The sequence below is a fragment of the Umezawaea sp. genome, assembly GCF_036375055.1.
Classification (GTDB): Bacteria; Actinomycetota; Actinomycetes; order Mycobacteriales; family Pseudonocardiaceae; genus Umezawaea.
The window spans coordinates 1-57,671 of sequence record NZ_DASUSQ010000115.1; the positions used below are offsets into that span (position 1 = coordinate 1).

Genomic DNA, 57,671 nt, shown 5'->3' on the forward strand with positions numbered 1-57,671 from the left:
CCCCTCTCGAATGCCGCGAAGTTCTCGACGCGTTGACCGCTGCCCAGTTCGACAGTTATGGCCAAGATCGCGTCTACCCCCAGGTGATGCGATTCGGCGTAGGGGTGAGCGACCACCGGAAGGACGGCAGGATCGCCGACAGTTACTGGAGCGCCCTGGAAACGCACAGAAGAGCGTGGCTCTCCCTCAAGCTCTCGTTCGACCCCTTCACGCGGTGCCGCGAACGACTGGCCGCACACTGGCCCCACCAGGTCGCGGTGGGCACGCACAAGGGCCGAGAAATGGGTGCGGGTGTCGCACGAGAGCCGAACAACGGCTTCCAGGTCCACTTCGACGACGCGAGGTTGGAGTTCACCGAGGACCTGCTCGACGCTCCGCAGACGACTCAGTTCGCGTTCAACCTGTACCTGAGCGTGCCCGAACAGGGCGGCGAGACCGTCATCTGGCAGCACCGCCACGATCCGAGGGACGAGGCTCACCGACTCCCCGGTTCCTATGGCTACCAGGAGACGGTGGTGGCCGATTCCCGAACGATAGAGATCAAGCCGACCGTCGGCGAGGCGCTGTTGTTCGACCCCAGACACTTTCACGCGGTACGACCCAGCGAAAAATCCCGGAGAATCGCTCTTGGCTTTTCCATTGCCGTGACGACGGACGGAAGCATGTTCACCTGGGGATGATCATCCCCCAGCACAGGTGAAATTGCTCTGGTTTGGCCGATCACATCAAGAGCACTACCATGCCACAATGGAAATTCTTCGATATTCTTCTTTTGCCACAGCTCCGCACGGAGGTAATCCGGCAGGCGTCGTGCTCGACGCCGGACACCTCAGCGAGTTGACCATGCAGGAAACCGCCGCGGTGGTCGGGTACTCGGAAACGGCTTTCGTCACGACATCGCCGGACGGCGGCATGGAGGTCCGCTACTTCAGCCCGTTGGTCGAGGTGCCGTTCTGCGGGCACGCGACGATAGCGGCGGCCGTGGCGCACGCCGATCGGAACGGGATCGGCGATCTCAGTTTCCACACCAGGGCCGGGATCATCCCGGTCAAGACCAGGCGCTCCCCGGACGGATCCCTGGTCGCCACGCTGGTGAGCGTTCCGACGCGCACGGAGCCGATCGCCAAGGACGACCTGGACCTGCTCCTCCGGGCACTCGGGTGGGCACCGGAGGAATTGAACCCCGCGTTACCACCACGAGCCGCCTACGCGGGCGCCTGGCACCCGATCATCGCAGCGGCCGGCAGGGCGAGGTTGTCGAGGCTGGACTACGACATGGACGCACTGGCCGGCCTCATGAACGCCAGGGGGTGGGCCACCATCGACCTCGTCTGGGAGGAGTCGCCGACGGTCTTCCACTGCCGCAACCCGTTCCCTCCCGGAGGAGTGGTCGAGGACCCCGCGACCGGAGCGGCCGCGGCGGCGTTCGGCGGCTACCTCAGGGAACTGAGGACGACGTCCGCCCCCGAGCAGATCACGGTCTACCAGGGTTTCGACATGGGTCGACCGAGCCGGATCGACGTGTCAATCCCGGCCGAGCCCGGCAGCGGCATCTCCGTGACCGGCCCCGCGATCCGTCTCTAGGGTTTCCCCCGACATCGTCGACCGCGTGGGGGAGCGGTGGCGAACGGTCGCCCCGCTCCCCCGCGGTCAGCGGTCCACCTGGACGACGACCTCGATCTCGACCGGAGCGCCCAGCGGCAGCTCCGCCACCCCCACCGCGCTGCGCGCGTGCCGCCCGACGTCGCCGAACACCTCGAAGAACAGTCCGCTCGCCCCGTCGACGACCTTCGCCTGGTCGACGAACCCCTGGGCGGACGCCACGAACCCGACCACCTTGACGACCTGCGCCACGTCGTCCAGGTCCACCACCGAGCCGATGGCGGCCAACGCGGCCAATGCGCACTGGCGGCTCAGCGCCCTGGCGTCCTCGACGGTGATCTCGGCACCGACCTTGCCGGTGACGACGACCTCGCCCCCAACCATGGGCACCTGACCGGAGACGAACACCAGGTTTCCGCTCCGCACAGCCGGCACGTAAGCGCCTTTCGGCGGACTCACGTCCGGCAGGGCGAGACCAAGTGAGGACATGGTTGAACGAACACTCTTCTCGCGGGGGTTTCCCATTGAAATATCGTAGAGCACCCAACCTCCTTCAAATCGATGCGCGAAAAATGGAACGCATTTTTGCGGATCACGGAAATAGGAAATCACCTCGCGTGTTCGACGCCGCCGCAGCAGGTGGGGAGCAGCCGTGACCACGCGCTGGAATCACCCCTTCGAGTGGGGTGGTGTGAGACGCGGGTGGACCGGGTAACCCCTCGCCATGGGCAGATCGAGGGGTGCGGTCGTGGAGTCCTCAGAGGACGGTGCGACGCACCAGGTGGCCGACGGAGGCCGCGACCGGTGATCTCCGGCACGTGTGGGAACTGCCCCGTCGGGTATGCCCCCGCCAAGCACCACAACGGAAACACGGAGGAAGCGTGACGACGATCGAGAAGTCCGTAGACGTGGAAGTCCCCGTCACGACCGCGTACAACCAGTGGACGCAGTTCGAATCCTTCCCGGCGTTCATGGAGGGCGTCGAGAAGATCAACCAGGTCACGCCCACGCGCACGCACTGGGTCACGAAGATCGGTGGCGTGAGCCGCGAGTTCGACGCCGAGATCACCGAGCAGCACCCGGACGAGCGAATCGCGTGGCACACGGTCGGCGACACCGAGGAAGGCACGTCGCACGGCGGTGTGGTGACCTTCCACCGCCTCAGCGACACCACGACCAGGGTCAACCTGCAGATGGAGTACCAGCCGGAGTCGCTCGTCGAGAAGGCCGGAGCCGCGCTCGGCGTGGTCGGCAGCCGCGTGAAGGGCGACCTCGACCGCTTCAAGGACTTCATCGAGCAGCAGGGCACCGAGACCGGTGCCTGGCGCGGTGACGTCGACGCCGCGCCGCAGCGCCACACCCACCGCCCGGACGACGGCCGCGGTGAGCCGCCGCTGGCGAACGGTTCGCCGATCCTGTAACGGCACCACGCTTCGAGGGGCCCGGCGCGTCCACCGCGCCGGGCCCCTCGCGCACGCGGTCCCGTCGAGCGGCGGCGCCGTCCGGACGACACAATGACGATCACCACCGACACCTGGGAGCAGACCATGCCCGAACCCGTCCTGCAGATCGTCATCGGCAGCACCAGGCCGGGCAGGGTGGGAGCACCCGTCGCCGCGTGGTTCGCCGAGGAGGCGAGGGCGCACGGCGGCTTCGACGTCGAGGTGGTCGACCTCGCCGAGGTGGCGCTGCCGATGTTCGACGAGCCGAACCACCCGATGACGGGCAAGTACGTGCACGAGCACACGAGGGCGTGGAGCGAGACGATCGGCCGCGCCTCCGCGTACGTGTTCGTGACGCCGGAGTACAACAACGGCTACCCCGCGCCGCTGAAGAACGCGATCGACTACCTGAACGCCGAGTGGCGCCACAAGCCCGTGGGCTTCGTGTCCTACGGCGGCGTCTCGGCGGGCACCCGCGCGGTGGCGCAGCTCAAGCAGGTGGTCACCACGCTGCGGATGGTGCCGGTCCTGGACGCGGTGCACATCCCGTTCGTCCAGCAGCACCTCGACGACGGCGCGCTGACGCCGAACGACGTGATGACCTCGGCGTCGAAGCAGCTCCTCGACGAGCTGGTGAAGCTGAGCACCGCCCTGTCCGCCATCCGAGACTGAGGCAGTACTTTCGTCAGTTCTCCCGTGGCCCGCGCGGTCAGCACAATGCGGTGTTGATCGCGCACCCTGCCGTGACGGGAGACCTGCCGTGGCCCGACCTTCCCCGACCCGTCGCGGCCTGGCCGCACTGGTCGTCGCCTCCGCCACGATCGCGCTGGTGCCCCTGGCGGGCACGGCCGCGGCGGCGGACAACCCGTGGACGCGGGTCGACGTCGTCGCCCGGTCGGCCCAGGCCGCCGACGTCCGCACCGACCGGTTCGCCGGGTTCACCCTCGACCGGCCCGCGCTCGCCGCGACGCTCGACGGGGCGGCGGAGCTCCAGGTCGTGCTGCCGACCCCGGCGGGCGCGTTCGAGCGCTTCACCCTGGTCGACACCCCGGTGATGGAGCCGGGGCTCGCGGCGGAGCACCCGGAGATCAGGACGTACGCGGGCCGGGGCGTGGACGACCCGACGGCGTCGGTGCGCGCGGACCTCACGCCGCTGGGCTTCCACGCCTCCGTGCGGTCCGAGCGGGGCCAGTGGTTCGTCGACCCGTACTCCCACCGCGACCAGGGCCTCTACGCCAGCTACTACGGCCACGACCTGGCCCCGGTGGCACCGCTGCGGGAGGCCGACGTCGAGGTCCCGGAGCCGACCACCACCCCCGCCGGTCGCACGCCGGTCGTGCGGCTGCGCACGTACCGCCTGGCGATCGTCACGGACCCGTCGTACGCCCGGTACTTCGGCGCGGAGAACGTGACCGCCGCGAAGGTGACGATGGTCAACCGGGTCGCGCAGGTCTACGAGGACGAGACCGCGGTCCGGCTGCTGCTGGTCGCCGGGACGGACCGGACCAACCTGAACACCGACGCCGAGGCGACCGGGCCGGACGGGCCGTGCGGCGCGGCGCCCTGCTACACGCCCGAGGAGCTGAGCACCTGCGGGATCGGGACGCTCGGTCGCAACACGGCCGTGCTCGGCCAGCTCGTCGGGGCGGGGAACTACGACATCGGGCACATCGCGCTGGGCGTCAACGGCGGGGGTGTCGCGGGAGCGGGCGTCGGCGGCGCCGGGAAGGCCGTGGGGTGCACCGGGCTGCCCACCCCCGTCGGCGACTTCTTCGCGGTCGACTACGTGGCGCACGAGGTGGGCCACCAGTTCGCCGCGCGGCACACCTTCGACGGCGACCAGTGGAGCTGCGGTGGCGGCAACCGCAGCGCGGAGTCCTCCTACGAGCCGGGCAGCGGGTCGTCGATCATGGCGTACGCGGGCATCTGCCGCCAGGACAACCTCCAGCGGCACAGCGACCCGTACTTCTCGCACCGCAGCCGCACCGAGATCACCTCGTACGCGTCGTCGGCCCTGCCGCCGGACAGCGAGGTGCAGGACGTGGCGCTGCGCGGCTTCGACGGGGCCGACTCGTTCACGATCACCTACCGGGGCCGGACGTCCGCGCCGGTCTCCCACGGCGCGGGCTACACGCCGGAGGCGATCGGGGCGGCCCTCCGGTCGGTCCTGCCCGCGGGCGCGTCGGTGGCCGTCGCGGGCTTCGGCGACCACCGGTACCGGCCGACCCCGTTCGACACCACGGGGTTCCAGGTCACCTTCGGCGGCGTGCTCGCGGGTCTCGACGTCCCGGCGCTCGTCGTCCGGGCGACCGGCGCGAGCGCGGTCGTCGGCGAGGCGGTCCAGGGCGGCCCGCAGGACAACGGGGGTCACCGCGTCCAGGCCACCCGCAACCACCCGCCGGTCGTGTCCACCGCCGCGAGGCGCACGATCCCGGCGCGCACGCCGTTCTCGTTGACCGGCAGGGCCTCCGACCCCGACGGCGACCCGGTGACCTACCTGTGGGAGCAGGACGATCCCGGTGGCGAGACCGGAACCCCGTTGGTGGACAACACGAAGACCGACGGGCCGCTGTTCCGGGTGTTCGGTACGGAGGCGGTGGTCAGCGACGAGGACGCGCTGGAGTACTACTCCCCCGGCCAGAACACCACGACCACCGATCCGCGGCGGGTCTTCCCCGACCTGGCGCAGATCGCGGCGGGCCGCACCAACGCGGTCTCGGGCGCGTGCCCGGCCGCGCCCCCGCCGCCCACGACCGGTGGCGGGACGAACCTGCCGCCCGCGCTGGTCGACTGCTACTCGGAGTTCCTGCCCACCGCGGACTGGGTGGGCGTGGACGGCTCGCGCACCCTGCACTTCAAGCTCACCGCCCGCGACGGCAGGCCGGGCGGCGGCGGGATCGGGACGGCCGACACCGCACTGGTGGTCGCGCCGGACGCGGGCCCGTTCCTGGTGACCTCGCAGGGGTCGGCGGCAGGCTACCGCGGCGGGTCGAGGCAGGCGGTCACCTGGGACGTGGCGGGCACGAGCGCCGCGCCGGTCGGCACGAGGGCCGTGCGGATCACGTTCTCCACCGACGGCGGCCTCACGTTCCCGCACGTGCTGGCGAGCCGCACCCGCAACGACGGGTCGGAGACCGTGACGCTGCCGAGGGTCGCCACCACCAAGGGCCGGATCAGGGTCGAGGCCGTCGGCAACGTCTTCTTCGACCTCAACGACGCGGACATCACCGTGACCGGATGAGCGCGTGGCGAGAATCCGTCGGAGCCTGGCAATCCGGCCGGTTCCGCCCGCTGGTCCCCCTCGTTAGCGTCGGGTCACCGACACGAGGAGGACTGGTTCGATGGTGCACGCGCAGGTCGTTCTGTTCGACGGGTTCGACCCGCTGGACGTCGTGGCGCCGTACGAGGTGCTCAGTGCGGGCGGGATGGTCACCGGTGGCCTGCTGACGGCCGAACTGGTGTCCGCCGAGGGACCGCGCGAGGTGCCGAGCGGGCTCGGGTCGCTGACGCTGCGGGCGACGGCGGCCCTCGACCCGGCGCGCGCGGACGTGGTCGTGGTGCCGGGTGCGCTGGGGCGGCTGCCGGACGGCGACGAGCCGTCGGACGACACCATCCCGGCGATCCTGGCCCGCACCCTGGACACCGCCCTGCCCGCCCTGCTCAAGGAGGCGCTCGACCGGCCGGGGGTCACCGTGGCCACGGTGTGCGGCGGGTCGATGGTGCTGGCGATGGCCGGGCTGGTGGTGGGCCGTCCGACGACGACCCACCACCTCGGCCTCGACCTGCTCGACGCCACCGGGACGGTCGCGGTGGACGCCCGCCTCGTGGACGACGGCGACCTGGTGTCCGGCGCGTCCGTGACCTCGGGCCTGGACGTGGGGCTGTACCTGCTGGAGCGCGAGCTGGGTCCCAGGGTGGCGCACGCCGTGGAGGAGCTCATCGCGCACGAGCGCCGCGGCACGGTCTGGCGCGCCACGGGCGTCGAGCCGACGGTGGGGGTGTGAGCATGTCGGTGGACGGCACCTGGGACCTCGTCGTCGAGACCCCGATCGGCAGGCAGCGCGCCACGCTGGAGCTGTCCACCCGCGACGGTGTCCTGCGCGGCGTCGCCCGCGACCCCGAGCGCGGCGAGGAGGTCGTCCTCGGCGACCTGGTGGTCGACGGCGACCGGCTCACGTGGACGCAGTCCATCACCAGGCCGCTGCGGCTGAACCTCGCCTTCGACGTGACGGTCGGCGGTGACGGGATGACGGGGTACTCGAAGGCCGGGCGGCTGCCCCGCTCCAGGGTGACCGGTCGCCGCGCGCGGACGTGACCGGCGGGGCTACCACCGGTGGCGAGGACCGGGAGGATGCCTATGGTGGCGCCGTGCACACCGTCGCCGTGCTGGCCCTGGCCACCGTCGTGCCGTTCGACCTGTCGACGCCGATCGAGGTGTTCACCCGCGTCACCCTGCCCGGTGGGCGGCCCGCCTACCGGGTCCGGGTGTGCGCCGCCGAGCCGTTCGTCGACGCCGGGGCGTTCACCGTCCGGGCGCACTGGGGCCTGGCCGAGCTGGCGGGCGCGGACACGATCGTCCTGCCCGGCTGCACCGACCTCGCGACGCCGGTCCCGGACGACGTCCTCACCGCGCTGCGGAAGGCGGCGGCCGACGGCACGCGGATCGCGTCGATCTGCTCGGGGGCGTTCATCCTCGCCGCCACGGGCCTGCTCGACGGCCTGCGCGCCACCACGCACTGGCTGGCCGCCCCCGCGCTCGCCGCGGGCCACCCGGAGATCGAGGTCGACCCGGACGTCCTCTACGTCGACAACGGGCAGCTGCTCACGTCGGCGGGCGCGGCGGCCGGGCTCGACCTCTGCCTGCACCTGGTCCGCCGCGACCACGGTTCCGCCGTGGCCGCCCAGGCTGCGCGGCTGTCCGTCATGCCGCTGGAGCGCGAGGGCGGGCAGGCGCAGTTCATCGTCGGCGACCGGTACCCCACGCCGCGGGGCTCGGCCCTGGAGCCGGTGCTGCGGTGGATGGACGACAACGCCGAACGGGACCTGACGCTGGAGGACATCGCCGCGCGCGCGAACACCAGCACCCGCACGCTCAACCGCCGCTTCCGCGAGCAGACCGGCACCACGCCGCTGCGGTGGCTGCTGCGGGCCAGGATCCGCCGGGCGCAGTACCTGCTGGAGTCCACGACGCACCCGGTCGACCGGATCGCGCGCCAGGTCGGGTTCGGCTCGCCCACGGCGTTCCGCGACCAGTTCAAGCGCGTGGTCGGCACCAGCCCCGGCGCCTACCGCTCCGCGTTCCGGGGTTCGGGGCCCTGAGGTGCGCGGACCGCGGTGCGCGCTGGTGAGATGGGCGGCATGACCAGGCTGCCGCGGTTCCTCCCCGCCGACCTCGACCCCGCCCAGCGCGAGCTGTACGACGCGATCACCGGCGGGCCCCGCGCCTCGGGGCCGCAGGCGGTGCCGCTCGCCGACGACGAGGGGCGGCTGGCCGGTCCGTTCAACGCGATGCTGGTCGCGCCGCCGCTCGGCCAGGCGCTCCAGGGCGTCGGCGCGGCCGTGCGGTACGGGACGACGCTGAGCGACCGGGTGCGCGAGATGGCGGTCCTCGCGGTGGCGGGCCGGTGGGACTGCGACTTCGAGCGGTACGCCCACGAACCCCTCGCGCTGCGGGCCGGTGTCACGGCCGAGCAGGTCACGGCCCTGCGGGAGCCGCGGGTGCCGGACCTCGCGGACGACACCGAGTGCGCCGCGCTGACCGTGGTGGTCGCCCTGCTGCGCGACGGGGACGTGGACGACGCGGCCTACGCCGACGCCGTGGCGGCCGTCGGCACGAGGGTGGTCTTCGAGCTGACCACCCTCGTGGGCTACTACGCGACGCTCGCGCTGCAACTGCGGGTCTTCCGCGTCACCACCCCGACCGGGACCGGATCAGGCTGACCGCGCCGCCGCCAGCCGCTCCAGGTGCTCGGCGAAGGTCTGGACGCCCTGGGTGAACGGCCCGGTGGGCAGCAGTCCCCCCGTCGCCATCGCCCTGCCCGCCGCGCCGGGGAGCCGGATCGGGACCAGCACCCGGCGCAGGCCCCGCGCCCGCACGTAGCGCCGGGCCATGTCCGCCATCCACAGCTCCTCGGGCCCGGCGATCGGCCGGGCGTGGCCGACCGCGGGCTTCTCGACGAGGTCGACCAGCGCCCTGGCGACCTCGATGCCCGCGACGGGCCGGGAGCGCATCCTCGGCACCGGCACGAACGGGCCGACGCCGCTGCCCAGCAGCGACTCGGGGAACTCGTGGAACTGGGTGGCCCGCAGGACCGTCCACGGCAGCGGTCCGTTCGCGACCAGGTCCTCCTGCTCGCGCTTGCCGAGGTAGTAGCCGAGGTCGACCTCGTCGACGCCGACGATGGACAGCACCACGACGTGGTCGACGCCCGCGGCGACGCCCGCCGCCAGGAGGTTCCTCGCCACGGCGCCGAAGAAGTCGACGGAGACCTTCCTCGACATCGTCGTCACGTTGGTCACGTCGACCACGGCGTCGCACCCGGCGAGCGCCGCCGCGAGCCCCCGCCCCGTGGTGAGGTCCACACCGCGGGACCGCGACAGGACCACGGGCGCGTGCCCCGCGGCTGTCAGCTCCGCCACCACCATCGTCCCGATCAACCCGGTCCCGCCCGCCACGGCTACCCGCACGGCGCACTTCCTTCCCTCGTGGCGGCGACCTCGCACGCCGACCCACACCCAGGACTGCGCGGCGGGGCCGGATGTGACAGCGACCGGCTGAGGGGGACGTCACACCGCACTACGACCAGCGCGGGGTGCGCGTGGCGACCTCCTGCGCGGTGAGCGGCCGGAGCACGAGCGAGTAGGAGTAGTCCTGGTCGGCGCGGACCTGGTAGCGGGACCGCACCGGGTTGGGGGTGTCGCCCACGCCGGTGGCCGCGTGGTCGGCGTGCAGGGTGGTCCAGCCCGCGTTGCGCTTCAGCTCGAACGGGTACGCCGCGCGGTCCAGCTCGTCGTAGGGCGTGACGGAGACGTCGTTGGCGCCGGAGACGAGCAGGCCCCCCGTCCGGCCGTCGGTGAGCAGCGCCCAGCGGGTGTCGGTGTGGTTGCCGTGGTCCTGCGGCCGGTAGTAGTCGACGTACTGCTCGTCCACCGTGGACCGGTGGACGCCGATCGGGGTGCCGTCCTCGCGGTCGTTGTAGCTCTCCTGCGGCCCGCGGCCGTACCAGGCGAACTGCTGGAACTTCTCGGGCACGGCCACGGACACGCCGATCCGCGGCAGGTAGGGCAGGGTGCGGACCGCGCCGCGCGGGCTGACCTGGTGCGCCAGCCGGATCGTGCCCGCCGCGTCGATCCGGTAGGTCATGACCTGGCCGAAGGAGGCGTCCGGGCGGTCGGGGGCGGCCACCGCGGAGCGCACCTCGACGACCGCTCCCCCGGCCGGGTCGGTGCTCGCGGTCACCGACTCCACCGAGGTGCGGAGCCGGTCGAGCCCGGCCGCGCGCCACAGCTCGCCCTCGGCCGTGCCCCACGAGTAGATCTCGTTGCTGATCGGCGCCCGCCACGCGTCCAGCTCCGGGCCACCGACCAGCAGTTCGGTGTCGCGGACCCGCATCGAGTCGAGCGTGCCCCCGGCCTTGTCGAACCCGTAGCGGAAGCCGGGACCGGACACCTCGACCCGCTCGGGGTCGTCGTCCAGCGCCACGGTCCCCTGCCCGTCCGGCGGTCGGAGACCGGGCACCACCGTGCCGCCGAGCGGGAACTGGTCGTGCGCGGTGACGCCGCCGGTCACCTCGACGTTCAGGAACCGCTCCACGTCACCGGGGTTGGCCGGGACGGGCACGCGCACGGTCTCGGTGGCACCGGGCGCGACGTCCAGCGTCCGGCGGCCCCTGGCGACCTCCGTGTCGCCCTCGACGACCCCCCACCGCAGCCGCGCCCCGGCCGTGGAGGCGAACGACCGCTCGTTGTGCACGCTCAGGACGCCGTCGGCGTAGGAGAAGCGCAGCGGCTGGTGCACCCACGCGAGCTGGGCGGTCTCCGGTTGCAGGAAGCGGTCCGAGCCGATCAGACCGTCCACACCGGACAGGCTCTGCCCGTTGGACAGGTAGGTGCCGACCGTGTCGATCCGGTCGAAGTCCAGCGCCAGCACGGCGTCCGCCGCCGGGTCGCCGCCCGCGCCGATCACGTCGGCGGGCAGCGCGCGGTCGTAGATCCGCACGTCGTCGACGACGCCGTTGGCCGTGCGGCCCCCGTAGTTGTCCTGCATGACCTCGGGGTTGCGGCCGATGTTGACCTCGTAGTGCGTCCGGTCGATCGCGCCGGTGAACGGCGTGCTGCCGACTTGGACGCCGTCGATGAACAGCCTCAGCGCCGTGCCGTCGTAGGTGCCGGTGATCCGGTGCCACTCGCCGTAGAAGTCGGCGGGCACCTGGGCGTGCACGGTCCGCCAGGTACCGCTGTGGACGAAGAACTCCAGCGTGGTGCGGTCCTTCATCTTCAGCGCGTAGGCGTGGTCTCCCTTGGCGATGACGGTGAGGTCTCCGGTCCACGTGTCGGGCTTGACCCACGCGTCCAGCGTCAGCGCGGTGCCGGTGATCTCCAGCCTCGGGTCCCGGTACACCTCCACGAAGTCGTCGAGGCCGGAGAGGTCCAGCGCCGTGCCCCGGTGCCCGTCGACCACCTCGGGCCTGCCGTTGAGGTGGGTCAGGATGTCGTTGCCCGACCCGTCCGGCGTGGTCTTGAGCTGCTCGCGGATGTTCTGCTCGGCCCAGTCCCAGATGAACCCGCCCTGGAGCTGCGGGTTGGCCCGGATGACGTCCCAGAACTCGCGGAAGTTGCCCAGGCTGTTGCCCATCGCGTGCGCGTACTCGCCGAGGATCACCGGCTTCGTGGTGGTCTTCGCCTGCTCCGCCAACCGTTCCGGCGACGGGTAGCGCGGACCCCACACGTCGGCGAACGGGGCGTCGCCGTCCGGCGAGTTCGACTGGTGGTACAGCGGCCGGGTCGGGTCGTTCTTCTCCGCCCAGTCGGCCATCGCGTAGTGGCCCGCGCCGAGGCCGGCCTCGTTGCCCGTGTCCCACAGGAAGACGCTCGGGTGGTTCTTGTCCCGCTGCACCATCGCGACGAACCGTTCGAGGAAGGCGTCCTGCCACTCCGGTTTGTCGGCGAGGCACTCCGTGGGGCACCACTCGTGCGCGTGCGTCTCGATGTCCACCTCGTCGTCGACCCACAGGCCCTCGCGGTCGGCCAGGTCGTAGAAGTACGGGTCGGACGGGTAGTGCGAGGTGCGGACCGCGTTGACGTTGAGCTGCTTCATCAGCCGCACGTCCTGCTCCTGGCGCGCCCTGGGCACGTGGCGGCCGTGGTCGGGGTCGGTCTCCGCCCGGTTGACCCCCTTGAACAGCACGCGCTTCCCGTTGACCTTGAGCTGCCGGTCGGCGATCGTGATCTCCCGGAACCCGACCGCCTCGCTGGTGATGTGGCCGCCGACGGACAGCACGAGCGTGTAGAGGTTCGGCGTCTCGTCGGTCCACTTCGCCGGGTCGCGCACGGCCTGGGAGAGCGTCACCTCGTCACCGTCGGTCGTGCCGCGGAACGCGGCGACCTCGCGCCCGCCGGGGTCCCGCAGCGAGGCGTTCACGGTCAGCGGCCCGCTCCGGTCCCGGGTCAGCGAGACGCGCGCGGTCAGCGTGGCGTTGGTGGAGGTGTCGTCCAGGTCGGTGGTCACGGCGACGTCGCGGACGTGCGTCCTCGGCGTGGCGTACAGCCAGACCGAGCGGAAGATCCCGCTGTAGCGCCACTGGTCGACGTCCTCCAGGTACGAGCCGGAGCCCCAGCGGTGCACCTGGACCGCGACCCGGTTGCGGCCGGGGCGCAGCGCGGAGGAGATGTCGAACTCGGCGGGCGTGTAGCCGCCCTGGTCGTAGCCGAGGTACTTCCCGTTGACCCAGACGAAGTAGCCGGACGTGACGCCCTCGAAGCGCAGGAACGTGCTGCGCCCGGCCCAGTTCGCGGGCACGTCGAAGTCCCGCGCGTAGGCGCCGGTCGGGTTCAGGTCCTTCGGCGCGAACGGCGGGTCGTCCGGCCAGATCTCCTCGGGGATGTTGCGGAACACCGGGTGGTCGAGCCCGGAGGTCTGCCACGTGTGCGGCACGGTCGTCGTCCGCCACCCGCTGACGTCGTAGCCGTCCGCGAAGAACCCGGCGGGCACGTCCTGCGGCACGTCGGCCATCGCGATCTTCCACTGGCCGTCGAGCGAGGCGGTGTAGGGCGTGCTCTCCTCGCGCCGGGCCGCCGACCCGACGTCGGCGTACGGCCGCAGCTCCACGTGCGGGGCCTGCTGCCCCTCACCGGTCATCCGCGGGTTGTCCAGGTAGGCGTAGGCGTCGGGCGCGGCGACCGCTCCCACCGCCCCGACTTCGGTCACCCCTCCCGCTACGAGGCAGGCGGTGAGCAGGGCGGTCAGGAGTGCGCGCATCCGGTTCCTCCAAGACTCCACACGGTCACTCAACATGTAACGAAACGCAACACAGGGGGCAATACGGCATTGGTATGCCTCCGTTGCGCGCACGACCGCGGCCGGATGGCGGTCACCTCCCCGGAACGGCGTCGAGGCCCGCCCCGACGTGGGGACGGGCCTCGACGGTGAACCGGTCAGGCCCGCCCGCCGACCCCGACCGGGACGTCGCCCCTGATCGTGACGCGGTGCATGACGCGGTGCTGGTCGCCGTAGTCGTCGACGGCGTAGTGGGCCGTGCTCCGGTTGTCCCACACCACGACGTCGCCCGGACTCCACCGGTGGCGCACGGAGTGCTCGGGCAGGCCGATCACCGCGAAGAACAGGTCGAGCAGGGCGCGGCTCTCGGACTCGGTCACGTCGAGAACGCGGGTGGTGAATCCGGGGCTGACGAAGAGGCTGCGCCTGCCCGTCTCGGGGTGGACCCGGACGACCGGGTGCACGGACGGCTCCAGCGAGGTGACCCGCTCCCCCTCCCACGTGCTGCCCTGGCCGGACAGCCGCGTGTGCAGGTACTCGTCGAAGTCCTCACGCCCGTCGTGCAGGGCCGTCAGGCGGTCGGCGAGCGAGCGCAGGTGGGGTGACAGGGCCAGGTAAGCGGCTTCCAGGTCGGTCCAGCAGGTGTCGCCGCCCACGGGCGGGAGGGAGACGGCGCGGAGCACCGAGCCGAGCGGCGGGCGGGGCATGAACGTCACGTCGGTGTGCCAGACCGGCGACTTGCCGCCGTCACCGCTGTCGAGGACGTAGATCTCCGGGTGCTCGTCGTCCAGACCGGGCACCACGGGGTGCGCCGGGGTGAGCTCGCCGAGGGTCGCGGCGAAGTCGCGGTGGGAGGTGGGGGTGAGCCGCTGGCCGCGGAAGACGAGGACCTTGCGGTCCAGCAGGGCCGAGCGGATGTCGGCGACCTCCGTCGGGGTCTGGGGTCGCGACAGGTCGAAGCCGGAGAGCTGCGCACCGATCGTGGCCGTGAGCGGCTCGACCGCCGATACGACTGTCATGGTCGTTCCCTCTCGTGTCGGGTCATGCCACGGCCGCCCGGACGGCGGCCGCGATCTCGCCTCGGAAGGCCGCGTACTCGGCGGAGCCGCGCAGCTCGTCGGCCGACACCCCGGTGCGGGGCAACGTGATGGGCACGTCGAGCGCGATGCGCCCCGGCCGGTCGGTGAGCACGACGATGCGGCTGGCCAGGAACACGGCCTCGTCGACGCTGTGCGTCACGAATACCACGCCCTGGCCGACGTCGTCGGTCAGCGAGCGGACGTCCTCCTGGAGCCGTTCCCTCGTCAGCGCGTCGAGCGCGGCGAACGGCTCGTCCATCAGCAGCAGCCTCGGCCGCGCGGCCAGCGCCCTGGCGATGGCGACGCGCTGCTGCTGCCCCCCGGAGATCTCCCAGGTGCGCCGGGGCCCCAGCTCCGCGAGGCCGACGGCGGCCAGCAGCTCGGCCGTGCGGCGGGCCCGGTCCGCCTTGGGGACGTCGGCCCACCGCAGCGCGGCACCGATGTTGCCCGCCACCGTCAGCCACGGGAACAGCCGGGGCTGCTGGAACACCACGCCCACGTCCTGACCGGGCACGGGGGTGCGGCCCAGTCTGCGGACGGCCCCGGCGCTCGGGTGCTCGAAGCCCGCGACCATGCGCAGCAGCGTGCTCTTCCCGGAGCCGGACGGGCCCACGACGACGAGGAACTCGCCGGGGTCCACCCGCAGGTCGATCGGCCCGAGCGCGGGCACGACCCCCGCCCTGGTCCGGTAGCCGTGTTCGACGTCGACCAGTTCGGCCAACGAGGTCGCGTCACCTGCCATCGTCCGCTCCGGGTGCGAGCAGGGCGGCGCGGAAGGTGGCCACGTCGGGCACGGCCTCGATCTTCTTCTGGCCGTGGAGGAACTGAGCGGTGTCGCGCAGCCGCTCGGCGAGCTTGCCGGGTGCCTCGGCGGTGCCGAAGTACTCGGGGCCGCGCTGCTCGGCGTGGTCGAGGTAGACGTTCTGCTCGAGCTGGGCGACGGCGTCCTCCTTGCTGCTGCCGATCTGCCTGCTGACGGCCTCGGCGACGACGCCGGGATCGGTCTTGACCAGCCCGATGGCCCGGTTGGTCGCCTCCAGCCACCGGTCGACCACGTCGCGGTTGCCGTCGATGAACTCGGTGCGCGCCACGGTGAACGTCAGCGTGGGCTTGCCCGCGGCGGCGAGCGTCGCGCTGTCGGTGAGGGTCACCCCGTCCTGCTGGAGCACGCTGAGCACGGGCGTCCACACGTAGGCCGCGTCGACGTCGCCGCGCTGCCAGGCGGCCTGGATGTTCTGGGGCTCCAGGTCGACCAGCGTGACGGCGCCCGGATCGACGCCCGCCTGCTGGAGGGCGGCGAGCCAGGCTGTAGTGCGCGGTGGAGCCGAAGGGCGCGGCCACCTTGCGGCCGACGAGGTCCGCGACGCCGGTGACACCGCTCGCCCCGCGCGCCACCAGCGCCTCGCTGTCGCCGATCACGTTGAGCAGCTCGATCACCCTGTAGGGGATGTTCAGCGGGGGGCACAGCGCCTGCGCGGTGGGGCTGCTGCCGATCACCGCGAGGTCGACGGCACCGCCGAGGAACGCGGTGTTGATGCTCGCCCCGGAGTCGAAGGAGGTCCAGGTGATGCGGTGGTCGGGCAGCGCCTTCTCCAGCGTGCCCTGGTCCTTCACCAGCAGGGTGCTGTCGGCGAAGTTCTGGTAGGCGATGCGCACGACGCGCCCGGAACCCGACCCGGACGAGGACGACGAGCCGCCGACACCGCACGCCGCCAGCACGGGCCCCGACGCGAGCAGGGACAGGACCGATCTGCGGGTCACGGACACGTGATCTCCTTGGCAGTGGGGACGTCTTTCACACCAGACCCCGCCACGGCGACAGCGCGCGCTGGGCGCCGACGACGGCGGAGTCGATGAGCAGGCCGGTGACCCCGATGACGAACAGCCCGAGGATGACCACCGAGGTCTGGTTGTAGCGCTGGGCGTTGAGGACCATGCCGCCGATCCCGTCGGCGCCGTTCACGGTCTCGGCCGCCACGACGGAGCTGTAGGCGATGCCCACGGCCAGCCGCACACCCGTGATGATCTCCGGTGCCGACGCGGGCAGGACCACCGAGGCGATCACGTGGCCCCGTGACGCGCCGAGGGCCTGCGCGGCCTCGACGTACTGCCGGCCGACCCCGGTGACCGCGGTCGCCGTCGCGACCGCCACCGGCGGGAACGCGGCGATCATCAGCAGGTACACCTTGGGTTCCTCGTCGATGCCGAACCAGATGACCAGCAGGCTCAGGTAGGCCAGCGGCGGCAGCGCGCGCAGGAACGTGACGGCCGGTTCGGTCACGGCCCTGACCAGCGGCACCAGTCCCATCACCAGGCCGAGGGCGACGCCGATCAGGATGCCGTAGGCCGATCCGTAGCCCACCCTGCGCAGGCTGACGCCCAGCCGTTCGAGCAGCGTGGAGCCCGCGTAGCCGCCCTGCCCGTTGGCGGCGTCGGAGGTGATGAGCAGCTGGTCCCACACCTGGAGCGGGCCCGGCAGGACCACCGGCGGCCAGAACCCGGCGACGGCCAGCAGCTGCCACAGCCCGAGCAGGACGAGGACGGCGATCAGGCGCACGAGCAGGGTCCTCGCCGCTCCCGGAGCCGTGCGCCGGGGGCGCGGCACCGGGCGGAGAGAGCCACCTGGTGGGTCGGAAACGTCGGCGAGTGCCTGTGTCATGGGGGTTCTGCGCTCTCGGGATCGCTGGGAGGCGGGGGACCTTCGCTTCCCGGCTGAACGTACAGACGCGGACCGCGTCTTCCGAGCGGTTCCGCACTGTGGACACCGGTGGTGAGACCCTTGTGCGAAGGGCACTTCGTAGGGCATGGGGGACCAACGGCACCGGAGGACCGGTGAGTCCTCTGTGGACTCAGACCTCGTCCTCGACGCGCACCAAGTGGGCGTGCTCGACGCGGTAGCCGACGCCGCGCACGGTGCCGATGAACGCCGCGCCGTCGGGGCCGAGCTTGCCGCGGATCCTGCGCACGTGCACGTCGATGGTCCGGGTGTCCACGTGGACGGGCGTCCCCCACACCGCGGCCATCAGGTCGGCCCTGCGGTGCACGAGCCTCGGCCGCCTGCACAGGTGCAGCAGGAGGTCGAACTCCAGCCGCGTCAACGACACCGGGACGCCGCGGTGCAGCACCCGGCGGGACTCCGGGAAGACGCGCAGCTCCGGGCCACCCCGCTGGACGGGCACGTCGACGTCCGGACGCGGCACGTCGACGGTCGCCCGCTCGTCGTCGAGGGCGGAGCGCAGTGCGGAGGCCACGGTGTCGGCCACCGCCGTCGCGTCCGCCGCGCTGACGCGGATCACCAGGGATATCTCGACGGTCTCGGGGGAAAGGGTGGCGGTCACGCGACGATCCGACCAAGTCAGGGCACCTTGGTCAACAGCGCCCAGGGGGTGGAAGCCCTTGACACGGCGGGAAAGCGGCCGTCAGGTCCTCAGGTAGGACGCGCCGTTCAGGTCGAGCACCGCGCCGGACGACCACGCGGCCTCGGGCGAGGCGAGGTGGAGCACGGCGGCGGCGACCTCCGCGGGCGTGCCGACCCTGCCGAACGGGCTCTGGCCCCGCAGGCCCTCCCCCGCCGCGCCCGCCAGCGTGCCCTCCTGCCGCTCGGTCGCGACGAACCCCGGCGCCACGGACGTCACCGCGATCCCGTGCGGTGCGAGCGACACGGCCATCGACTGGCCGAAGGCGTGCAGGGCGGCCTTGGTCGCGCCGTACGCCGGGAACTCCGGTTCGCCCCGGAAGGCGCCGCGGGAGCCGATGTTGACGACGCTGCCGGGGGCGCCGCGGTCGACGAGGTGCCGGGCCACGCCGTAGGTCACGTTGGCCGCGCCCAGGAGGTTGACGTCGACCATGCGCCGCCACGCGGCCAGCCAGTCCTCGTAGGACGTGGTCGCCACGTCGTGCCGGTTCGCCGCGGTCGGCGCGACGGCGGCGTTGTTGACCAGGACGTCGACCCCGCCGAGCGCGCGCACGGCCTCGTCGACCACGCGGCGCGCGGTGCCGGGGTCGCCGAGGTCGCCGACGACCAGCGCGTGCCCGGTGCCGGGCAGCAGGCGCAGCGTCTCCTCGGCGTCGGCGCGGTTGGCCGCGCAGTGGACCGCGACCCGGTCGCCGCGCTCGGCGAACGCCACCGCGACCGCACGACCGATGCCGCGCGACGCACCCGTGACCAACACGCCCCTCATGGAGCACCGACCTTTCCCGACACCCGGACGGCGGACGAGCGCCCGCCACTCGGACGACACCCTGCCCTCAATGATGTCCTAATGTCAACATTAGGACATCGCTGCTCCACCCCGTTCGACCACCCCCGAGGTCCGATCGGCCGCGGGGTTGTCCACCCGTGGTCGTACTTCCGCGTGCGACCGGGGTGTGATCCGCGATGACCCGCGCGCCGGCCATGATCGTCCCGTGCGACGCCGACGGACGCCCCCCTGCGGAGGCAGAGGCGGTCCGCCACGCCGCTGACCCGCCCCGGCCCCCGGTCGCCACTTCCCCGTGCGCACCGCCTCCCCGGCTGACCCCTGCACCGCCCTGCTTGGAGGACGCATGTCGCTTTCCGCCGTGGACCGGCTCCCGCTGACACCGTCGGCGGTGGGCCGTCCCACCCGCTCGGCGCCGGACCGGTTCCGCTGGACCGGGTTCGGCGCCGTCGTGGTGCTCACGGTCGCGGCCTGGGTCGGGGTGGTGGCGTCCGGCGCGGCCGTGGTGCCGCTCGCCGCCGGGGTGGCGGGCGCGGGGGTGCTGGTGGTGGCGTGGGCGCTGCTCGGCCGGGTCGTGCTGTCGGGCAGGCCGCGACCGAGCACGCGCTGGCTGAGGAGGACGCTGGCCCTCTGGTGCGCTCCGCTGCTGGTCGCCCCTCCCCTGTTCAGCCTGGACGTGTTCAGCTACCTGGCGCAGGGCGAGGTCGCCGCGCGCGGCCTCGACCCCAACACCACCGGTCCCGCCACGGGGCTCGGGGCGGCCTCGGAGGTCGTCGGCCGCGTCGGCGAGCACTGGCGGGACACGCCCTCGCCGTACGGCCCGCTGTTCGGGGCGGTCGAACGGGTGGTCGCGCAGGTCTCGGGCGGGCAGCCGGTGGTGGGTGTGCTCCTGCACCGGCTGGTCGAGGTCCTGGGACTGCTGCTCGTCGTGTGGGCGGTTCCCCGGCTCGCCGCCGTGGCCGGGGCGTCGCGGCGCGTCGCGCTCTGGCTCGGGGTGCTCAACCCCCTGGTGCTGTGGCACCTGGTGGCCGGTGTCCACAACGACTCCCTCATGCTGGGCCTCATGCTCGCGGGGACGGTCGTCGCGCTGGAGGCGCTGCGGGAACGGGTCGACGGGTGGCCGTTCGCGCTCGGGGTCGTGCTCATCGCGCTCGGCGCCCAGGTGAAGCTGCCCGCTCTGGTCGCGCTGGCGGTCGTCGGGACCGCGCTCGCCCGCCGCCGGGGCGGGTCGGTCGGCGACTTCCTGCTCGCCGGGACCGGCATGGTGCTCGCCTTCGGGGCCGTGTCCGCCGCGACGTCGCTGGCGACCGGCCTCGGGTTCGGCTGGGTGCGGGCGCTCGGCACGTCCGGGCTGGTGAACAGCTGGATGGCGCCCACGAACTGGTTCGGCTTCCTCACCGGGGGCGTCGGCGCGCTGTTCGGCGCGGACACCACCCAGACCATGATCGGCGTCGGCAAGGTCCTCGGCTACGCGCTGGCCGTGGCGGGCATCGCGGTCGTGCTGCACCGGCAGTGGCGAGGCAGGCTCGACGCGGTGTCGTCCCTCGGGATGGTGATGGCCCTCGTGGTGGTGCTCGGTCCGGTGGTGCAGCCCTGGTACCTGCTGTGGGCGGTCGTCCCGCTCGCCGCGAGCGGGCTCCCCCGGCACGCGTGGGCGAGGCTCGCCGGGCTCGTCGCCGTCTTCGCCGTGCTCGTCCCGCCGCTGGCGGGGAACTTCTCCGGCCGCGTCGGCCAGCTCGTCGCGGGCTACGCGATCGGGATCGTCCTGGTGGGAGCGGCGTACCTGGTGCTGCGTCCGGAGAAGACCGCGCCCGAGAGGACCCGGACGCTTGTCTGAGGTCGCTCTCGCCCCGCGCCCGACGTCGCGCGTGCCCGACGTCGCGCGGTACGCCGCCGTCGTCGCGGCGGGCGCGCTGCTGCACGCCGCGTTCCCGCCCCGCGCGCTCTGGTGGGCGGCGGTCATCGCGTTCGCGCTGCTGTGGTCCGCCCTGCGCGGGGCGCGCGTCCGCCGGGCCGCGCTGCTGGGCCTCGTGTTCGGGTGGACGTTCTTCCTGCTCCACCTGGTGTGGATCGACGACTTCCTCGGACGCGACTTCGGGCCCGCGCCGTGGCTCGTGCTGGCCGCGGTGATGGCCCTCTTCACGTCCGCCGCGTGCGCGCTCGTGCCGCTGGTGGCCCGCCTGCCCGCCGCGCCGGTGTGGGCGGCGCTGCTGTTCGTGCTCCAGGAGTCGGCGCGCGGTCGCCTGCCCTTCAACGGCTTCCCGTGGGGACGGGTGGCGTTCGGCCAGGTCGAGGGCCCCTACCTGCGGCTCGCGGCGCTCGGTGGCGCACCCCTGGTGTCGTTCGCGGTCGTGGTGACGGGGTTCGGCGCGGCGGCGTGGGTCGCCCGGCCTCGGGACGTCCGCCGGGCGTGGCCGGTGCTGCCGCTGGTCGCGGCCCTGGCCGTCACGCCCGCCGTCGAGGCGCAGGACGGCGTCCGCACCGTCGCGGTGGTGCAGGGCAACGCGCCCGACGTGGGGCTGGGGCTGCTGGACCAGCGGGAGACCCTGCGCCGCAACCACCTGCGCGTCACCGCCGGTCTGGCCACCGCGATCCGCGCGGGCGAGGTGCCCGCGCCCGACCTCGTGGTGTGGCCGGAGAGCGCGACCAGCACCGGCGGCCACGACCCCGTGCTGGACGGGGCCGTGGCCGACCTCGGCGTCCCCACGCTGGTGGGCGCGCTGCGCCGGGTCGACGGGCAGCAGGAGAACGCCGTCATCGCCTGGGACCCGAGGACCGGCGCGGGCGCGTCCTACGCGAAGCGGGAACTGGTCCCGTTCGCCGAGCACATCCCGCTGCGGTCGCTCGCCGGGCTGGTCACCCCGTTCGCCGACACCCCCGACCTGCGGGCGGGCACCGAGCCCGGTGTCCTGGACGTCGCGGGCACCCGCGTCGGCGTCGGGATCTGCTACGAGGTGGCCTACGACGCCGTGCTGCGCGAGAGCGCCGCCCGCGGCGCGCGGCTGTTCGTGGTGCCGACGAACAACGCCTGGTACGGGCGCGGCGAGATGACCCACCAGCAGCTCGCGATGGCCAGGGTGCGCGCGGTCGAGCACGGGCGGGCCGTGGTCGTGGCGGCGATCAGCGGTGTGAGCGCGGTGGTGCGACCGGACGGCACGGTGGTGCGGTCGACCGGCGTGTTCACCGAGGACACGCTCCTGGCCACCGTCCCGCTGCGCTCGGACACCACCCCCGCGACCCGGTGGGGCGGGCTGCTGGAAGCCCTGTTCGCCCTCGCCGCGCTCGCCGCCTGCGCGGTGGGCGCGCGGGTCGGACGCCCCGCGCGCCGGTGACCGGCTCCGTGGACGGTCAGGCGGGGGGCGCGAGCACGATCACGGAGTTGTGGCCGCCCATCCCGAGCGACGACTTCACGGTGATGCCCCCGGTGATCGGCGACGGTCCGTCCAGGAGCCTGGGGTGTCCGGGAGCGACCGTCGGCGGCGCGGGCACCAGGCCCCGGTCGTAGCCCAGCGCGGTCACCGCGACCTCGACCGCGGACGCCGCTCCCTGGCAGTGGCCGGTCAGCGGCTTCACCGAGTAGACCTCGGTGTCCGCCGGGAACATCCGGTCCAGCACCGTGGCCTCGGCCAGGTCGCACTGCGCGGTGCCCGGCCCGTGGGCGTTGAGGTAGCGCACGGCCGAGGCGGGCACGCCCGCGTTGGCCAGCGCGTCCTGGAAGCAGGCCGTGACGTGGGCGAGGCCGGGGTCGATCGAGGTCGCGTGGTAGGCGTCGTGCGACATGGCGCCGCCCAGCGTCATGGCGTACGGCCGGTCGGCCCGGCGGGACAGGACGAACGACACCGACGCCTCACCCATGATGAAACCCCTGCTGCCCTGCTGGAACGGGCGGCACGCGTCCAGCGGCTCCGCGTCGGTGATCGCCACGCCGAGCCGGACGAAGTGGGACACGTTCTCCGGGGTGAGCGACAGGTCGGTGGCCACGAACACCACGTCGTCGACGAGGCCCGCGTCCAGCCAGGACTTCGCGGTGATCAGGCCCGCGTTGCCGGAGGCGCACATCGCGGAGACGTTCATCGCCGGGCCGTGGAAGCCGAACTCCTGCATGAACGTGGACATCGGGGTGGACGGCATGAGCGCCAGGTACTCCCGCACGGGCAGCTCGCCGCCGCGGGTGGTGTAGAAGTCGCGCCACAGGTCGACCTCGCCGAGGACGACCGCGTGCAGCAGGCCGACCCTCCGACCGGGACGCCAGCCCCGGTCGCCCGCGTCCCGAATGGCCTCCCGCGCGGACGCGCGCATCGCTCGGGCGAACCGGGTCTGGCCGTCCTGCGGGTCGCCGCCGTCGGGGACGCGCGCCGCCCACACGGCGGCGCCGGGGTCCAGACCGAGACCGGGGACCACGGTCGCGGCGGGCGTTCCGCTCAGCAGGCCGTCCCACAGCGGTTCACGCCCCCACCCGTACCCGCTGACGACACCGATGCCGCAAATACCCACGCCCTGCGCGTCCATTCCGCTCCCTCCCCGAGTCGAGGACCGACACCACCGGCACCGGACCGCGACGGGCGTTCCGCCGAACGGAGCAGGGACAGCGCTGCGGACTCGTGTTGACCGGTGGCGTGAAACCGCGACACGCCACCCGGATGCGCCTGAGCACACCGTTCACACCGCCAACGCCCTTGATGGTAACGGTGTCGGAGGCCGAGCAGGACACGTTCGAGGGCCGCCTGAACGCTCCGATCCACAGTGGACCGCTCCCCCGTTGATCACCCCGGATGTCCACCCGAGCACCCGGTCACAGCGAGGACCCGCTATAACGACACACCGTGTGCTGCGGTTGGGTGGGTTTTGCGCGGACGATGTAGTAGGACTCCACGATGGCAACGCCACGGCGAATCGGACGCGACACAAGGCCTGGGAGCCACGACGTGAAGGAGCTCATGGGCGTCGGATCGGACCACGAGGTGGTGGTCGAGCTGGCGCTGTCGGCCGGGCGGGCCGTTGCCTGGTGGTTCGACGTCTCCACCGACACCCTCGCCTGGATGCCGGGTCTGGGTGAGATGGTGGGCGTGCCGGGTTCGGACGAGAATCTGGTGAGGGCTCGTCTGTCCGAACTGGTCGCCCCGCTGACGGTCGCCGCGAAGGCCGCTCCGGTGTGGCAGGACTACGAGCTGGAACAACCGTGCGAGACGCCAGGAGGAGCCATCCGCTGGATCCAGTTCCGGGCGCGTGTCTCGGGCGAGTCGGACAGCAGGCGCCTGGTCGGCGTCGCCACCGACGTGACCGAGCAGCACCAGCAGGAGCAGGCGCTCACCGACCTGGCCGAGCGGTACCGGCTGCTCGTCGAGCTGTCGCCGGAGGCGATCGTCGTGCACGAGGCCGGGCTGATCGTGTACGCGAACCCGGCCGCGGTCCAGTTCACCAGGGCGGGGTCCGCCTCCGAGCTGCTCAACCGCCCGATCACCGACTTCGTCCACCCGAACTCGGTGTCGCCGATGCTGCACCGCATCTCCGAGTTAGGCGCGCCGGGCGCCACGAGCGACCCGGCTGAGGCAGTCCTCCTCCGGTTCGACGGCGGCACCCTCGACGTCGAGTCGGTGTCGGTGCGGACCACGTGGGAGGGACGCCCGGCGTTCCAGGTGATCATGCGCGACGTGACCGCCCAGAAGGCGGCAGCCGCGGCCCTGCACTACCAGGCGGCCCTGGTCGCCCACGTCAGCGACGCGCTGGTGGCGATGACCGCCGACGGTCTCGTGACGAGCTGGAACCCGACGGCCGAGACCGTGTACGGCCGTCCCGCGAGCGAGGCGATCGGGCAGCCGATCGAACGGGTGGTCGCCGCTCCCCTGGACCCCGTGTCCATCCTGGAGTCGGGCGGCGTGGAGCAGGCCGTCCACCACCGGGCCGACGGCGCCCCCCTCGCGGTCCGCGTGTCGGTGGCGCGGATGGACGACGGGTACGTGCTGGTCTGCGCGGACGAGACCGCGCGCAGACGGGCCGAGCAGCACTTCACCACCGTGGTGGCCGCCCTGGAGGAGGGCGTGATCGTCGTGGGGCCCACCGGACTGGTCGAATCGGCCAACCCGGCGGCCGAGCGCATCCTCGGGGTGAACGCACAGGAGATCGTGGGCCTGCCGACGACGCTGGCCGAGCTGTACGACGAGACCGGCGCGCGCCTGCCCGCCGCGAACTACCTGTCGGCGCGCACGCGGCTCACCGGGGAGCCGCAGAACGGGCGCATCCTCAGCCTGTCCAGGCCGGACGGAGCCCGCATCTGGCTGTCGCTGAGCTGCCACGCCCTCGACTCCGGCGGTGAGGGGCCGAGCGCCGTCGTCGTGTCGTTCACCGACATCACCGAGCGCAGGATGCTCGACGGGATGCTGGAGCACGAGGCCACGCACGACGCGCTGACCGGCCTGTTCAACCGGACGGTGATCATCGAGCGGCTCAGCGGGGCGTCGAGGAAGCACCGCTCGGGCCGGACGGCGGTCCTGTTCATCGACCTGGACAAGTTCAAGATCATCAACGATTCGCTCGGCCACAGCGCGGGCGACAAGGTGCTCCAGGTCCTCGGGGCGCGGCTGAGCCGCGGCGTCCGCCGCGGCGACGTCGTCGGCAGGCTCGGCGGCGACGAGTTCGCCGTCATCGCCCACGGCACCGCGGGCCCGGAGGAGGCCACCGCGCTGGCCGAGCACATCCGCGGCGCGCTGAACGAGCCGATCACCGTGGACGGTCGGAACCTGCACATCGACGCGAGCGTCGGCATCGTGATCGCGGACCAGGACGACCCGCGCGACGGCGCCGACCTGCTGCGCGACGCCGACCTCGCGATGTACGAGGCCAAGACGCGGGGTCGGGGGCGGCACGCGTTCTACGACGTCGACCTGCTCGAACGCACCCAGCGGCGGCTCCAGCTCGAACAGGACCTGCGCGAGGCGCCCCGCCGGGGCGAGCTGTGGGTGGCCTACCAGCCGATCGTGGACCTCCGCACCGGCCGCACCACCATGGTCGAGGGCCTGCTGCGCTGGACGCACCCCCGCTACGGCCTCATCCCACCCGTGGAGTTCATCGGGCTCGCCGAGGAGAGCGACCTGATCAACATCATCGGCGTCCACATGCTCCGCACCGCGACCAGGGGGGTCGTCGAGCTGCGGGCCCGCCACGACCCGGACCTCCAGCTCGCCGTGAACCTGTCCGCGCGCCAGCTCGACGACCCCTACCTGGTCACGGCCGTGCGGGAGGCGCTGCGGACCGCCGACCTGCCGCCGAACGCGCTGTACCTGGAGATCACCGAGAGCGCGCTGATGCGCGACCCGACCATCGCCGCCCGCACGCTCGCGGCGCTGCGGGACCTCGGTGTCCGGCTCGCCATCGACGACTTCGGCACCGGGTACTCCTCGCTCGCCCAGCTGCTGACGCTGCCGCTGGACACGCTCAAGATCGACCAGTCGTTCACCACCGGGCTCGGCAAGTCCGCCGACGCGGAGGCCATCGTCACCAGCATCATCGCGATGGCGCACGCCGTCGACCTCACGGTGGTCGCCGAGGGCGTCGAGCACGAACTCCAGCTCGACGTCCTGCGCAGGCTGGGCTGCGACCAGGCCCAGGGCTACCTGCTGGGCCGTCCGGCCGCCGAACCCGACCTGGACCGGGTGTTCTGACTCCGCCGGGCGGGCCGCGCGGCCCGCCCGGCGGAGTCACCGTCCAGACCGGACCCGAGAGGGGGCTCCCGGAGGACGGTCGAGCGCCGCACCCGCCGGATCAGGACCGCGGGCGCTTGGCGGGCTCGACGGGCCGTTCCCTCAGGCGCGCCTCCTCGCGGCGGACGTCGGCCTGCGTGGCGCGCTCCTTGCGCAGCCAGGACGGGATGTCCGCCTTCAACGCCTCGATCTGCTCGGTCGTCAGGGCCTCGGTGACACCGCCGCGCACCAGGCCGCCGATGGAGACGCCCAGCTTGGTCGCGACGACCGACCGCGGGTGCGGCCCGTTGCGCCGGAGGTCGCGCAGCCACTCCGGCGGGTCGGCCTGGAGGGCGTTCAACTCGTCGCGCGAGACGACACCCTCCTGGAACTCCGCGGGGGTGGCTTCGAGGTACACACCCAGCTTCTTCGCCGCTGTCGCGGGCTTCATCGTCTGGGGGGTCTTCTGCGACTTCATGGGGGTCAGGGTATCGGGCCCGTCCGCCGCTCCCGGTCACGCCCGGTAATCTGACCTCGTGACCGGCTCGGACGTACCCGCACCCTTCAGGCTCGCCTACGTCCCCGGCGTGACGCCCAGCAAGTGGGTGCGGATCTGGAAGGAGCGGTCGCCCGACGTCCCGCTGGTCCTCGTCCCGGTGTCCGCCGCGAACGCCGCCGCCGCGGTGCGCGACCGCGAGGCCGACGCCGTGCTGCTGCGGCTGCCGGTCGACCGGACCGGCCTGCACGCGATCCCGCTCTACACCGAGACGACCGTGGTGGTCGTCCCGAAGGACCACGCCGCGGCCTCCGCCGACGAACTGTCCACCGAGGACGTCGCCGACGACGTCGTGCTGCACCCCCTCGACGACGCCCTCGACTGGGACGGGCCGCCCGGCCGCCCGGCGATCTCCCGCCCCGCCACCACGGCCGACGCCGTCCAGCTCGTGGCGGCGGGCATCGGCCTGCTCGTCGTCCCCCAGTCCCTCGCCCGCCTGCACCACCGCAAGGACCTCACCTACCGGCCGCTCACCGACGCCCCCGAGTCGCGGGTCGCGCTGTCGTGGCTGGAGGACGAGACGACCGACCTGACGGAGCAGCTCATCGGGATCGTCCGGGGCCGGACCGTCAACAGCACGCGCGGCCCGGCGTCCGCGCCCGCTCAGCCGAAGTCCACGGCCGAGGCCCGCAAGCCCGCCGCGAAACCCGCCCGCAGGACCCCGCAGCGCGGCGCCACCCCCAAGGCGGGCAAGCGCGGGAAGCCCCGCCGCCGGACGTAGCGGCAGCCCTGCCCCGGCCGCGGGGGGTCACCGGGCGGGCACGGCTCCGCAAGGCCCGCTGAACGGCCACGCCCCGACCACCACCGCGGACGCCGTCGCCACCGCGTCCCGACTCCCCCGCCACCACCGGCGTGACCTGGTCGTGGCGCTCCCCAGGGTCAACGTCGGCGTGCCTGCCGCGCGACGGCGCTCGTCGTGTCCACCGTGACCACCCGAGACCTCACGACCGCCACGGCCCCGTCGCGGGAAGAAGGTGCACCGCGCGCCCTCCGGCGGCGTCCGAAGCGCGGTGCCCCGTCCGCGAGAGCTTATTTCAGTCAACACTGAAGCCTTCACGGACACCGACAGCTCCGACTCCGCCGAATGCGCCACGACGAACGCCGCTACCGCTCCCGGCGTCCAGCCCGTTAGCTCGAACACGGCTTTCCCTATCCCTGCGGAGGCAGCCTTGTTCTCGAAGAGATCCACGACACCGCTGGTGGGCGTCCTGCTGCTCACCGGTGCCCTGCTCAGCCCGCTGACGGCGACGGCGGCACCCGCCGTCGCCCTGGCCGCGCCGGACATCCCGGTGGCCAACGTGCGGGCCCACCTCAACGACCTCCAGGCCATCGCGACGAGCAACAGCGGCAACCGGGCGCACGGCAGGCCGGGGTACCGCGCGTCGATCGACTTCGTCAAGGCGAAGCTGGACGCGGTCGGGTACCAGACGTCGTTGCAGCAGTTCACGTCCAACGGCGCGACCGGCTGGAACCTGATCGCCGACTGGCCGGGCGGCGACCCGCAGAACGTGCTGATGATGGGCGGCCACCTGGACAGCGTCAGCGCCGGTCCGGGCATCAACGACAACGGGACGGGGTCCGCGGGTGTCCTGGAGGTCGCGCTGACCGTCGCCCGCGAGCAGTTCCAGCCGCAGAAGCACCTCCGGTTCGGCTGGTGGGGCGCGGAGGAGCTGGGCCTGGTCGGGTCCACGTTCTACGTGAACAGCCTGCCCGCCGCCGAGAAGGCGAAGATCAAGGCCTACCTGAACTTCGACATGACCGGCTCGCCGAACCCCGGCTACTTCGTCTACAGCGCCAGCGGCCAGCCCACCGGATCGCTGGAGGTGCAGCAGGTCCTGGAGTCGCACTTCGCCGGGATCGGCGTGCCGACCGAGCTGACGCAGGTCGGCGGCCGGTCCGACCACGCCGCCTTCGCCCGCGCGAACATCGCCACCGGCGGCCTGTTCACCGGGGCCGAGGTGGTCATGACCAGCGCGCAGGCGCAGAAGTGGGGCGGCGTGTCGGGCCGCGCGTTCGACCCGTGCTACCACCGGTCGTGCGACACGATCACCAACGTCAACGTCCCCGCGCTGGACCGCAACACCGACGCCATCGCCCACGCGCTGTGGACGCTGTCCGGGGCGGGCACGCCGCCCGGTCCCCGCTTCGAGAACCAGACCGACGTGGCGGTCCCCGACCTGAGCACGGTCGAGAGCCCGATCACCGTCTCCGGCGTGACCGGCAACGCCCCGGCGGCGCTGGGCGTGGGGGTCGACATCACCCACACCTACCGCGGTGACCTGGTGATCGACCTCATCGCGCCGGACGGCACCTCGTTCCGGCTGAAGGGGTCCGGCAACGACAGCGGCGACGACGTCGTCACGACCTACTCGGTGAACGCCTCCGGCGAGGTCGCCAACGGCGTGTGGAAGCTGCGCGTGCAGGACGTCGCCGCGCAGGACGTCGGCCGGATCAACGGCTGGTCGCTCCAGTTCTGACGCGGGGCCGGGTCCCGTCGCGCCACGGCTCGGCGGGGCCCGCCCAGGTGGTCCACCGTCCACGGAGGACTCCCGGATCGGTGGGAGCGGGCGGGCGCCGCGCGCCCACCCGCTCCCCACCACGGGTTCGGACCTCCGGGAGGAGCCGATCCGAACCCGACCCGTCCGGTGCGCGCCCCCCAGAGCTGCGCACACCGGCTCGCGGCGGGTGCCGCGCGTCCCGTCGAGCCACCGGGCCGGTGGGACGGCCCGTGCTCGCCGCGCGCACCCCGTGGCGGTCCTCCGCTGCCGTCGTCCTCCCTCCCCGGAACGAGTCGGGCGTCGGACTGGACCGGTGCCGGTGGTCCTCACCGGTCCGCTGCCGACGATGCCGCACGGCGGCCGGTCGGGGTGATGTTCCGACCGAACCCGAACGCGGTATAACGGGGGCGGACGATCACCTCGGGAGGACCATGCGATCGCCGCGCGAACCGGAGGACCCGTTCGCGGTGCTGCCGGACCCCGGTCGGGCCGAGACCCTGGACGACCTGGTGGACCGGTTGCGGTCGCTGAAGGTCTGGGCGGGCGACCCGTCGTACGGGACCATCAAGGACAGGGTCAACGCGGCGTGGACGGCCGCGGGCAGACCCGCGGGCGACCTGGTGGGCAAGACGACCGTCGTGGACTGCTTCCGGTCCGGTCGCCGCAGGCTCAGCACCGACCTGGTCCTCGCGATCGTGTGGACGCTCCACCCGGACGAGGGCTACGTCGCCCAGTGGCGGCAGGCCCTCCGGGTGATCAGCGGGGAGATCAGCGCGGCGGCGCAGGTCCGCGTCCGGGACGCCCTTCCCCCCGACCTCGCCGGGTTCACCGGCCGCGCCGCCGAGCTGGACCGGCTCGACCGGGTGCCGAGCGGTGACGGCGAGCCGGTGGTGATCTCCGCGATCGAGGGCATGGCGGGCGTCGGCAAGACCCGGCTGGCCGTCCACCACGCGCACCGGCTGCTGCGGCGGGAACCGTTCGACCGGGTGCTGTTCGTGGACCTGCGCGGGTTCCACCCCGACCCGGCCCAGCCGCCCGCCGACCCGGCCGCCGTCCTGGACGGGTTCCTGCGCCTGCTCGGCGTTCCCGGCCACGAGGTCCCGCACGACGTCACCGAGCGCGCCGCCGTCTACCGCGACCGGCTCGCGGGCACCCGCGCGCTCGTCGTCCTGGACAACGCGGCCACGGAGGACCAGGTCCGCCCCCTGCTGCCGGACTCCCCCGGTTGCACGGTGCTGATCACCAGCAGGCGCCACCTCACCGACCTCAAGCCCGCCCACCACCTCGCCGTGGACGTGTTCACCCCCGACGAGGCGCGGTGGTTCCTCGGCGACGCCGTGCCGGACGTGCCGGTCGGGCCGAGCCAGGACGCGGTCGACCGGATCGCCGCCCGGTGCGGCCACCTCCCGCTGGCACTGGGCCTGGTCGCCGGGCACATCCGCGGCACACCGGACTGGACCCTGTCCGACCACGCCGACCGGCTGGACGAGCGCCACCGCGACCGCAGGCTGGAGGGCGGGGTGGAGTTCGCGCTCGACCTGTCCTACCGGAACCTGCCCGCCCAGCGGCGCAGGCTGCTGCGGCTGGTCGCCCTGCACCCCGGCCAGGACTTCGACGCGCACGCGGCGGCCGCCCTCGCCGACACCGGCCTGCGCACCGCCCGCACCGAGCTGGACCACCTGTGCGACGAGCACCTGCTCCAGGCCACCGCGGGCAGGAACGCGTTCCACGACCTCGTCCGCGCCCACGCCGCGCTGCGGGCGGGTGACGAGGACCGGCCGGCCGAGCGCCGGGCGGCCCTGACGCGCCTGTTCGACCACTACCTGGCCACCGCGTCCGCCGCGATGGACACCCTGTTCCCGGCGGAGGCCCACCACCGGCCGAGGGTCGCGCCGCCCGCGACACCGGCCCCGGACCTGTCCGATCCGGACGCGGCGCGGGACTGGTTGGACACCGAGCGCCCCATCCTCGTCGCCGTGGCCGCGCACTCGGCCCACCACGGCTGGCCGACCCACGCCACCCGGCTGTCCGCCACGCTGTTCCGCTACTTCACCGGCGGCCACTTCGCCGACGCGGTGGCCGTCCACGGCCACGCCCGGCACGCCGCGAGGATCACCGACGACCCGACCGCGCAGGCTGCGGCGCTGACGAACCTGGGCGTCGCCCACCTCCAGATGGGCGGCCACGGGTCGGCCGCCGACTGCTTCGCACGGGCCCTCCCCCTGTTCCAGCAGACCGGGGACCGGGTGGGCCAGGCCCGCGCGGTGCACAACCTCGGCATCGTCGAGCAGCGGCTCGGCCGCCACGAGTCGGCGCGGGAGCACTACGAGCAGGCGCTGGAGCTGTGCGGGCTGACCGGTGACCGGACCGGTGAGGCCGGAGCGCTCAACGGCCTGGGGATGGTCGAGTTCCGGTTGGGCCACCACGAACCGTCGGCCGAGCACCACGCACGGGCGCTGGCGCTGTTCCGCGAGGTCGGCGACCGGATCGGCGAGGCCAACTCGCTGCTCAACCTGGGTGACGTCGAGGTGGCGCTGGACCGGTTCGACGCCGCGGCCGAGCACCTGGGGCAGAGCCTGGCGCTGTACCGGCGGCTCGGCGACCGCGACGGCGAGGCCTGGACGGTGGACAGCCTGGGCACGCTCGACCTGCGCCGGGGCCTGCCCGAGGCCGCGGCCGACCACTACGAGCAGGCCCTCCTCGTCCACCGGGAGACCGGCGAGCGCGACGGTGAGGCCGCCGCGCTGAACGGGCTGGGCGAGGCCGCGCGCGCTGCCGGGCGCGCGGCCGACGCCGTCACCCACCACGGCGCCGCCCGTGCCATCGCCGCCACCACGGGCGCCCGCGACCAGCTGGCCCGCGCCCACGCTGGTCTCGGCGTCGCCCACCAGGCCCTCGGCGACACCGCCGCCGCCCGTGAGCAGCACCGGCTGGCGCTGGCCCTCTACACCGACCTCGGGATGCCGGAGGCGGAGCTGGTCCGCGCCCGCCTCGCCGAGGCGGGGTGACCGCCGTGGGGGACGCGGTCCGGCCGATCGCGTCCCCCGCCGCGGTCAGAGGTAGCCGAAGACCGGCGGGAACACCAGGACCACGATCCACGCCCACACCGCGAACACCGGCAGGTAGGCGGTCTGCCAGCGTTCGAGCGCCGCGAACGGCGTGCGCCGCCGGATCAGGCCCAGCAGCAGCCAGGTCGCCCAGACGAGGTTGGCCAGCAGGATGACGTTCTCGCCGAGCGCCGCCGCCTTGTTGGGGGTGGTGCCGTACTCGGTGATGCGGCCGGTGATCTCCAGCAGCACCAGCACGTCGATGGCCAGCGCGCTGACCACGAGCGCGAGCTGGAGCTTGTCGAACAGGCCAGCGGGGGCCAGCGGGTCGCGGGCGGAGATCGTGTAGAGCAGCAGCGCGAGCACCACGACCAGCAGCAGGTCGAACAGGATCAGCGCTTCCCGCTCGACGTCGATGCGCCCGCTGCTGATGCCGAACGCGACGAGGAACGCCAGCAGCACCAGGGTGAACAGCGGCGTGAACAGCCGGGTGAGCACCGGGGCGATGTTCTCGACGACGCTCTGCTTCGCCTCGACGAGCCAGCCCGCGACGACCACCGCGGCCATGCCTCCGCACGGGACGAGCCACTGGACGACGAAGGTCTCCGGGGAGATCCCGATGGCCTCGAACGTCCCGAACGTGAACGCGATCAGCACCCCGCCGCCGAGACCGATGAGGACGGAGTAGACGAACCACTCGCCGGTGAAGCGGACGAAGTCCATGCGGCGGCGCGGCGAGCGCAGGTCGTCGGACACGTAGGCGAGACCGACCGCGAACCACAGCGCGATGGGGAGGTGGATGCTGGTCAGCACCACCGACTGGGACTCCTCCCCCAGCGGGTAGGCGTTGGCCGCGACCGCGCCCAGCGCGAACAGCGCCACCAGCACGCCGATCACAGCCCTGGAGGCGTTGCGGCGCCACGCGAGGAACCCGGCCAGCCAGGGCAGCGCGAACAGGCTGATGTTCGGCGCGTAGAAGGTGCTGTCCTCCTCGAACGCCAGACCGAACAGCTCCGGCACCTTGATCGACACCGCGGCGCCCGCCGCGCAGGCGATCATCGCGAGCAGGTCGTTGCGCGACCGGGTGCTCGTGGCGGGGCCGTCGGTGTCACCGGTCAGCACCAGCTGCTTCCACAGCCGTTCCGAGTGCTCGCGGGCGAACTCGCGCGACAGGTCGTCCAGGCTGCCCATGCGCTTCACCGCGACGAGGAACGCCTCGTCGGCGTGCAGGCCCGACGCCACCAGCTCGTCGACGGAGCCCCTGAGGTGGTCCTCCAGCTCGTCGGCGTCGGGCTGCCGCAGCTCGCGGCGGCGCTGCACGTAGTGCCGCCACTGCGCGAACTGCTCCTCCAGCTCGTCCTGCCCCCCGGTCATGCCAGGCCTCCCAACGGGGTCGCGGTGAACGGCCTGGAGTCGCCGTGCCCGCGCCAGATCTCCTTGAGGGCGTCGACGACGGTGTCCCACTGCCTGCGCTGCTCGGCCAGCTCGGCCAGCCCGCTCTCGGTGATGCGGTAGTACTTGCGCCGCCGCTCGCCGGGGACGGACTGCCAGTTCGCCTCCACGTGCCCGAGGCGCTCCAGCCGGTGCAGCAGCGGGTAGAGCAGCCCCTCGGTCCAGTCCAGCTCCCCGCCGGACAGCTCGTTGATCCGCCTGAGGATGGCGTAGCCGTAGCTGTCCGCCTCGGCCAGGATCCCCAGCACCATCGGCGTCGCCGAGGCGGCCACAAGGTCTTTGGTGACTTTCACGCGTCCTGCTCCGTTCGATACCCTAGAAGTACTAGGCATAGTAGTTCTAGGTATCACTCAGCGCAAGGAAGCCCCTCCCCGGCGGGTACCGAGCGCACCGTCGAGGCCGCGGACCGGACCGCCACCACCGAGTGCGCGACGACGATCGTGCGGGGGTCACGACGACGACCTGCGCAGCGTGGCGCGCACCGCCGCGCGCGCCACCGGGCCGAGGTCGTCGATCACCTCCACGAGCACCGCCATGCGGTCCAGCGCGTCCAGCGCGGCCTGCGCGCCCACCGGTTCGACGCCCTCGAACAGCTCCAGGCCGATGAACCCCGCGCACACCGCGCGGGCCAGTCCGCCCGTGTCGACGAACGAGGTCAGCGGGGAGTCGGCCAGCAGCCGTTCCAGGGTCCGCTCGATCGGGTCGATCCACAGGTGCAGCGACGCCGAGGTGGCCTTGGCGAGGGTCGGGTCCGTCTGGGCGCCCGCAAGCACCTGGGCGAGCACCATCACGTTGCCCAGCGAGCGTTCCTCGACGTGCAGGCGGCGGCCGAGGTCCAGCAGCTCCCGCAGGGTGGTGACCTCGTCCAGCCGCTCCAGGAACGGCGCGACCCTGGCGCGGGTGGCGGTCACGCACGCCTGCTCGACCAGGTCGTGCACGCTGCCGAAGTGGTAGAACACCAGGGCCTGGTTGACCCCCGCCGCGGCGGCGATGGTCCGCGCGGACGTCCCCGTGATGCCGTGCTGCCGGATCGTGTGGATCGCGCCGTCGATCAGGCGCTGTCGGGTGTCGGCCATGGTGATCACGGTAGGCGCGCGGGTCGGCGGACCCGTTCCGGGCGCGCGCACAGGAACGGGCGGGCGAGGGCGAGGGCGGTCGCGGTGAGGCCGATCCCGACGTAGACCGGCGCCAGGTGGCCGGTGTCGTGGTAGTGGACCGAGCCGTGCACGACGACCGCGGGCAGGAACCCCGCGACCGCGGCGAGCGCGAGCGACCACCAGACCCACGCCTCGCCCCGGCGCCACCCCCACGCGCTCAGCAGCGTGATCGCCGCGGCGGCGGCCATCAGCGCGCCGCCGAACCCGGCCCGGTCGTGCGCGATGAACGACAGCAGCCGCGGGTTGGCGGCGGCCAGCTCCTCCGGACCGGTCCCGAGGAACTCCAGGTCGCTGGCGACGAACACGTCGGTGAGCCCCACCACCGACACCACCGCGCCGCCGGTGAACAGCCCGATCCCCGTGCACACCATCAGGAGTTGGCCCACCAGCGCGCGGCGGCGCTCGCGTTCGGGGCCCTCCTCCCCGATCGTCCAGCGCGGCCTGTCCGGTGCGCGGTGGACGGCGACCAGGAACATCGGGAACAGCACGACGGCGACCGCGGTGTGCAGCGGTTCCACGAACCCGAAGCCCAGGAAGTACAGCAGCGTGGGGAAACCGATCCACCCGGACGCCAGGTAGGCCTCGCGCGCCCACGGCCAGCCCCGCCGCACACCGCCGACGGCGAGGCCGACGTAGAGCACGCCGATCGCGACCATCGTGCCCGCCATGGTGATCCGGTCGTGCTGGAGGAAGCCGACCAGGTGGTGGTTGACCGCGTGCAGCTCGTCCACGCCTGCGCCGAGGAACGCGCGGTCGTACCAGAGCAGCACCGGCCCGAGCGTGATCACGGCGGCGCCCAGGCCCGCGCCGACCATCCCGAGGCCGACCAGCAGGCCCCACCACCACGCGGGCCACCGCCGGGGGTCGAACCCCTGGCCGCGCGGCGGGGGCGCGGGATCGGTGGGGGTCGCCGCCTCCACCACCCTGGCGAACCAGCCGGGTCCGGCCGCCACCAGCACCGACGGCGTGGCCAGCACCACCGCGGCCGGGTCGGCGAGCGCGTCGACGGCGGCCTCCACGCCGGGGTTCGTCACGTGGAGCAGGTTCGGAGCCGGTCCGGTCAGGACGGCGTCGACGTGCGGTGCCAGCGCGGCCACGACGGCCGCCGCGTCCGGCCCGACCGCGCGCACGACGACCGGGACCCGCCGCCCGCGCGCGGCCTCGACGACCGCGGGGACGTCCGCCGGACCGACCGGCGCCACCTCGACCAGCCCCGCGCCCAGCGGCGGCAGCGCCCGCACGGCGTCCCGCGCCGCGCTGGGCGGCACCACCGCGCCGAGCCTGCTGCGCACCGGCACCCCGGCGACCGACCCGGCCAGGCGCGCGGGCGGGTGCCGGTGCCCGAACCCCCTGGCGATCAGCCGTCCACCGCCGGGCAGCGAGCCGACGGCGGCCAACGTCCGCAGCGCGACCCGCCGCGACCGCCGTGCGCCGAGCAGCGCGGCGGCGATCCCGCGCAACGGCTGGTAGGTCCAGTCGGGCACTAGCCGTTCCTTTCCGGCGAGGTCCGCGGGGCCACGGCCGCCTGCGGGGACGTTCCGCGACGACCACGCCCCGCGAGCCGAACGACATCCGCACCGAACCCGCCCGAAGACGCGACACCGCACCGAACCCGCGACGCCGCGCCGCGACGACCACGCCCGGCGAGCCCAGGCCGGGTCGTTCCGCGACGACCACGCCCCGCGAGCCCAGGCCGAGCCGACCGGCCGACCAGCACCGAGGTCCGCACGCGACGACCGGCCACTAGAGACCCACCCCCTCCGCCGAGCGGGGCGGTGTCCAGTCGAGGACCGGTGCCATCGCGCGCAGGGTCAGTGCGGCGGGGACCAGCCGCGCGGCCAGGTCGCGGGCCGCCACGGCGGGCGGCCACGTCCAGCGGGTGACCGCCGCCAGCCGGGCCGAGCGGCGGACCACGGCCTGGGTCCTCGGACGGCGTTCGGCGTCGTAGGCGGCCAGTGCCGCGTCGACGTCCGGGGTCGCGGCGAGGCGGTCGGCGAGCGTCACCGCGTCCTCCAGCGCCTGGCACGCGCCCTGGCCCAGCATCGGGTCCATCGCGTGCGCCGCGTCGCCGAGCAGCACCACCCGACCGCGCACGAACGTCGACAGCGGCGGCAGGTCGTGCACGTCGTGGCGCAACAGCCGGTCCTCGGGCATCGCGGCCAGCAGCGCGGGCACCGGGTGCGGCCAGTCCGCGAAGCGGCGCGCCACGGCACCGGGCTCGTCCGCACCACCCTCGGGCACCACGGCCGCCGCGAAGCAGTAGAACCGCCCGCCCGGCAGCGCCGTGTACCCGAACCGCTCGCCGCGCCCCCACAGCACGGCGCCGTCGGGGCGCGGGTCGGGCAGCGGGTCGGTGATCGTCCGCCACGCCGTGCACCCGCTGTAGCCGGGCTCGCGCGCCTCCGGCCAGCACGACCGCCGCACCGCGCTGCGCAGGCCGTCCGCGCCGACCACCAGGTCCGCCCGGACGGTCCCGCCGCGGTGCTCGACGACGGCGGCGTCACCGTCCGCGCGCACGGCGCGCACCTCGGCGGCCGGGTGCGGCACCGACGGCGGCAGGGCCTCGACCAGCACGCGCACCAGGTCGGCGCGGTGCACCACGAGGAGCGGCCAGCCGTGGCGCCGCGCGATCACGGCGTTGTCCAGCCGGGACAGCCAGCGCCCGGTGCGGTCGCGCACGCCGCCCGCCGCCTCCACCGCGCCGATCGCGCGCACCCGGTCGGCCAGGCCGAGCGCGACGAGCGCCCGCATCGCGTTGGGCCACAGCGACAGCCCCGCGCCGACCTCGGTGAACTCCTCCGCCCGTTCGAGCACCACGACGTCCCACCCGGTCCGGTGCAGCGCCACCGCCGCGGCCAGTCCGCCGATCCCGCCGCCCACCACGACCGCACTGCGCCCGCCCATGCGCTCCCCCTCGGTTGAGCGACTGCTCAAACGTGAGGATAGGCCGATTTGAGCGACCGCTCAACCAGTGGGGGTGGTGCGAGCCCGGTCACCTGGTCCAGAACGCTGTAACCAGTCGGGCGGTGCCGTCGATAGAGACCAGACCAGCGACGGAAGGGCTGTGGTGATGCGTTGCGCTCGCGTTGAGGTAGTCCTGTCCTTCGCGTTGGGGACGCTGCTGGTCTGCGGCGTCGTCAACGCGGTGGTGGCCGTGCTCTGGTCGACGTGGTGGCTGGGCGGGGTGGGCGGGGCGTGCCTGGCGGCCGCGCTGGCGGTGGGCGCCCAGTGGCTCCGGCACGGCGGTCGCCGCGGTGCGCGCCGGGCGCTCGACGCGCCGTCCGACCAGGCGGGGTCGGCGATCGGCAAGGTCACGACCGCCGCGTGAGCACGGGGCTCAGGTGCCGCAGAACGTCCGGTACGTCGTGGCGAAGTCCTCCGGGGCCGGGGCCGCGTAGCGCTCCAGGCCGGGGCGTTCGCCGTAGGGCGCGGTGACCGCCTCCAGCAGCCGTTCGAGCGGCTCCTGGTCACCCTCGGTGGCGGCGGAGAGGGCCTCCTCGACGAGGTGGTTGCGCGGGACGTAGACGGGGTTGACCCGGTCCATCGCGTCGGCGTCCGGGGCCAGCGCCCGCCAGCGGGCCAGCCACGCGTCGATCCCGGCGAGGTCGAGGAACACCCCGCGCACCCGTTCGACGTCGCCGCGCGCGGCGGCGCCCAGCCCGCGGTAGAACGACGTGTGGTCGACGTGGTTCTCCCGCAGCAGCGCGAGCAGGTCGTCGACCAGCGCCGCGGCGTCCACGCCGCCGGGCAGGCCGAGCTTGGCGCGCATCCCGGCCGACCAGGCGCTCTCGTACCGCTCGCGGAACGTGCCGAGCACGTCGAGCGCCAGGGCCACCGCCTGCTCCTGGTCGTCGGAGAACAGCGGGAGCAGCGCCTCGGCGAGGCGGGCGAGGTTCCACTGGGCCACACCGGGCTGGTTGCCGTAGGCGTAGCGCCCGCCGTGGTCGATCGAGCTGAACACGGTGGCCGGGTCGTAGGCCTCCAGGAACGCGCACGGCCCGTAGTCGATGGTCTCGCCGGAGATCGTCGTGTTGTCGGTGTTCATGACCCCGTGCACGAAGCCCACGAGCATCCACCTCGCCACCAGCGACGCCTGGGCCGCGACGACCGCCTCGAACAGCGCGAGGTGCGGACGGTCCGCGTCCGCGGCGGCGGGGTGGTGGCGGGCGACGGCGTGGTCGGCGAGCCTGCGCAGCAGGTCGACGTCGTCGGTGGCCCGCGCGTACTGGAAGCTGCCGACGCGCAGGTGGCTGCTCGCGGTCCGCGCGAGCACGGCCCCCGGCAGCACGGTCTCGCGGCGCACCGGGCGGCCGGTCGCCACCACGGCCAGTGAACGGGTCGTCGGGATGCCGAGCGCGTGCAGCGCCTCGCTGACCACGTACTCGCGCAGCATCGGGCCGACCGCGGCCAGGCCGTCGCCGCCGCGCGCGAACGGCGTGCGCCCGGAGCCCTTGAGGTGCAGGTCGCGGGGGTGGCCGTCGGCGTGGACGAGTTCGCCGAGCAGCAGGGCGCGCCCGTCGCCCAGGCGCGGCGAGTAGTTCCCGAACTGGTGGCCCGCGTAGGCCTGCGCCACCGGGGTGGCGCCGTCGGGTACCTGGTTGCCCACGAGCAGGCGCACCCCGTCCGGACCGCGCAGCCAGTCGGTGTCGAGGCCGAACTCGGCCGCCAGCCGCTCGTTGAGCACGAGCAGGCGCGGCTCGGGAGCCTCCTCGGCCTGCCAGGGAAGGCTCATCTCCGGTAGTTCACGGGCGAACCGGTCGTCCAGGGTGACGGTTGACGGCGGTGCGGTGCTCACGGCTTCCACCGTACGGGGTCCGCGTCGACGAGCACGTGCGGTCCGAGGAGCGCGACGAGCAGGCCCCCCGCTCCGCCGTCCGGCCGACCGGGTCCGGCCGGGGGTGAGGTAGGCGAGATCGCGCCTACCTCACCCCTGCTGCGCCGATCGGGTTTCCCGCCATGATGAGGCGAACGATCAAGTCGAGGAGGACCATGACCACCACGGGCCGGTTCACGACGCTCTGCGAGGCGTTCCAGCACACGGCGGCGCTCAATCCCGGCGCGGTGGCGCTGCGCACCCTCGGCGGCGAGCGGGAGCTGACGTGGCGCGAGTACGGCGAGCGGGTGCGGCGGATCGCGGGCGGCCTGCACTCCCTCGGCCTGCGCCGGGGCGACACGCTCGCGCTGCTGCTGACCAACCGCCCCGAGTTCAACCTGGTCGACACCGCGGCCCTGCACCTCGGCCTGGTGCCGTTCTCGATCTACCAGACGTCGGCGCCGGAGCAGATCGCCTACCTGCTGCGGCACTCGGGCTGCCGGGTGCTGGTGTGCGAGCCGCCGTTCCTCGACCAGGTGCGCGCCGCGGGCGTGCCCCTCGACCACGTCGTCGTCGTGGACGGCCCGGCGGAGGGCACCCTCGCGCTGGACGAGCTGGAGTCCGCGGACGTGGCCGGGTTCGACTTCGACGCGACCTGGCGCGCGGTCGAGGGCTCCGACGTGCTGACCCTGATCTACACCTCCGGCACCACCGGCGACCCCAAGGGCGTCGAGCTGACGCACGCCAACGTGCTGGCCGGGATCGTGGCGGTGGACGACGAACTCGGCGTCCGCCAGGGGGACCGGACGATCTCCTACCTGCCCTCGGCGCACATCGCCGACCGGGTGTCGGCGCACTACCTCCAGATCACCTGCGGGACCGAGGTCACGTCGATCACCGACGCCCGCCGGGTCGCCGAGGCCCTCGCGGACAGCAGGCCCACGTTCTGGTTCGCCGTCCCGAGGGTCTGGCAGAAGATCAAGCTCGGGCTGGAGGCCCGGCTGGCGGCGGCGCCTGCCGAGCAGGCGGCGGTCGTGTCGCGCGCGTTCGAGGTGGCGCTCGCGCGGGTGCGCGCCCGGCAGACCGGGCTGGAGCCCGACCCGGCGCTGGAGGCCGAGTTCCAGGCGCTCGACCAGGCCGTGCTGGCGCCCCTGCGCACCGCGATCGGGTTCGACCGGATGCGGTGGGCGATGTCCGGCGCCGCCGCCATCGCTCCGGACACGCTGGAGTTCTTCATGGCGCTGGGCCTGACGATCGTGGAGGTCTGGGGCATGTCCGAGACGACGGGCGCCGCCATCCACAACCCGCTGACCAGGGTGAAGGTCGGCACGGTCGGCGTCGCCGTGCCCGGTGTGGAACTCCAGGTCGCCGACGACGGCGAACTGCTGGTGCGCGGCCCCGTCGTGATGCGCGGCTACCGCGACGACCCGGCCCGCACGGCCGAGGCGTTCACCGAGGACGGCTGGCTGCGCACGGGTGACGTGGTGACCGTGGACGACGACGGGTACGTCACGATCGTCGACCGCAAGAAGGAGCTGATCATCAACTCCGGCGGCAAGAACATGTCGCCGACCGCCATCGAGAACACGGTGAAGGTCGCCTGCCCGCTGGTGGGCGAGATCGTGGTCATCGGCGAGGCCCGCTCGTACAACACCGCGCTGGTCGCGCTGGAACCCGACGTGGCCGCCGCGGTGGCGGCGGGGGCGGGCATCACCGACACCTCCCCGGCGGCGCTGTCGCGGCACCCCGTCGTGGTCGAGGCGATCCGCGCGGGGATCGCCGAGGCGAACGCGAAGCTGTCGCGCGTGGAGCAGGTCAAGCGGTTCCGCGTGCTCCCGGCGGTCTGGGAGCCCGGCGGCGACGAGATCACGCCGACGATGAAGCTCAAGCGCCGCAACATCAACCGCAAGTACGCGGCCGACGTGGAGGAGCTGTACGCGGACCCGCGCGCGGACGACGTGCACGAGCCGACCGAGCGGACCGGCTGACACCGCGGGTGTCCCCCCGCGCACGGCGACGCCCCCCGTAGGGTCGCCGCCGTGCGCGGGGGGACACCTCTCCGCGACCCGACCCGCTCCTCGGCGGCCTCGACGCCGCCCCCACCGGAGGTCCGTTGACCACCCAGCCCACCGCCACCACCCGCCACGGGGACGTCGTCGGCACCGCCGAGTCCGACGTCCTGGTCTTCCGGGGGATCCCCTACGCCGCACCGCCGGTCGGGCCGAACCGGTTCCAGCCGCCGCGACCGCCCGAGCCGTGGGCGGAGCCGCGCGACGCCACCCGGTTCGGGCCCACCGCGCCGCAGGCCCAGGGCTTCGGTCCGCTGGCCGACCTCGTGCCCAGCGTGGTCACGCCCGGCGACGACCACCTCAACCTCTCCGTGTGGACGCAGGGCACCACCGGCGCGCGACCGGTGATGGTCTTCGTCCACGGCGGCTCGTTCACCAGCGGCTCCGGCTCGCTGCACGCCTACGACGGCACGCGCTTCGCCCGTGACGGCGTCGTGCTCGTGACCCTCAACTACCGGCTCGGCGCGGACGGGTTCCTCTGGTTCGGCGACGGCGTGCCCAACCTCGGCCTGCTGGACCAGGTGGCCGCGCTGGCGTGGGTCCGCGACAACATCGCCGGGTTCGGCGGCGATCCGGGGAACGTCACCGTCTTCGGCGAGTCCGCGGGTGCCATGAGCGTGTGCTCCCTCATGGCGATGCCCGCCGCGAAGGGCCTGTTCCACCGCGCCATCGCCCAGTCCGGCGCGGGCGACAGCGTCATCTCCCCGCGCGCGGCGCGGCTGGTCGGCACCCGGCTGGCGGCGATCCTCGGCGTCGCCCCGACCCGCGAGGCCGTCGCGGGCGTTCCCGTCGAACGGCTGCTGGCCGCCCAGGCGCGGGTGGCCGAGGAGGTCGCCGCCAAGCCGAGGACGGGTCTGTGGGGCGAGGTGGCGCGCAACCTGATGCCGTTCGAACCGGTGGTGGACGGCGACGTGCTGCCCGTGAAGCCGATCGACGCCGTCGCCGAGGGCGCGAGCGCCGACATCGACGTACTGATCGGCACGAACAGCGAGGAGGCGCGACTGTTCCTCGTGCCGACCGGCGCCATCGCGCGGATGAACGCGCTGGCCCCGCACCTCGTGGCGCTGCGCTACGGGCTGCGCCCCGGCGCGGCGGTCCGCCGCTACCGCGCCAACCGGCCGGGGGCCTCGCCCGGCGAGGTGGTGTCCGCCATCATCACCGACTGGTACTACCGGATCCCCGCGCTGCGCCTTGCCGAGGCCCACCGCGGCCGGGCGCACGTGTACGAGTTCGCCTGGCGCTCCCCCGCCTACGGCGGCGCGCTGGGCGCCTGCCACGTCCTGGAGATCCCGTTCGTCTTCGACAACCTCGACGACCCGGCGCTCACGGCCATCACCGACGGCCGCGCGCCGCAGGGGCTGGCCGACGCCGTGCACGGCGCGTGGGTCTCCTTCGCCGCGAACGGCGACCCCGGCTGGCCCGCCTACCGCCCCGACCACCGGGTGGCGATGCGCTTCGACACCGTCTCCGCGACCACGGTCGACGACCGGGCCGACGAGCGCCTCCTGTGGGAGGGCCGCCGCTGACCCGTGTTCGAGTTGACAGCGTCATCCGAACTGCTGCGGTTTTGAGATGACAACGTCAACTGAACGCGTCGCGCCCCCGCGCGGCGAACTGGCCGTGGTGACCGGGGCGTCCTCCGGGATCGGCGCGGCGACGGCACGGGAACTGGCCCGCCGCGGCTTCCACGTCCTGGCGGGCGTCCGGCGCGAGGTGGACGCGGCGGCGCTGCGGTCCGACCGCGTCGAGCCCCTCATCCTCGACATCACCGACCGGGCCCACCTCGCCGCGCTCGCCGAGCGCGCGGCGCACGACGGGCTCGGGCTGCGGGCACTGGTGAACAACGCCGGGATCGCCGTCAACGCCCACGGGGTCGAGGTCGTCGTGGTCGAACCCGGCGGTGTCGCCACCGGGATGTCCGGCCGCGGCATCGCCACGGCGCACCGCTCGGCCGCGGACATGACCCCGGCCCAGCACGCGCGCTACGACACCCTGGTGGACGCCGTCGTCACCCTGGCGGAGTCGTTCACCGCCAAGGGCCTGCCCGCGGCGGCGGTGGCGCGGGTCGTCGCGGACGCGGTCACCGCGACGAGGCCGCGCGCCCGCTACGCCGTGGGGCGCGACGCGGCCGTCCTCGTGCGACTCGCCCGACTGGTGCCGGACCGGCTGCTGGACAGGGTGCTGCCGCGCGACCTCGGGTCCCACCTCCGGCCGCCGGTGCCCGCGTGACGCCCGCCGAGCGAGCGGCGGGGCGGAGGCCGACAACTACCCTGACGGGATGGTGACCAGAGCCGAATCCGCCGCCACCACCCGACGGGCGCTGCTCGACGCGGCCGGCGCGCTGCTGGACAAGGGCGGAACGGACGCGGTCACCCTGCGCGAGGTCGGCGCCGACGCGGGAGTCTCCCGGTCGGCTCCCTACCGGCACTTCGCCGACAAGGAGAGCCTGCTGGTGGCGGTGGCGACCGAGGCGTGGACGCCGTCGCCGACGAGCTCGAAACCCTGACCGCGGGTTCCGGCGACACGCCGGAGCGGACCCTGCGGAGGGCGCTGCTCGCGCTGCTCTCGATCGGCCGGTCCCGCCCCCACCTGCACCGCCTCATGTTCACCGTTCCCGCGGCCGATCCGGCGGCGGTGGCCAGGGCGCCCGAGCGAGCCCAGGGCCACTTCCTCGACCTGGTCACCGCGGTCGTCGGCGCGGCCGCGGCCCGGCAGTACGCCGCGCTGCTGCTCACGAGCGTCCACGGCGCCACCGGGTTGGAGCTGAGCGGCCACCTGTCCCCCGCCAAGTGGGGCACGACGCCCGAGGACCTGCTGGACCTGCTGATCGGCGTCCTGCCGCGACCGTCCTGACCGGACGCGCGAGCGGCCCCCGGTGCCGGAGCACCGGGGGCCGCTCGCCGTCGTCGGGGCCGGGTCACCGCTCGCCGACCGCGACCTCCTGCTTCTCCCGCGCCACCGGGGCCTCCTCGGTCAGCGCCGAGCCCTCGACGTCGAGCGCCGGGAGCCAGTTCAGCCAGCTCGGCAGCCACCAGGCGCGCTCGCCGAGCAGCGCGAGCGCGGCCGGGACGAGCACCATGCGGACGACGAAGGCGTCGAACAGGATGCCCGCGGCGAGCGCGAAGGCGATCGACTTCAGCGTGGCGTCGCCGGCGGGCACGAAGCCCGCGAACACCGAGAACATGATCAGCGCCGCCGCGACGACGACCGGGGCCGCCTGGCGGAAGCCGGTGCGGATGGCCCGCAGCGGCGCGGCGCCGTGGCTGTGGGCCTCGTGCATCCGGGACACCAGGAAGATCTGGTAGTCCATCGCGAGGCCGAACAGGATGCCGATCACCAGGATCGGGGTGAGGCTGATCAGCGGTCCGGTGCTGTCGAGCGCGACCAGGTCGGCCAGCCAGCCCCACTGGAACACCGCGACCGTGGCGCCGAGCGAGGCGCCGATGGTCAGCAGGAAGCCGAGCACGCCGACGAGCGGCACGAGCAGCGAGCGGAAGACGAGCACCAGCAGCGCCAGGGCCAGGCCGACCACCAGGGCCAGGTAGATCGGCAGCGCCTCGTCGAGGCTCTGCGCGACGTCGACGCTGACCGCCGTGGCTCCGGTGACGGCGTAGCCGGGACCCTCGGTGGCGGCGGGCAGCGCGCGCAGGTCCTCCACGAGCTGCTCGGTGGCCTCGGTCGTGGGTCCGGACTCCGGGATGACCGTGACGAGGGCCGCGCTGCCGTCGGCGTTGGGGGTCGGCGGGGTCACGAGGGCCACGTCGTCGAGCGCGCCGATCGCGGCACCGGCCTTCTCGGCCGCCGCGGGAGCGCCGTCGCCGTCGAACAGCACGATGATCGGCCCGTTGAACCCGGCGCCGAAGCCGTCGGACAGCACCTGGTCGGCCCGCGCCTGGGTGCTGTCGGAGGCGGGCCGCTGCACCAGGGTGGTGTGCATCGAGGCGAACGGGATGGCGATCACGCCGAGCGCCGCCACCGCGAGGACGAGCGACAGGACGCGCTGGCGGGTGACCGCCGTGCTCCAGCGGGCCAGGAACCCGCTGTCGCCGGTGAGGTCCACGTCGTCGGAGACGACCACCCCGCGCTGCTTGCGCGGCAGCACGCGGTGCCCGAGGAGCCCGAGCGCTGCCGGGACCAGGGTGATCGCGACCAGGACGGCGACGACGATGGTCGCGGCGGCGGCCACGCCCATCTGGGTCAGGAACGGGATGCCGACCACGACCAGGCCGGTCAGGGCGATGACGACGGTCAGACCGGCGGTGACCACGGCCGAGCCCGCGGTGCCCACGGCCGTGGCGATGGCGGTCGGCACGTCGCTGCCGCGGCGCAGCTCGTGGCGGAACCGGGTGATGATGAACAGGGCGTAGTCGATGCCCACGGCGAGGCCGAGCATGCCCGCCAGCAGCGGGGTGGTCGACGACAGGTCGGCGAACCCGGTGGCGATGGTGACGCCCAGGACGCCGATGCCCACGCCCACGAGCGCGGTCAGCAGGTTCATGCCCGCGGCGATCAGCGAGCCGTAGGTGATGACCAGGATCATCAGGGCGACGACGACGCCGAGGGCCTCGGCGATGCCGCCGAGGTGGAACGGCGCCTGGGTGGCCTCACCGGTGGCCTCGACGGTGAACCCGCTGCTCCGGGCGTCCTCGACGGCGGCGAGCAGCGCGCTCTGGTCCTCGGCGGTGACCTCGCCGACGGCGGCCGAGTAGGTGACCGTGCTGTAGGCGGTGTCCTGCTGGGCGTTGACCGTCGGCGCGGTGGGGTCGAGCGGGTTGCTGGCGGCCTTCACGCCGGGCAGGCCCGCGAGGTCGGCGACCAGGTCGCCGAGCGCCTTGGCGTTCTCCGGCGTGGTCAGCGTCTGCCCCTCGGGGGCCCGCACCACGACCTTGGCCTGGGCTCCGCTGGTGCCGAACTCCTGGCCGATCCGCTCCAGTGCGGTGGTCGACTCCTGGCCGGGGATGGAGAACGAGTTGGAGGTCTCGCCCGCCAGGGTGACCGCTCCCGCTCCCGCGCCGAAGAGGACGACCAGCCAGACGGCGATCACGGACAACCGGTGCCGGTGCGCGAACGCACCGATCCGGGACAAGAAGCGAGCCATGGGTGATCAGTCCTCAACCTGGTCGGAGCCGGAACGGGCGACGCGGCCGTGGCCGAGCGCGTCGAAGCAGGTGGCGACGATGTGGGGTCGCCAGGTGGAGATCTGGTCGTCGTGGTGCGCCGCGAGGCTCAGGACCGCCAGCGCGGCCAGCGCGCCCGCCACCCGGACGGCGCGCTCGGACGCGGGGATCACGGGGTCGACGCCGAACGCGTCGAACGCGGCTCCCCCGACGCCGCCGTCGGTGGGCCCCGGCACGACCACGTCGTCCCCGCCGCGCGCGACGGGGATCAGGAGCATGGCGACCATGCCGGGGTGCGCGAACGCGACGTCGACCAGGACCTCCAGGGCGGTGCGGTCGCGGTCGACGCCGACGGGCAGGTCGCGCACCTGGTCGAGCACCCGCTGCCCCAGCGAGTTCGCCTGGGCGACCACCGCCTCGCGCAGCGCGTCCTTGCTCGGGAAGTGGTGCAGCAGGCCGGTCTTCGACAGCCCGACGGCGTCGGCGACCTCCTGGAGGGAGGTCTTGGCGACTCCTCGGCGGGCGAACAGCGCGGCGGCCTGGTCGAGGATGCTCTCGTCGACCTGCTGCCGGAACGGACGGGTCATGCCCACCACGGTACGAGCTGACGGACCAAGTTGGTCGGTTTACCGACCAACTTGGTCGGTGGTCTTCGTCATACCCCGCCGGGCACCCCGTCCGGCTCGGCCGGATCGATCGAGAGCCGCCTGCGGTGCTCGTAGATGATCGAGGTGCGGAACCCGACGACCTCCTTGCGCTTGCTGAAGCGGTCCATCAGCAGCGCGTGCATGTCGCTGATCGTGGGGATCGCGACGTGCACCAGGAAGTCGTCGCTGCCGCCGAGCACGAAGACGGCCAGCACCTCCGGCTGCGCGAGCGCGAAGGTCTCGAACCCGCGGATGACGTCGCGGCCCAGCGGCCGGATCGTGAACGCGATCAGCGCCTGGACGCCCCGGCCGATCTTGGCCAGGTCGACCTGCGCGTGGAAGCCGGTCAGCACGCCCCGCTCCCGCAGCGCCCGCGTGCGCACCAGGCAGGTCGACGGCGCCAGCCCGAGCCTGCTCGCCAACTCCCGGTTGGTGAGCCGAGCATCGGCCTGGAGTTCGCGCAGGATCGCCGAATCAAGTTCGTCCACGCCGGTCCACTCCCCTGCTCCACCGAACGACGTTCGGTCCACGTGCCACCACCGGTTCACCCGGACCAAAGTTATCCCAGAACCTCGAACTTCCGACCGGGAGGCACGCATGACCCTGAACCTCGACCACACCCCGACCGCGGTCGCGACCCGGCCGCCGGAGGAGGTGCGGATCGTCCGGGGCGCCCGCACCGGGCAGGTGGTCGTCGTCGCCATCGACTCGACCCGGCTCGGGCCCGCCATCGGCGGCTGCCGGGTCCGGGCCTACCCGACCTGGCAGGACGGGCTGGCCGACGCGCTGCGGCTGTCGGCGGCGATGACCGAGAAGGCGGCGCTGGCCGGGCTCGCGCACGGCGGCGGGAAGACGGTCGTGGCGCTCGACCCCGCGACCGCGGCGGAGTTCACCGGCCCGCGCCGCGCCGACCTGCTCGCCGACGTCGCCGACCTGGTCGAGACCTTCGACGGCGGCTACCACACCGGCCCGGACGTCGGGTCGTCCCCCGAGGACATGACCACGATCGGCCGGGGCACCACGCGGGCGCTGTGCCGACCGGTGTCGGCGGGCGGCAGCGGCGACTCGTCCGGCCCCACCGCCGCCGGGGTGATCGCCTCGATCGAGGCGGTGCGGCACCACGTCCTGGGCGGCAGGCCGCTGGGGTCGCTGAGCTTCTCGCTGCTCGGGCTCGGCCACGTCGGCACGCTGGTCGGCGAGCACCTGGCCGCGGCGGGCGCCCGGCTGACCGCCACCGACGTCGACCCGTCCCGGCGGGCGCCCGCCGACCGGTGGGGGGCGACGTGGACCGAGCCGGGCGAGGCGCTGTCCGCCGACGTCGACGTCGTGGTCCCCTGCGCCGTCGGCGGGATCCTGACGCCCGCCACCGTGCCCACCCTGCGGTGCCGGGCGGTCGTCGGCCCCGCGAACAACCAGCTCGACGCGGACCCGACCGCCGACCTGCTGCACGACCGCGGCGTGTGCTGGGCTCCCGACACCGTGGTCAGCGCGGGCGGGATCGTCTCCGCCGTCGCCCGCGAGCTGCACGGGGCGACACCGGAGGAGGCCGACCTCCTGGTGCGCGACACCGGGCGGCGGCTCGGCGAGGTCCTGGTCGCCGCCGCGAGCCGGGGCACCGCGCCGCTGCACGAGGCCCGTCGCCGCGCGCGGGACCTGCTGGGGTGACGTCGTTCCCCTCGGCGGACGGATTTTTCGCCGACTCCTGGACCGCGACCGCGCCGAGCCGGGAGAATCGGGGGCGGGGTGTGGGGGATGCCGAGGAGAGAACGGCCGCTCGACGTGGGCGACAGCGCCCTGCTGAGGTTCGCGCACGACCTGAGGTCGTTGCGGGACGAGGCGGGCAGACCGACCTACCGGGAGCTGAGCAGGCGCGCGCACTACTCGACCGCCGTGCTGTCGCAGGCCGCGGCGGGCAGGCGGATGCCGAGCCTGGAGGTGACGCTCGCCTACGTGCGGGCGTGCGGCGGCCCGATCGAGGAGTGGCGGGCCCGGTGGCACGACGTCGTGGGCGAGCGGGAGCCGCCGCCGACCTCCGACGCCGAGCGCCCGTACGTCGGGCTGAACGCGTTGCAGCCCACCGACGTCGACCGCTTCTTCGGCCGGGACCGCCAGGTGCGGGAGCTGGTGGCCCGCCTGTCCGACCAGCGCGTGGTCGTGCTGTTCGGGGCGTCCGGCGCGGGCAAGTCGTCGCTGCTGCGGGCGGGTCTCGTGCCGCGGCTGACCGGTCCGGTGCTGCTGTTCACCCCCGGCGAGCACCCGCTGGAGGAGTGCGCGATACAGCTCGGCAGGCTCGCGGGCGCGCCGGTCCCCCCGCTGGACGACCGGTTCGCGGTGGCCGAGCACATCCGGCGGGTGGCGCCCGCCGGGAGCGAGCCGGTGGTCGTCGTGGACCAGTTCGAGGAGGTCTTCGCGCTGTGCCACGACGTCGCGGAGCGGGAGGCGTTCATCGACGCGCTGCTCACCGCCGCGCGCGGTGACTGCCGGGTGGTCCTCGGGGTGCGCGCGGACTTCTACGCCCACTGCACGACGTCCGCGGCCCTGGTGGAGGCGATGGCGCGGGGCCAGGTCACGCTCGGGCCGATGACGACGGACGAGCTGCGGGAGGCGATCGTGCGGCCCGCCGTCCGCGCGGGCTACGCGGTGGAGACCGAGCTGCTGTCCGAACTCGTCGCCCAGGCGCAGGGGCAGCACGGCGTGCTGCCCCTGCTGTCGCACGCGCTGCTGGAGACCTGGCTGCGCCGCGAGGGGAACACGCTGACGCTGGCGGGTTTCCGGGCCGCGGGTGGCATCGACGGCGCGCTCGCGCAGACGGCCGAGTCGCTGTTCGCGCGGCTGACGCGGCGGCAGCGGGTCGTCGCCAGGAACCTCGTGCTGCGGCTGATCGCGCCCGGCGACGGCACCGAGCACACCAAGCGCCGCACCACCCGCGCCGAGCTGGACGACGACCCGGACGTCCGCGCCGTGCTGGACCTGCTCGCCGACGCCCGACTCGTCACGCTGGACCGGGACAACGTGGAGATCTCCCACGAGGCCCTGGTGCGGGCGTGGCCGAGGCTGCGCGACTGGATCGCCGAGGAGAGCGAGGGGCTGCGGCTGCACCGGGAGCTGACCCGCGCCACCGACGCCTGGGAGGCGCTCGGCGGTGACGCCAGCGCGCTCTACCGGGGCACGCGCCTCACCCTCGCGCGGGAGTGGGCGGAGCGGCACCCGACCGCGCTCAGCGCGCGGGAACGGCGGCTGCTGGACGCGAGCCTGGCCGAGGAGGCGGCGGAGACCGAGCGGGCCAGGAGGCGCGCGCAGCAGCAGAAGCAGGCCGTCGCCCTGCTCAGCGTCCTGTTCCTGCTGGCGGTCACCGCCACGGCCTACGCCGTCAGCACGCAGCAGTCCGCCCGGCGGCAGCGCGACCACGCCCTGTCGGAGATCGCCGCCGCGAAGGCCGTGAACATGCGCGTGCGGGCCCCCGCGCTGGCGGCCCAGCTCAGCCTGGCCGCGTACCGGCTGGCTCCCACCGACGAGGCGCGGGCGAGCCTGATCGCGGCGTTCCCCTACCCGGACCGGCGGCTCGCCGCGCACGGCGCCAACCTCGACTCGGTCGCGGTCAGCTCGGACGACCGCCTGCTGGTGACCGCGGGGCACGACCGGACCGCGCGGCTGTGGGACCTCGCCGACCGCGGCCACCCGGTCGAGGTCGGGACGCTGACCGGGCACGCGGACACCGTCAACGGGGTGGCCGTCCAGCCGGGCGGCCGGGTCGTGGCGACGGCGAGCTGGGACGGCACGGCCGCGCTGTGGGACACCACCGACCCCGCCGCGCCCGTGCGGCTCGGCACCCTCGGCACGCACACCGACGACGTGAACTCGGTGGCGTTCAGCCCCGACGGCCGGACCGCGGCGACCGCGAGCACCGACCGCACGGTCAAGCTGTGGGACGTCGCCGACCCCCGGCTGCCCCGTGAGCTGACGACGTTGACCGGGCACGCGGACGGCGTCGTGGCGGCGGCCTTCAGCCCGGACGGACGCACGCTCGCGACGGCCTCGTTCGACCACACCGTCGTGCTGTGGGACGTCACCGGGTCCGGTGCCGGGCGGGTGCTCGCAGGCCACGGGGCACCCGCGACGGCGGTGGCGTTCAGCCCCGACGGCACGATGCTGCTGTCCGCCGGGCAGGACCGCGTGTCCAGGCTGTGGAGCACCGCGACCGGGAGCGAGCTGGCGGTGCTGCGCGGGCACGACGGGATCGTGCGGTCGGCCGTGTTCAGCCCCGACGGCCGCACCGTCGCCACCGGCGCCGAGGACAAGACCGTCCGGCTGTGGACCGCCTCGCCCGGCGCCCGGCACCTCGCCACGCTGGACGCGCACACCGAGGCCGTGGTGTCGCTGGCGTTCACCTCCGACGGGCGCGCGCTCGTGTCGGGCAGCGACGACGACTCCGCCGTGCTGTGGCGGATCCCGGACGTGCCGCTGGAGCAGGTCGACGTGGACGACGCCGCCGGGTGGGTGTGCCAGGCGGTCGACGAGCCCCTGACCGAGCAGGAGTGGCGCACCTACTTCCCGGGGGTCGACTACCGACCGCCCTGCTGACCAGCCGCGTCCGCCTGGTTGTTCGAGGAGCGAACCGACGCAGGTCGACCCTGGCGCCCTCCGCGGTGGTGGGGCGGGCCCGGCCCACGCCGAGGCGCGCATCGCGACGGCGCGCTGTTCTTCGCCGACTCCGTCCCGGACGGCGGCCGGTGCCGGGCTTCCCGGTCGAACCGGCGCACGTCCGGCTGTGGGTGGTGGAGGTCGCGGCGCAGCACGACGGCAGCGGCACGGGGGCTTCGCCGCGTTCGGCGCCCTGTGGTGGGTGAGCACGGCGGCCGGAGGAACGGGAGCGCTGCTCCGCACCGCGCCCCCGGCTCGACCTCCTCGCGGCGGCGGTGGGCCTCGTCGACGACCTGACCCGCGCCGAGTGGACGCGCGGGCTGGTCCGACGGCTGGAGGCCGGGGCGTTCACCATGGCCGGCAAGGAGGCCGGCTGACGCGTCACGGGGCCTTCCGCACGGCGGGCGGGCGACCCACTACGGTGATCGTTCCCCACTCCCCCGGAGGCGACGTTGGCGACCGCTGTCACGAGTGACGGGTACCGGCTCTGGTACGAGGCGACGGGTGACGGGCCCGCCGTGGTGTTCCCCGCGAGGTTCCGCGCCGAGCAGGCGGCGCTGGGCGACGCGCTGGCCGCCGACGGCCGCCGGGTCGTGCGGTACAAACCGCGCCAGGTGGTCGGCGTGCTGGAGCCCGAGGAGGACGCGGGCGGTCCGTGGAACCCGACCGCGCTGACCCGCTACCCCCTCGACATGGAGGTCGACGACCTGCACACCGTCGCCGACGCGGCGGGCGTGGACACCTTCGTGCTCGCCGGGTACTCGGGCATGGCGGCGCTGGCCGGTTTCCTGGTCGCCGCGAGCGACCGCGCCACCGGACTGCTGATCGGCGGCTTCCCGCTCCTCGCGGGCTACGACTACTGGCTCGGCTACGTGGAGGGCGCGCGCGGGGCGCTGCGGCAGGCGGGCCTGCCGGAGAAGGCGGCGGAGCACCACGCGGGCGTGCTGCTCTACCAGGACTGGACCGAGCGCGACGACACCGCCGCGCTGACGGCGCTGCCCGGCCCGAAGGTCCTCTGGTACGGCTCGCGCGACGGCGAACCGGACTGCCGGATGCACGACGTGGTCGGCGGCAGCGCCATCGCCCGCCGCGTCCGCGCCCACGCGGAACCGTTGCGGCGGGCCGGGTTCGAGCTGATCGAGTTCGACGGCCTCGACCACATCGGGGCACTGGCGAGCACCGACGTGATCGCCCCTCGGCTGTCGGGGGCGCTGGCGGACGCCGGCTGGTGATCGGCGCTCACGCCGGCGTGGGTTCGCCGTGTTCCACGGGTCGCACGCCCGTGTGACGGGGGCTCGCTACCGTACTGGCCATGCGGACGTTGGTTCACCCACCCGGCCCCCTCGTCGGCAGGCGTGCCGAGGTCGGTCGCGTGGACGAGCTGACCGGCGCCGCGCGCGAGGGCCGCGGTGGGGTGCTGGTGCTGCGGGGCGAGGCGGGCATCGGCAAGACCGCGCTGCTGGAGCACGCCCGCGGGACCTCCGGGTTCCGGGTCATCCACGTCTCCGGGTCGGAGTTCGAGTCCGAGCTGCCGTTCGCCGCCCTGCACCAGTTGTGCGTGCCGGTCCTGGAGCACCTCGACGACCTGCCCGACCGGCACGGCGAGGCGCTCCGGGTCGCGTTCGGACTCGCCACCGGCGCGCCCGACCTGTTCCGCATCGGTCTGGCGACGTTGGAGCTGCTGACGACCGCGGCCCGAGGGCGCCCGGTGCTGTGCGTGGTCGACGACGCCCAGTGGCTGGACTCGGCGTCGTCGAAGGCGTTGGCCTTCCTCGCCCGGCGCGTGGCGGCCGAACCGGTCGCACTGGTGCTCGCGGTCCGGGTGCCCTGCCCGGCCGGTGAGCTGGACGACCTGCCGGGTCTGGTGGTGGCCGGGCTGGAGGACGCCGACGCGCGGACGCTGCTGGCGGCCGGGAGCCACGTGCCGCTCGACGAGCAGGTGCGCGACCGGGTGCTGGCCGAGGCGCGCGGGAACCCGTTGGCACTGCTGGAACTGCCGAGGGCCGGTGGTTTCGCGCCACCGGACACGGCGTCGGTGCCGACCAGGGTCGAACGCGGCTTCCAGGCCAGGCTGGCCTGCCTGCCCGCCTCCGCACGGCTGCTGCTGACCGTCGCGAGCGCCGACCCGACCGGCGACCCAGGCCTGCTGTGGGCCGCCGCGCGGCTGCTGGACGTCGACGTCGACGAGGCGTCCGCCGCGGCGGACGCGACCGGGCTGGTCGAGTTCGCCACCCGCGTCCGCTTCTGCCACCCCCTGGCGAGGTCGGCGGTCTACCGGGCCGCGGACACCGACCAGCGCCGCGGGGCGCACCGGGTGCTGGCCGAGGTCACCGACCCGGTCACCGATCCGGACCGGCGGGCCTGGCACCGCGCCCAGGCGTGCACCGGGCCGGACGACGACGTGGCCGCCGAGCTGGAGCGGTCCGCGTCCCGTGCCCTGGCCCGCGGCGGCGTGGTGGCCGCCGCGGCCTTCCTGGAACGCGCGGCGGCGTTGTCGCAGACCCCCGCCGCGCGGGTGGAGCGGACGTTCGCGGCGGTGCGGGCCAAGCTCGACGCGGGCGCCACCGACGCGGCGGCCGACCTCCTCACGACCGTCGGCACCGCCTCGCTGGACGGGTTCGGGGAGGCGGAGGTCGACCTGCTGCGGGGGCGGATCGCCTTCGTGCGGCGCGACGACGGCAACGGCCCGGCGTTCATGCTGCGCGCCGCGGACCGGCTCGCGGCGCTCGACCCGGACCGGTCGCGCGACTGCTTCCTCGACGCGCTGGAGATGGCGCTGCTCGTGGGTCGGGCGGGTGGCGTGCTCGACGCGGTCCTGGCCGCCGCGCGGTCGGCGGCACGGGAACCGCGCACCCCCGACGTCCTGGACGCGCTGAGCCTGCTCGCCACCGAGGGCCACCGGGCCGCCGCTCCCCTGCTGCGCGCCCAGCTCGACGACGGGGAGAGTCCGATGTGGACCAGACGGCCCGCGCTCGCCGTCATGGTCGCGGCCGAACTGTGGGACCCGCACGCCCACGCGGCGGTCGTCGAGTGGCTGGTGAAGACCGGCCGCGAGTCCGGGTCGCCGCTCCTGCTGCGCCTCGGCCTCGCGCAGGTGGCGTCCGGCGCCGCCCTCACCGGCGACTTCGGCCGGGCGATGGCCGCGATAGCCGAGGAGGAGGCCATCGCCGACGCCGGGGGCGCGCCGCCGGTGTTCTACCACCGGTTGCAGCTGGCCGCGATGCGCGGACGCGCGCGGGAAGCGCTGGAGCTGTTCGAGAGCGCCACGGCGGAGGGGCGCGGCATCGGGCAGCTGATCGCCAACGTCGACTGGGCGGCGGCCGTGCTGCACAACGGTTCCGCCGACTACCCGGCCGCGCTGGCCGCGGCCAGGCGCGCCACCGCGCACGGCGACCTGTTCCTCACCGGGATCGCCCTGCCGGAACTGGTGGAGGCGGCCGTCCGGTGCGGCGAGCCCGCCGCCGCGGCCGAGGCCCTGGAGTCGCTGACCGAGCGCACGCGCGCGAGCGGAACCGCCTCGGGCCTGGGGATCGCGGCCTGCGCGCGGGGTCTGGTGACCGGCGTCGAGGACCACTACCGGGAGGCCGTCGAGCACCTGGAGGAGTCCCCGATGCTCCCCTACCGGGCCAGGGCGCACCTGGTGTACGGGGAGTGGCTGCGGCGCGCGGGCCGCAGGCGTGACTGCCGCACGCACCTGCGCACCGCCCACGACCTGCTGACCTCGGCCGGGATCGAGGGGTTCGCCCGGCGGGCCGCCGACGAGCTGCGCGCCACCGGCGAGAGGGCCCGCGGCCGGTCGGGGCACACGGTCGACCAGCTCACCATGCAGGAGGTCTCCATCGCCCGGCTGGTCGCCACCGGGGCGACGTCCAACGAGGTCGCCGCCCGCCTCTTCCTCAGCCCCCGCACCGTGGACGCCCACCTGCGCAACATCTTTCGCAAGCTCGGCATCACGTCCCGCAGGCAACTCAGGGACCGGTCCGACCTGGGCACCTGACCCGCGTGGACGCGGTGAGCACGGTGACGCGGGCCCGGTCTCGGATCCCGGCCTGCGCGAACGCGGTGGTGCGGCGGTCCGGCAGTGCGGCCGCGGTGACCCCCGAGGTGCGGGAACCGTGGTCGGATCAACACGGAGTCGTCGGTTCCCAGCCTCCGTGTTGATCTGCCCTCGTCCTCGGTGGTGCTCCGCCTACACGCCCCGCAGCGGCGGGTACGGCTCGCCCGGCGGGTGTTGCGCGTTCTTGTTGGCGTCCCGCGCTTCCTGGAGCTGGTCCTCCAGGGTGACGATGCGGCACGCGGCGTCCAGGGCGGTGCCCTGGTCGACCAGCTCGCGCACGCGAGCGGCCAGGCGGAGCTGGTAGCGCGAGTAGCGCCGGTGCCCGCCGCTGGAGCGCTCGGGCTCGATGAGCTTCGCCTCGTCGAGGCCGCGCAGGAACGCGGCCGTGGTGTTGAGCATCGCCGCCGCCCTGCCCATGGTGTAGGCGGGGTAGTGGTCGTCGTCGAACTTCTCCGCCGAGTTGCGCGGCGGGACAGCCTGCTCCTCGTGGTCGTGTTCTGGGTTCATCGCGCCTCCGCATCACGAGGGGCCCCGGCGCAGCAGCGCCGGGGCCCCGGGGTTGTAGGGTTCACTTCCACCTAGCCGACCGTGAGATCGGTTTCCTCTGTCCGCGTGGTCCGCCCTGGGGGCGGAGACTGCGGGGATCGCTTGTGCGTAACCGAAGACCACCTTCCAATCCGATGGAACCGCGGTACCCGCCCGGCCGAGTGCAGCCGAAAGCAGGCGATCCGATGGTGTGCGACCCTTCCCTTCTCCTCTGAATTCCGATTGTCGTGCTCTCACGTCGCGGTCGGCACCGGTCCTCATGCACATGCCGGCATCACCTCACCGACCGCTTCCGGTCACCTGCCGGAACCCCTTCCACTGATCGGCCCCGGCACACCTGACCGTCTTGCGGTACACCCGCGGGCAGTTCGTCATCTCCCGCGCCGACTGACTTTCTCTTCTCGACGAGGAAGAGACTACCCACTCCCGAGCATGAATGTCTACACCCACTGATGGAGATTTACTCGAACGAGTGATAGAGGCGTCCTCACCTGCGAGGACGCGGCGAAACACCGGCGATCAGCCGTACAGGCGCACGTCGCTGACGTTCCACCAGTTCCCGGCCTGGGCCGTGGCGG

At 73.7% G+C, this 57,671-nt stretch carries 49 protein-coding genes (1 of these 49 running past the window's edge); 27 read left to right on the forward strand and 22 right to left on the reverse strand.

From position 1 onward, the window contains the following. On the forward strand, positions 1-680 hold a 680-nt coding region (locus VFZ92_RS29455; protein WP_330879328.1), incomplete at its 5' end, for a 2OG-Fe(II) oxygenase. A 67-nt stretch (positions 681-747) separates the two neighbouring features. Beyond that, positions 748-1,584: a PhzF family phenazine biosynthesis isomerase gene (locus tag VFZ92_RS29460; RefSeq protein ID WP_330879329.1), complete on the forward strand. Its 837-nt coding sequence runs from the start codon at positions 748-750 to the stop codon at positions 1,582-1,584. 66 nt (positions 1,585-1,650) lie between these two features. On the opposite strand, the gene VFZ92_RS29465 is transcribed toward VFZ92_RS29460, so the two are convergent. Then, entirely contained in the window at positions 1,651-2,091 is a 441-nt protein-coding gene (locus VFZ92_RS29465; protein ID WP_330879374.1) for a RidA family protein, read from the reverse strand. 392 nt (positions 2,092-2,483) lie between these two features. On the opposite strand from VFZ92_RS29465, the gene VFZ92_RS29470 reads away from it, so the two are divergent. From VFZ92_RS29470 to VFZ92_RS29500, 7 genes are all read left to right on the forward strand, one after another. After that, entirely contained in the window at positions 2,484-3,023 is a 540-nt protein-coding gene (locus tag VFZ92_RS29470) for an SRPBCC family protein (RefSeq protein WP_330879330.1), read from the forward strand. Positions 3,024-3,116: 93 nt separating this feature from the next. Next, positions 3,117-3,716 carry an NAD(P)H-dependent oxidoreductase gene (locus VFZ92_RS29475; RefSeq protein WP_330879331.1) on the forward strand — a complete coding sequence of 200 codons (600 nt, stop codon included), beginning with the start codon at positions 3,117-3,119 and terminating at the stop codon, positions 3,714-3,716. 88 nt (positions 3,717-3,804) lie between these two features. Continuing rightward, positions 3,805-6,285: a M12 family metallo-peptidase gene (locus VFZ92_RS29480; protein ID WP_330879332.1), complete on the forward strand. Its 2,481-nt coding sequence runs from the start codon at positions 3,805-3,807 to the stop codon at positions 6,283-6,285. 103 nt (positions 6,286-6,388) lie between these two features. After that, complete coding sequence (locus VFZ92_RS29485) at positions 6,389-7,048, forward strand: DJ-1/PfpI family protein (protein WP_330879375.1); 660 nt, start codon at positions 6,389-6,391, stop codon at positions 7,046-7,048. Positions 7,049-7,050: 2 nt separating this feature from the next. Next, positions 7,051-7,359: a hypothetical protein gene (locus tag VFZ92_RS29490; RefSeq protein ID WP_330879376.1), complete on the forward strand. Its 309-nt coding sequence runs from the start codon at positions 7,051-7,053 to the stop codon at positions 7,357-7,359. Between the two features lie 53 nt (positions 7,360-7,412). Beyond that, positions 7,413-8,363, forward strand: coding sequence for a GlxA family transcriptional regulator (locus tag VFZ92_RS29495; RefSeq protein ID WP_330879333.1), 951 nt, complete (start codon positions 7,413-7,415; stop codon positions 8,361-8,363). 15 nt (positions 8,364-8,378) lie between these two features. Further along, on the forward strand, positions 8,379-8,984 hold the full coding sequence (locus VFZ92_RS29500; protein ID WP_330879334.1) for a carboxymuconolactone decarboxylase family protein: 606 nt from the start codon (positions 8,379-8,381) through the stop codon (positions 8,982-8,984). On the opposite strand, the gene VFZ92_RS29505 is transcribed toward VFZ92_RS29500, so the two are convergent. From VFZ92_RS29505 to VFZ92_RS29525, 5 genes are all read right to left on the reverse strand, one after another. Continuing rightward, on the reverse strand, positions 8,976-9,731 hold the full coding sequence (locus tag VFZ92_RS29505; protein ID WP_330879335.1) for an SDR family oxidoreductase: 756 nt from the start codon (positions 9,729-9,731) through the stop codon (positions 8,976-8,978). The two genes, VFZ92_RS29500 and VFZ92_RS29505, sit on opposite strands and share 9 nt — an antisense overlap. A gap of 109 nt (positions 9,732-9,840) precedes the next feature. Beyond that, positions 9,841-13,521, reverse strand: a complete 3,681-nt coding sequence (locus tag VFZ92_RS29510) for a glycoside hydrolase family 2 TIM barrel-domain containing protein (RefSeq protein WP_330879336.1) — start codon at positions 13,519-13,521, stop codon at positions 9,841-9,843. A 176-nt stretch (positions 13,522-13,697) separates the two neighbouring features. Then, the gene (locus tag VFZ92_RS29515) at positions 13,698-14,558 is read right to left on the reverse strand and encodes a TauD/TfdA dioxygenase family protein (protein WP_330879337.1); all 861 of its coding nucleotides are present in this window, start codon (positions 14,556-14,558) and stop codon (positions 13,698-13,700) included. A 22-nt stretch (positions 14,559-14,580) separates the two neighbouring features. Continuing rightward, positions 14,581-15,360, reverse strand: coding sequence for an ABC transporter ATP-binding protein (locus VFZ92_RS29520; RefSeq protein ID WP_330879338.1), 780 nt, complete (start codon positions 15,358-15,360; stop codon positions 14,581-14,583). Further along, positions 15,350-15,994: a glycine betaine ABC transporter substrate-binding protein gene (locus tag VFZ92_RS29525; protein WP_330879339.1), complete on the reverse strand. Its 645-nt coding sequence runs from the start codon at positions 15,992-15,994 to the stop codon at positions 15,350-15,352. The genes VFZ92_RS29520 and VFZ92_RS29525 overlap by 11 nt, the downstream gene beginning before the upstream one ends. 71 nt (positions 15,995-16,065) lie before the next feature. Here VFZ92_RS29525 and VFZ92_RS29530 point away from each other — a divergent pair, with 71 nt between their 5' ends. After that, complete coding sequence (locus VFZ92_RS29530; RefSeq protein WP_330879340.1) at positions 16,066-16,263, forward strand: hypothetical protein; 198 nt, start codon at positions 16,066-16,068, stop codon at positions 16,261-16,263. A 3-nt stretch (positions 16,264-16,266) separates the two neighbouring features. Then, the gene (locus VFZ92_RS29535; RefSeq protein ID WP_330879341.1) at positions 16,267-16,389 is read left to right on the forward strand and encodes a hypothetical protein; all 123 of its coding nucleotides are present in this window, start codon (positions 16,267-16,269) and stop codon (positions 16,387-16,389) included. A gap of 24 nt (positions 16,390-16,413) precedes the next feature. Here VFZ92_RS29535 and VFZ92_RS29540 read toward each other — a convergent pair whose 3' ends face one another. The 3 genes from VFZ92_RS29540 to VFZ92_RS29550 form a co-directional block, all read right to left on the reverse strand. After that, positions 16,414-17,175, reverse strand: a complete 762-nt coding sequence (locus VFZ92_RS29540) for an ABC transporter permease (protein ID WP_330879342.1) — start codon at positions 17,173-17,175, stop codon at positions 16,414-16,416. A gap of 292 nt (positions 17,176-17,467) precedes the next feature. Continuing rightward, positions 17,468-17,956 (reverse strand): winged helix-turn-helix domain-containing protein, encoded by a 489-nt coding sequence (locus VFZ92_RS29545; RefSeq protein ID WP_330879343.1) that lies wholly within the window; start codon positions 17,954-17,956, stop codon positions 17,468-17,470. Between the two features lie 81 nt (positions 17,957-18,037). Next, positions 18,038-18,799 (reverse strand): SDR family oxidoreductase, encoded by a 762-nt coding sequence (locus tag VFZ92_RS29550; protein ID WP_330879344.1) that lies wholly within the window; start codon positions 18,797-18,799, stop codon positions 18,038-18,040. A 364-nt stretch (positions 18,800-19,163) separates the two neighbouring features. Here VFZ92_RS29550 and mptB point away from each other — a divergent pair, with 364 nt between their 5' ends. After that, positions 19,164-20,654 (forward strand): polyprenol phosphomannose-dependent alpha 1,6 mannosyltransferase MptB, encoded by a 1,491-nt coding sequence (gene mptB / locus VFZ92_RS29555; protein ID WP_330879345.1) that lies wholly within the window; start codon positions 19,164-19,166, stop codon positions 20,652-20,654. Further along, the gene (gene lnt, locus VFZ92_RS29560; RefSeq protein ID WP_330879346.1) at positions 20,647-22,149 is read left to right on the forward strand and encodes an apolipoprotein N-acyltransferase; all 1,503 of its coding nucleotides are present in this window, start codon (positions 20,647-20,649) and stop codon (positions 22,147-22,149) included. Before mptB ends, lnt begins: the two co-directional genes overlap by 8 nt. A 16-nt stretch (positions 22,150-22,165) precedes the next feature. Here lnt and VFZ92_RS29565 read toward each other — a convergent pair whose 3' ends face one another. Continuing rightward, the gene (locus VFZ92_RS29565; protein WP_330879347.1) at positions 22,166-23,326 is read right to left on the reverse strand and encodes a beta-ketoacyl synthase N-terminal-like domain-containing protein; all 1,161 of its coding nucleotides are present in this window, start codon (positions 23,324-23,326) and stop codon (positions 22,166-22,168) included. Positions 23,327-23,754: 428 nt separating this feature from the next. Between VFZ92_RS29565 and VFZ92_RS29570 the strand changes: the two genes are divergently transcribed. After that, the gene (locus tag VFZ92_RS29570) at positions 23,755-26,475 is read left to right on the forward strand and encodes a sensor domain-containing protein (protein WP_414720050.1); all 2,721 of its coding nucleotides are present in this window, start codon (positions 23,755-23,757) and stop codon (positions 26,473-26,475) included. Between the two features lie 100 nt (positions 26,476-26,575). On the opposite strand, the gene VFZ92_RS29575 is transcribed toward VFZ92_RS29570, so the two are convergent. Then, a complete protein-coding gene (locus VFZ92_RS29575; RefSeq protein WP_330879349.1) occupies positions 26,576-26,971 on the reverse strand; it encodes a DUF5997 family protein in 396 nt (131 codons plus the stop codon). 58 nt (positions 26,972-27,029) lie between these two features. On the opposite strand from VFZ92_RS29575, the gene VFZ92_RS29580 reads away from it, so the two are divergent. From VFZ92_RS29580 to VFZ92_RS29590, 3 genes are all read left to right on the forward strand, one after another. Continuing rightward, entirely contained in the window at positions 27,030-27,770 is a 741-nt protein-coding gene (locus tag VFZ92_RS29580; protein ID WP_330879350.1) for a LysR family substrate-binding domain-containing protein, read from the forward strand. 448 nt (positions 27,771-28,218) lie between these two features. Continuing rightward, on the forward strand, positions 28,219-29,526 hold the full coding sequence (locus tag VFZ92_RS29585) for a M28 family metallopeptidase (RefSeq protein ID WP_330879351.1): 1,308 nt from the start codon (positions 28,219-28,221) through the stop codon (positions 29,524-29,526). A 452-nt stretch (positions 29,527-29,978) separates the two neighbouring features. Continuing rightward, a complete protein-coding gene (locus VFZ92_RS29590; protein ID WP_330879352.1) occupies positions 29,979-32,555 on the forward strand; it encodes an ATP-binding protein in 2,577 nt (858 codons plus the stop codon). Positions 32,556-32,600: 45 nt separating this feature from the next. Here VFZ92_RS29590 and VFZ92_RS29595 read toward each other — a convergent pair whose 3' ends face one another. The 5 genes from VFZ92_RS29595 to VFZ92_RS29615 form a co-directional block, all read right to left on the reverse strand. Next, positions 32,601-33,968 carry a permease prefix domain 1-containing protein gene (locus VFZ92_RS29595; protein WP_330879353.1) on the reverse strand — a complete coding sequence of 456 codons (1,368 nt, stop codon included), beginning with the start codon at positions 33,966-33,968 and terminating at the stop codon, positions 32,601-32,603. Beyond that, complete coding sequence (locus tag VFZ92_RS29600) at positions 33,965-34,339, reverse strand: PadR family transcriptional regulator (protein WP_330879354.1); 375 nt, start codon at positions 34,337-34,339, stop codon at positions 33,965-33,967. The genes VFZ92_RS29595 and VFZ92_RS29600 overlap by 4 nt, the downstream gene beginning before the upstream one ends. Positions 34,340-34,495: 156 nt before the next feature. Beyond that, positions 34,496-35,122: a TetR/AcrR family transcriptional regulator gene (locus VFZ92_RS29605; RefSeq protein WP_330879355.1), complete on the reverse strand. Its 627-nt coding sequence runs from the start codon at positions 35,120-35,122 to the stop codon at positions 34,496-34,498. Between the two features lie 5 nt (positions 35,123-35,127). After that, a complete protein-coding gene (locus VFZ92_RS29610; protein ID WP_330879356.1) occupies positions 35,128-36,687 on the reverse strand; it encodes a hypothetical protein in 1,560 nt (519 codons plus the stop codon). A gap of 259 nt (positions 36,688-36,946) precedes the next feature. Further along, positions 36,947-38,107, reverse strand: coding sequence for an FAD-dependent monooxygenase (locus VFZ92_RS29615; protein WP_330879357.1), 1,161 nt, complete (start codon positions 38,105-38,107; stop codon positions 36,947-36,949). A gap of 166 nt (positions 38,108-38,273) precedes the next feature. Between VFZ92_RS29615 and VFZ92_RS29620 the strand changes: the two genes are divergently transcribed. Beyond that, on the forward strand, positions 38,274-38,531 hold the full coding sequence (locus VFZ92_RS29620) for a hypothetical protein (protein ID WP_330879358.1): 258 nt from the start codon (positions 38,274-38,276) through the stop codon (positions 38,529-38,531). A 9-nt stretch (positions 38,532-38,540) separates the two neighbouring features. Here the strand turns inward: VFZ92_RS29620 and VFZ92_RS29625 are convergent, their stop codons facing one another. After that, positions 38,541-39,998, reverse strand: coding sequence for a protein adenylyltransferase SelO (locus tag VFZ92_RS29625; protein WP_330879359.1), 1,458 nt, complete (start codon positions 39,996-39,998; stop codon positions 38,541-38,543). 194 nt (positions 39,999-40,192) lie between these two features. On the opposite strand from VFZ92_RS29625, the gene VFZ92_RS29630 reads away from it, so the two are divergent. The 5 genes from VFZ92_RS29630 (at position 40,193) to VFZ92_RS29650 (ending at position 44,938) form a co-directional block, all read left to right on the forward strand. Beyond that, positions 40,193-42,004, forward strand: coding sequence for an AMP-binding protein (locus tag VFZ92_RS29630; protein ID WP_330879360.1), 1,812 nt, complete (start codon positions 40,193-40,195; stop codon positions 42,002-42,004). A gap of 125 nt (positions 42,005-42,129) precedes the next feature. Continuing rightward, positions 42,130-43,611 carry a carboxylesterase/lipase family protein gene (locus VFZ92_RS29635; protein WP_330879361.1) on the forward strand — a complete coding sequence of 494 codons (1,482 nt, stop codon included), beginning with the start codon at positions 42,130-42,132 and terminating at the stop codon, positions 43,609-43,611. A gap of 46 nt (positions 43,612-43,657) precedes the next feature. Continuing rightward, complete coding sequence (locus tag VFZ92_RS29640) at positions 43,658-44,314, forward strand: SDR family oxidoreductase (protein WP_330879362.1); 657 nt, start codon at positions 43,658-43,660, stop codon at positions 44,312-44,314. A gap of 49 nt (positions 44,315-44,363) precedes the next feature. Further along, a complete protein-coding gene (locus VFZ92_RS29645) occupies positions 44,364-44,591 on the forward strand; it encodes a TetR/AcrR family transcriptional regulator (RefSeq protein WP_330879363.1) in 228 nt (75 codons plus the stop codon). Beyond that, the gene (locus VFZ92_RS29650; RefSeq protein WP_330879364.1) at positions 44,558-44,938 is read left to right on the forward strand and encodes a WHG domain-containing protein; all 381 of its coding nucleotides are present in this window, start codon (positions 44,558-44,560) and stop codon (positions 44,936-44,938) included. The genes VFZ92_RS29645 and VFZ92_RS29650 overlap by 34 nt, the downstream gene beginning before the upstream one ends. 64 nt (positions 44,939-45,002) lie before the next feature. Here VFZ92_RS29650 and VFZ92_RS29655 read toward each other — a convergent pair whose 3' ends face one another. From VFZ92_RS29655 to VFZ92_RS29665, 3 genes are all read right to left on the reverse strand, one after another. After that, positions 45,003-47,183 carry an MMPL family transporter gene (locus VFZ92_RS29655; protein ID WP_330879365.1) on the reverse strand — a complete coding sequence of 727 codons (2,181 nt, stop codon included), beginning with the start codon at positions 47,181-47,183 and terminating at the stop codon, positions 45,003-45,005. A gap of 6 nt (positions 47,184-47,189) precedes the next feature. Continuing rightward, a complete protein-coding gene (locus VFZ92_RS29660) occupies positions 47,190-47,789 on the reverse strand; it encodes a helix-turn-helix domain-containing protein (protein ID WP_330879366.1) in 600 nt (199 codons plus the stop codon). A gap of 68 nt (positions 47,790-47,857) precedes the next feature. Continuing rightward, positions 47,858-48,337, reverse strand: coding sequence for an Lrp/AsnC family transcriptional regulator (locus VFZ92_RS29665; RefSeq protein ID WP_330879367.1), 480 nt, complete (start codon positions 48,335-48,337; stop codon positions 47,858-47,860). Between the two features lie 109 nt (positions 48,338-48,446). On the opposite strand from VFZ92_RS29665, the gene VFZ92_RS29670 reads away from it, so the two are divergent. The 4 genes from VFZ92_RS29670 (at position 48,447) to VFZ92_RS29685 (ending at position 56,487) form a co-directional block, all read left to right on the forward strand. Further along, a complete protein-coding gene (locus tag VFZ92_RS29670) occupies positions 48,447-49,514 on the forward strand; it encodes a Glu/Leu/Phe/Val dehydrogenase dimerization domain-containing protein (RefSeq protein WP_330879368.1) in 1,068 nt (355 codons plus the stop codon). A gap of 87 nt (positions 49,515-49,601) precedes the next feature. Continuing rightward, on the forward strand, positions 49,602-52,430 hold the full coding sequence (locus VFZ92_RS29675; protein ID WP_330879369.1) for a hypothetical protein: 2,829 nt from the start codon (positions 49,602-49,604) through the stop codon (positions 52,428-52,430). A 512-nt stretch (positions 52,431-52,942) separates the two neighbouring features. After that, a complete protein-coding gene (locus tag VFZ92_RS29680) occupies positions 52,943-53,722 on the forward strand; it encodes a hypothetical protein (protein WP_330879370.1) in 780 nt (259 codons plus the stop codon). An 80-nt stretch (positions 53,723-53,802) separates the two neighbouring features. Next, positions 53,803-56,487 (forward strand): ATP-binding protein, encoded by a 2,685-nt coding sequence (locus VFZ92_RS29685; protein ID WP_330879371.1) that lies wholly within the window; start codon positions 53,803-53,805, stop codon positions 56,485-56,487. A gap of 192 nt (positions 56,488-56,679) precedes the next feature. Here VFZ92_RS29685 and VFZ92_RS29690 read toward each other — a convergent pair whose 3' ends face one another. Together VFZ92_RS29690 and VFZ92_RS29695 are read right to left on the reverse strand one after the other, a co-directional pair. Beyond that, entirely contained in the window at positions 56,680-57,054 is a 375-nt protein-coding gene (locus VFZ92_RS29690) for a helix-turn-helix domain-containing protein (protein WP_330879372.1), read from the reverse strand. 558 nt (positions 57,055-57,612) lie between these two features. After that, on the reverse strand, positions 57,613-57,671 hold part of the coding region annotated (locus tag VFZ92_RS29695; RefSeq protein WP_330879373.1) for a discoidin domain-containing protein (this coding region is incomplete at its 5' end). 335 nt of the annotated region lie beyond the right edge of the window; 59 of 394 annotated nt are visible.

What these genes read in the sequence shown, in the direction of transcription:
- VFZ92_RS29460 (WP_330879329.1), top strand. Translation starts at nt 748, where the DNA reads ATGGAAATTCTTCGATATTCTTCTTTTGCCACAGCTCCGCACGGAGGT.
- VFZ92_RS29630 (WP_330879360.1), top strand. Translation starts at nt 40,193, where the DNA reads ATGACCACCACGGGCCGGTTCACGACGCTCTGCGAGGCGTTCCAGCAC.
- VFZ92_RS29530 (WP_330879340.1), top strand. Translation starts at nt 16,066, where the DNA reads ATGTTCAGCGGGGGGCACAGCGCCTGCGCGGTGGGGCTGCTGCCGATC.
- VFZ92_RS29645 (WP_330879363.1), top strand. Translation starts at nt 44,364, where the DNA reads ATGGTGACCAGAGCCGAATCCGCCGCCACCACCCGACGGGCGCTGCTC.
- VFZ92_RS29515 (WP_330879337.1), bottom strand. Translation starts at nt 14,558, where the DNA reads ATGACAGTCGTATCGGCGGTCGAGCCGCTCACGGCCACGATCGGTGCG.
- VFZ92_RS29675 (WP_330879369.1), top strand. Translation starts at nt 49,602, where the DNA reads ATGCCGAGGAGAGAACGGCCGCTCGACGTGGGCGACAGCGCCCTGCTG.
- VFZ92_RS29685 (WP_330879371.1), top strand. Translation starts at nt 53,803, where the DNA reads ATGCGGACGTTGGTTCACCCACCCGGCCCCCTCGTCGGCAGGCGTGCC.
- mptB (WP_330879345.1), top strand. Translation starts at nt 19,164, where the DNA reads ATGTCGCTTTCCGCCGTGGACCGGCTCCCGCTGACACCGTCGGCGGTG.
- VFZ92_RS29465 (WP_330879374.1), bottom strand. Translation starts at nt 2,091, where the DNA reads ATGTCCTCACTTGGTCTCGCCCTGCCGGACGTGAGTCCGCCGAAAGGC.
- VFZ92_RS29670 (WP_330879368.1), top strand. Translation starts at nt 48,447, where the DNA reads ATGACCCTGAACCTCGACCACACCCCGACCGCGGTCGCGACCCGGCCG.
- VFZ92_RS29570 (WP_414720050.1), top strand. Translation starts at nt 23,755, where the DNA reads ATGGGCGTCGGATCGGACCACGAGGTGGTGGTCGAGCTGGCGCTGTCG.
- VFZ92_RS29620 (WP_330879358.1), top strand. Translation starts at nt 38,274, where the DNA reads ATGCGTTGCGCTCGCGTTGAGGTAGTCCTGTCCTTCGCGTTGGGGACG.
- VFZ92_RS29615 (WP_330879357.1), bottom strand. Translation starts at nt 38,107, where the DNA reads ATGGGCGGGCGCAGTGCGGTCGTGGTGGGCGGCGGGATCGGCGGACTG.
- VFZ92_RS29550 (WP_330879344.1), bottom strand. Translation starts at nt 18,799, where the DNA reads ATGAGGGGCGTGTTGGTCACGGGTGCGTCGCGCGGCATCGGTCGTGCG.
- VFZ92_RS29475 (WP_330879331.1), top strand. Translation starts at nt 3,117, where the DNA reads ATGACGATCACCACCGACACCTGGGAGCAGACCATGCCCGAACCCGTC.
- VFZ92_RS29655 (WP_330879365.1), bottom strand. Translation starts at nt 47,183, where the DNA reads ATGGCTCGCTTCTTGTCCCGGATCGGTGCGTTCGCGCACCGGCACCGG.
- VFZ92_RS29660 (WP_330879366.1), bottom strand. Translation starts at nt 47,789, where the DNA reads ATGACCCGTCCGTTCCGGCAGCAGGTCGACGAGAGCATCCTCGACCAG.
- VFZ92_RS29690 (WP_330879372.1), bottom strand. Translation starts at nt 57,054, where the DNA reads ATGAACCCAGAACACGACCACGAGGAGCAGGCTGTCCCGCCGCGCAAC.
- VFZ92_RS29595 (WP_330879353.1), bottom strand. Translation starts at nt 33,968, where the DNA reads ATGACCGGGGGGCAGGACGAGCTGGAGGAGCAGTTCGCGCAGTGGCGG.
- VFZ92_RS29575 (WP_330879349.1), bottom strand. Translation starts at nt 26,971, where the DNA reads ATGAAGTCGCAGAAGACCCCCCAGACGATGAAGCCCGCGACAGCGGCG.
- VFZ92_RS29565 (WP_330879347.1), bottom strand. Translation starts at nt 23,326, where the DNA reads ATGGACGCGCAGGGCGTGGGTATTTGCGGCATCGGTGTCGTCAGCGGG.
- VFZ92_RS29640 (WP_330879362.1), top strand. Translation starts at nt 43,658, where the DNA reads ATGACAACGTCAACTGAACGCGTCGCGCCCCCGCGCGGCGAACTGGCC.
- VFZ92_RS29590 (WP_330879352.1), top strand. Translation starts at nt 29,979, where the DNA reads ATGCGATCGCCGCGCGAACCGGAGGACCCGTTCGCGGTGCTGCCGGAC.
- VFZ92_RS29490 (WP_330879376.1), top strand. Translation starts at nt 7,051, where the DNA reads ATGTCGGTGGACGGCACCTGGGACCTCGTCGTCGAGACCCCGATCGGC.
- VFZ92_RS29520 (WP_330879338.1), bottom strand. Translation starts at nt 15,360, where the DNA reads ATGGCAGGTGACGCGACCTCGTTGGCCGAACTGGTCGACGTCGAACAC.
- VFZ92_RS29605 (WP_330879355.1), bottom strand. Translation starts at nt 35,122, where the DNA reads ATGGCCGACACCCGACAGCGCCTGATCGACGGCGCGATCCACACGATC.
- VFZ92_RS29510 (WP_330879336.1), bottom strand. Translation starts at nt 13,521, where the DNA reads ATGCGCGCACTCCTGACCGCCCTGCTCACCGCCTGCCTCGTAGCGGGA.
- VFZ92_RS29535 (WP_330879341.1), top strand. Translation starts at nt 16,267, where the DNA reads ATGCGCACGACGCGCCCGGAACCCGACCCGGACGAGGACGACGAGCCG.